The following is a 57,671-nucleotide window of genomic DNA, read 5'->3' as shown; positions in this document are numbered from 1 at the left end:
GCAGTAAGCGGCGGCAGTGATTCTATGACTTTATTGGATCAATGTGTTAAGGCTAAAATGGATCTGATTGCCGCGCATGTTAATTATCAGAAACGAGACAGCGCCTGGCGTGATATGAAGCTTGTTGAGGATTATTGTGAACAGCATGGTATTCCCTGTTATGTTAAACTTTCACATTATGAAGGGAAGGGTAATTTTCAGGCATATGCCCGTGATTTTCGTTATGCTTTCTTTAAAGAATTAGTAATGAAATACGAATGTGCGGGTGTATTGGTGGCCCATCAGCTGGATGATGTGATTGAAACATATCTGATTCAAAAGGAACGCCGGCAGATTCCGATGTGCTATGGTTTGGCTTATGAAACAGTGATTGATGGCTTACGGATTGTCAGGCCGCTGCTTTCAATGAGCAAACAGGCATGCCGTGATTATTGTGTTATGCATCACATATCCTATGGTGATGATGAGAGTAATTTCACTGATGATTATACGCGCAATCGCATCCGTCATCAGATTGTGGAAAAAATGAGCCTTGAGGAAAAGCAGTCGCTGGCTAAGCAAATCCAGATGATGAATGAAGAAAAGCGGCAGCTGGATCAAACGGCAAAACAGGCAGCGCAGCAGGCGGGCGAGTATCTGGCAGTCGATGATCTGCTGGCGAGGACTGATGGTGATAATGTTTTGCGGCAATGGCTGCTGCTGAATAATGGCGGAAAAAATCATAGTCAGGCATTTATAGAAAGTTTGTTTCAGCGGATGAGCAAAAATGGCAACTGGTGTGCTGATCTGCCGGACAACAAGCGGTTATATTGTGACTATGGCTTTTTGAATGTAGTCGATGAGCAGCTCACATACAGCTACACCCTTGAAAAATTTGAACCTTTAGATACGCCATGGTTTAAAGTATCTGCGCAGGGAACTTCTTTGCAGGCGGTAAGTGTTGCTGAAAATGATTGGCCGCTGACGATCCGCTCACCGCTGCCGGGCGATGAAATTGTGCTGCGGCTAGGGACTAAAAAGCTGAACCGATGGTTTATTGACCGCAAAAAATCACATAAAGAACGTAAATGCTGGCCGGTTGTTGTGAATCGTGTGGGAAAAGTGATTTTAGTGCCTGAAATCGGCTGTGAAGTTGCACATTTTACTAACAAACCGAATGTATTTGTGATAAAATAGAACATATACTTTTAGGAGGAGTTTTTGGTATGCATCAGGATATGAAGAAAATACTAGTGAGTGAAGACCAAATCATTGCCAGAAGCAAAGAGCTTGGCAAACAGATTTCTGAGGACTATACTTGTGCTAAGGAATTACCGCTGGTAGTAGGTTTATTAAAAGGTTCTGTGCCTTTTCTGGCAGAACTGATCAAACACATCGATTTAGATGTCTGCATCGATTTTATGGATGTATCTAGCTACGAAGGAACCGAGTCAATCGGTGATGTGAAAGTGAACATGGATTTAAGCAGTTCAGTGAAAGGCATCCCGGTTTTACTTGTTGAAGATATTATTGATACAGGAAGAACTTTAAAAGAAGTGACACGCCTGTTGAAAAATAAGGGCGCCAGTGATGTTAAGGTAGTATCCCTGCTTGATAAACCTGACCGCCGTACGGTTGAAATTGAAGCTGATTATGTCGGCTTTGTGGTACCGAATGAGTTTGTTGTTGGTTTTGGTTTGGATTATGATCAGAAATATCGTACTTTACCATATGTTGGTGTATTAAAGGATGAAGTTTATCAATAAAAAAGAAAGTAGTAAAGGAGGTTAACAATGAAGAAAAAGCGTTTTATTAATATAATACCGTATTTATTAATATTGCTGGTTTTCTCTAGTTTGCTGAGCTATTCCTCAACAAGCAATACGACGCGTTTTGCTTATAATGAGTTTGTAGCCCGCGCTGAGAAAATGAATTTCGGTGATACGAATATCTCAATTGGCCGAGCTAAATTGGATATCAGCGGTTATTATTATGATGGCGAACAAAAGGTTGCGTTCTCAGCAAGTATTCCTAATACTGATGAGAATTTAGCATGGGCAAAGCAGGTGCTTGATGAGGGTACCGGCGCTGATGGCCAGCAGGCAAACAAGATTACGATTACTGACCCTAACGAAAGTAATTATTGGTTAGATGCGCTGCTGAATATTGTGCCGTTGGTAATTCTGATCGGCGCCACTGTATTTTTATTTTCTAAAATGAATGCCGGCGGTAATAAGCAGGCGTTTGAGTTCACGAAGTCGAAAGCTAAAATTGAAGGGAACATCAAGGTTCGTTTTAAGGACGTTGCCGGCTGTGATGAAGAAAAAGAAGAAGTTAAAGAAATTATTGATTATTTGAAGAGTCCTAAGAAATTTGCTGATATGGGCGCCCGTATTCCAAAGGGTGTACTGATGGTAGGTCCTCCGGGAACTGGTAAAACATTATTGGCAAAGGCGGTTGCCGGTGAAGCTGATGTGCCGTTCTTCTCGATTTCAGGTTCTGATTTCGTTGAGATGTTTGTCGGTACTGGTGCGAGCCGTGTCCGTGATATGTTTAAAAAGGCCCAGCAGACAGCGCCTTGTATCGTGTTTATCGATGAAATTGACGCGGTAGGCCGTCAGCGTGGAGCTGGTATGGGCGGCGGCAATGATGAACGTGAACAGACACTGAATCAGCTGCTTGTTGAAATGGATGGTATTGGTGAAAATAAGGGTATTGTAATTATCGCTGCTACCAACCGTCCGGATGTTCTTGACCCGGCACTGCTGCGTTCTGGCCGTTTTGACCGACAGATTACGGTCAGCCTGCCTGATAAAAAAGGCCGTACAGAGATTCTTGAAGTTCATGCGAGAAATAAAAAACTGGCACCGGATGTCAGTCTTGAAAATCTTGCGAAGCGCTGCCCTGGCTTCTCAGGTGCAGATCTTGAGAATGTATTAAATGAGGGTGCTATTCTGGCGGTTAGAGATGATCGCAAGATGATTACAATGGATGATCTTGATGAAGCCATCGACCGTGTAATGATGGGACCAGCAAAGAAATCAAAAACTTATACACCAAGTGAAAAGAAATTGGTTGCCTATCATGAAACTGGGCATGCTATTATCGGGTTAAAACTGGAGAATGCAAATATTGTTCAAAAAGTTACGATTATTCCTCGCGGCAATGCCGGCGGCTATAACTTGATGACACCAAAAGAAGAGAAGATGATGCCGACAAAGACAGACTTCTTGGCCAAAATCACTGGTTATTTAGGCGGCCGTGTTGCTGAAGAGTTAGTATTTAATGAAATCAGCGCCGGTGCCAGCAATGATATTCAGGAAGCAACGAAGATTGCTAAGATGATGGTACGTTCTTATGGTATGAGCAAGCTGGGGCCGATTCAGTATGATGATGGCAGCGGCAATGTATTCCTTGGCCGTGATTACACAAGCGGCAGTAACTATTCAGGTGAAATCGCTTATGAAATCGATAAGGAAGTACGCAATATCATCAATGAGTGCTATGAACGCGCTAAACTGATTATTCAGGAAAACCGCGCTCTGCTTGATTTGATTGCTAATACGCTGCTTGAAGAGGAAACACTGACGAATGAGCAAATCATGAATCTGGTTAACTACGGAAAGGTTAGTGCTCCTGTGAAAGAAAATCTTGATGAGAAACCGTCTACTGAGGTAAGTGAACAGAGTGAGGTTGTTGACAGTCTGGATCATGTACCAAATGTTGAAAACATCGAAATCGATGAAGAGACGATGATTACTACACCGACTGATGAGCCGGAAGGACCGGTTAAGGTTGAAGAGGGTGTAGATAAGGATCCTGTTGCTCCTAAAGACACAGAAGAATAAATCATAAAGGTGCGCAGGCACCTTTTGTCTGTAATTGAGATAAAGGAAAAGGAAGTGAATATATGGAAGATACTTTAATAAAAGCACTGGCTTGTGAGGGCCGTGTGCGTGTAATCATTGCCGCTTCAACTAATCTGTGTGAGGAAGCGAGAAAGCGTCATGACTGCTGGCCGACAGCGGCAGCGGCTTTAGGCCGTGTGCTGACAATTGGTTCAATCATGGGCAGTATGCAGAAAAATCAAGATGAAAAGCTGACAATTCAGATCAATGGCGGCGGCCCAATCGGAACTATTTTGGTAGATTGTTTTCCAGATGGCAATGTGCGCGGCTTCGTCTCTGATCCGCATGTGCATATGACCTATAATGACACGGGTAAGCTGGCGGTAGGTATTGCGGTTGGTAAAGAAGGAACGCTGAAGGTGATTCGTGATTTAGGAATGAAAGATGATTTTGCTGGCACTGTGAATCTGCAGACTGGAGAAATCGGTGATGATTTCGCATACTATTTCACCGTCAGCGAACAGACACCTTCAGCAGTCAGTCTCGGCGTATTGGTAGATACGGATAATTCCGTGATTGCGGCTGGCGGTCTGTTGATTCAGATGCTGCCGGATGCGATTGAAGAGGATATTGAGAAGGTAGAAGCGATTGTCAAACAGCTGAAACCAATGTCTGCCTTGATCCATGAGGGAAATAGTCCTGAGGATATCCTTCATCAATATTTTGATGATATTGAAATTCTTGAGAAGCAGCCGATCCGTTTCACATGCAGCTGTTCAAAAACAACAATGAAGCGGGCCTTGCTGACGTTAAGTAAGGAAGAACGCCGTAAACTCATCGAAGAGGATCATGGCTGTGAAATCACTTGTCACTGGTGCAATGAGCATTATACATTCAGTGAGGATGAACTGATAGATTTAGAAAATTTTTATGAATCAGTAGGAACAAAACATGTGGAAGATCAGAAACATATCCATTGATAATCAAATTGTTATTGCACCTATGGCAGGCATCAGTAATCCGGCATTCCGCAGTATCTGCAAGAAGTTTGGCGCTGGTTTGATTTATACTGAAATGGTATCTGATAAAGCAATCTGCTATTCAAATACGAAGACAATCGATATGACACAGGTGAATGAGGATGAACATCCTTTAACGATGCAGCTGTTTGGCCATGATATTGAAAGTATGGTGCAGGCGGCGGTATTTATTGATACGCAGACGGATTGTGATATTTTAGATATTAATATGGGCTGTCCGGTTAATAAAATTGTGAAAAGTGATGCGGGCAGCGCATTGATGAAAGATCCTGAACATGCCGCTGAAATTGTGCGCGAGATCGTTAAGCATGTGCAAAAACCTGTTACGGTAAAAATGCGCGCGGGCTGGGATAAGGATTCAGTGAATGCTGTTGAATTCGCGCTGATGATGCAGGATGCCGGTGCCAGTGCTTTAGCGGTTCATGGGCGTACCCGCAAACAGATGTATGAAGGCAAAGCGGATTGGCATATCATTAAAGCGGTTAAGGATGCGGTATCAATACCCGTGATGGGAAATGGTGATGTGACTTCACCGCAGCTTGCGAAACAGATGTTGAATGAAACAGGTGTGGATGCGGTAATGATCGGCAGAGGTATACTTGGTGATCCATGGTTGATCCGGCAGACGGCTCATTATCTTCAGACAGGAGAACTGCTAGGTGATTCTGATATTGATGAAAAGTTTGAATTAGCAAGACAGCATGCGCAGTCATTAATTGCGTTAAAAGGTGAAAATGTGGGCATGAAAGAGATGCGCGGCCATGCTTCTTGGTATATGAAGGGCTTAAAATACAGTCATCGTGTAAAAGATTGCATTTCACAAATGACTACTTACGAAGAATTTGTTATAATATTAGAGAATTATAAACAGTCGCTCATAAATGATGAGTGGAAATGGTTAGATAGGTAGGAAAAATATATGGAACAAAACAATGAAACAACTCTCTCGCTGACTGAACAAGAAGCAGTCAGAAGAGAAAAATTGAAGTGGCTTGAAGAACGCGGAGTTAAGCCGTTTGGTGAACGTTATGATCGTACTTATAAATCAGGGGAGCTGAAAGGTAAGTATGAGAATTGCACGAAAGAAGAGCTGGAAGAGCTTGATCTGAAGGTGAAGATTGCCGGTCGTATCATGACGCGCAGAAATCAAGGTAAAGTTGGTTTTATGCATATTCAGGATATCGACGGACAGATTCAAATCTACGTGCGTAAGGATGCTATCGGTGAAGAGGCATTTGAAATCTTTAAAAAGGGTGATTTAGGTGACATCGTAGGTATCGAAGGTACTTTGATGAAAACGAATCATGGTGAATTGACTATTAAGGCTGAGGTGTATACGCATTTGGTTAAGGCATTGCGCCCGCTGCCTGAGAAATTCCACGGTCTGCAGGATGTTGAGGAGCGTTTCAGAAGACGTTATGTTGATTTGATCGTTAATGAAAGTTCTAAGAAAATCGCGCTGACACGGCCAAAGATTATTCGGGCGATTCAAAATTATTTAGATGGTCAGGGTCTTGTGGAAGTTGAAACGCCAGTGCTGCAGCCTATTTTGGGCGGTGCCGCGGCACGTCCGTTTGTAACTCACCATAATACACTGGATATGGATTTCTATCTGCGTATTGCGACTGAGCTGCCATTAAAGCGTTTGATTGTCGGCGGTTTAGAAGGTGTTTATGAAATTGGCCGTCTGTTTAGAAATGAAGGTATGGATGCGACGCATAATCCTGAATTTACGACGGTTGAGGCTTATGTGGCTTATTCGGATTTGAATGGCATGATGGATCTTGTAGAGGGTCTGTTTAATGATTTGGCTGTGAAAATCTGCGGTACAACGGAAATTGAGTATCAAGGCACAGCGTTATCATTGAAGGCACCATTCAGACGCGTACATATGGTTGATGCGATTAAGGAAGCATGCGGTGTTGATTTCTGGCAGGAAATGACATTGGATGAAGCTAAGGCTTTGGCTAAGGAGCATCATATTGAGGTTGAAGCACATCACACAGGTGTGGGTCATATTATTAATTTATTCTTTGAAACATATTGTGAAGAGAAGATGATTCAGCCGACTTATGTATATGGACATCCAGTGGAAATTTCACCGCTTGCTAAGAAGAGCGAGAAAGATCCTCGTTTCACAGATCGTTATGAATTATTTATCTGTGGTAAGGAATACGCAAATGCGTTCTCTGAATTAAATGATCCGATTGATCAGCGTGAACGTTTTGAAAAGCAGGTTCGTGAAAAGAATCTGGGTAACGATGAAGCTAGTGAGATGGATACCGATTATGTAGAGGCGTTGGAATATGGTATGCCGCCAACGGGTGGTGTTGGTATCGGTATTGACCGTACGGTTATGCTGCTGACGAATCAGAGTACGATTCGTGAGGTATTGCTGTTCCCGCACATGAAAAATAAATAAGGAGTTTATAAATCATTAAAGGATGAAGAAAGCCCGTTATAATCGCATGTTTTGCAATTTTGCGGGCTTTTTTTGTGGCTGTAGAAGAAGGAAGTTACTAAATGAAAAAGCGTTCGCTCTTAATTAAGAGAGTGAATGGTGTTTAACTGTGATATTTATTGATCATATGAATTTATATAATAATTAACTCTTCATTCAGTTTATGCTCGGTTGGGAAAATAAAAACCATTTGATATTTTCTTACTTAACAATATTTAGGATTTTCTGATAATGTTAATGTTTTTGCTCTTTTATTCGTTAGTAGATGTGAAGTTTTCCGTCTTTATAGCCATACTTGCTTGTAGATTGCAAAATTAAGCTTTTGTACTCTTTAATGATACTTTGTTCCTTCAATTTTCATGGATCGCAAAAGCTCTAGTTTTAGTTCATGGTAAACCAGAAGAATGTTTCAATCCACAAGAGCCATATGACTCTCGACAAATTTCAAAATTTAGTATAATGAGGGTACAATAATTTCAATCCACGAGAGCCATACGACTCTCGACGCTGAATTATTTGTACGATAGCTTAAAAGAAATTATTTCAATCCACGAGAGCCATACGACTCTCGACAATTTTGATGAGAAAATTATATTATGGATACTTTATTTCAATCCAACGACTCTCGACCTGATTATTTTAATGTTCCGATTGAGTATTTTATGATTTCAATCCACGAGAGCCATACGACTCTCGACAGCAAAAATATACATAATATGATAAAAAAAGCCTAATTTTTCGGATATTTTATAGAGTTCATCATAATTTAGAGGATAAAATGATGTTTTTTTTCTTATAAATATTGGCATGATTTAATGCATAACGCATACTGCTTAGGGTTTTGCTCCACCGGTTGGTACAGATAACCGATAAATAGCTGATGGGTTTTTAGCAAATGCTTTACATTCCAAGGAAATTTTTTCTCTGAGATTTGAGATGCTATTAAATTGCTTAAGAGAATCTTCGAGATTGTTACATAATTGGTGCCAAGGAAGAGTAAAATCTTGCAATGTTGATTTAGTTTCTCTTTTGCCACAGAAAATTGCTGTATCAATACGATCAGCATCAATTAAGATTGACAAAAGCATACGTGCTAGCAGACCTAATGAAAAAGAAGGACTTAATTTATTTGCTTCAAATTGTTGTCGTAATACTTTTACCTCTTGAATTGCTTTTTCGAACTCTGTATCGATTTCTGTCATAGAAATATTGCTATTATATAAATTTTTAACTACTTCTTCAAAATCTAAATTTTCTGAATTATCAATCCTGCTGTTAAATACATCAATGCCATCTGGTGAGAGGCAGTCATTTAAACCATGATGAGATAATATGGCATATGCGATTAATTGGACTGTAAGTTTTTGATAATCATCGTTTTTATAGTATCGACGATAAATGAAGATGGCACCGGCTGAACTGTGATTGATTTTATTTGCTTTATTGCCGTCTTGAACAGTATATATATAATGTTTGAAAGCTATCCGCCATTTTCCTAAGTCATGAAAAAGTGCAGAAATGTATGTAAGAGAACTTATTCCTAATGGTTCTCCCAAAATTCTTGCAACATGTGCAGTTCCTTTTAAATGTTCTAATACAGTTTGCTCTTTTATATGGTTGCTTTCCGTTTTCGTGATATGTGCAATCATAAAAACCCTCCTTTTATGTGAAAGATACAGGCTTTTGGATAACGCTTTTTGTGATAGAAAACACTGTAATTAGAATAATTAAATATAAAAGCTTTCATTAAATTAATAAAAAAATTCTTTCATTACAACCAAAATTGAATTTGGTTTATTATGAAGCAATTCTTTTACTAGTTGAATATACAATAAACATTTTTTCAATCCGCAGGTTATATGCCCTGACATTTATATCATAACACTAATTAATATAATTTCAATGTATGTTGTATATAGATTGCAATTCATAAAGTAACAGTTTGAGAAATTAAAAATAAAAATACTTTTCAGAATTTATGTGTTCTTGAAAAGTATTTTTTCTATTTATTCAAAAAAGCTTGCAAAGATCCTAAGATTAAAATAAATCTTAAATTTTTACCAGACAAAATTCATACAAATTATGCTATGATTATACTATGTTAGAAGAAATGCGCAATATAGAACAACAAATAGATATAGAACGGCTATCTAAGAATATGGATGCTATTTTCGTACTGGCTAAAAAGCTGAAGGATTTAGCTGAAAATGAGCGTGATGATTATTACATGGCGGTTGCTTGTTACTATATAGCTAATTATAATTTAAATAAAGGTAATTATCAGGAGGCGCTTGATTTTGCTCTTGATGGGATTACTTATGGAGAAATTATATCTGCTAATTTTTATCTTATACAATTAAATAACTTAGTTGGAATGATTTATGGAACCTTGGGTGATGAGGTTAATTCTGTACAATATACATTAAAGGCATATTATATTGCGAAAATGAATAATGTAAATCGTTCGGTTTATATACTCACTAATAATTTGGGCGTGCTTTTTTATGATTTACAGTATTATGATATTGCTTACGAATATTTCCTTGAAAGTTTCAAGGAAAGAGGCATTACTGACAGCAGCTTATTGAAGATTAATGATGGTTTTAATATTATTAATCTAGTTGGGTGCAGTCTGCATTTACACAAAATGGATGATTATAGACAATGGATGTCTTATTTGGAAGTGTATAGAGAGAAATATACTGAATTTACCGTAGAAGATGATTATCTATTATATCAAGTTTATGAGGCGTATTATGCTACAGATTATCAGTTGATGATTGAAAGAATATATCAGTTTTTGAACCTATGCAGTAAGGACCTGGATCAGCTGCACACTTATAAGGATATGGTACAAATATTCAAATTGTGTGTGGAGGCAGGTTTTGAAGAATTAAGTAATGTCTTGCTGGAACAGCTGAATATTTATATGAAGCAGTATCCTGAGTATAAACGTACATCAAGACTTATGGAGTATTACGTTGAGTACAGTATAAAATTCCGAAAGGAACAGTTAAAGGAAGTGCTCTTTAATTATTATGTTTCTAAGAAAAAGGAAGATGAGGCTTGGAAGCGTGAAATGAAGTCTACATTAATAACTAATATCAATATGGAAAAGATTGTCTATGAGCAGAAAATTATTCTAAAAACCAATGAAGAATTAAGAAAAAATATGGAGTTAGAAGAGTTTACTCGAGTGCTTAATAAAAATGCTTTTACTAATTATGTAAAAGCAGAGCTGGAGATGATGCATCAGGATCAATATATGGCATTGTTTATCGTTGATATTGATAAATTTAAAAATATTAATGATACATTGGGGCATTATTATGGTGATCAGGTATTGATACAAATTGTTGAGGCTATCAAAAAGAATTTGCGTGATAATGATTATTTAGGTAGAATTGGCGGCGATGAATTCAGTATTTTTATGAAGAATATTTTGTCAATGGACTACCTGAATGAGAAGACAGAGAATATTATGAAAAGTATTCAGAGTATTGCCGGTGAATGTCAGGTCAGTGCCAGTGTGGGTCTCAGTGTGATATCACAGAAATGTGATTTTGAAAGCTTGTTTAAGACAGCAGATGAGGCGATGTATGAGGCGAAAAATAATGGCGGCAATCGTTACTGTCTGAAGATGTTGGATGAATAAAGATAAACAGTTGTTATATAATGTAAGAATTAATAAGGATTGATCACTGTTATTAACAGTTATTAATTCTTTTTATTTTTTAAAATATCATAAAAAAACATACATAATTGTTTGATTAGATAAGAGTATTACTAGATTAATTAATACAAAAGAATTATAATTGGAGAAAGGTGATTATATGGATAAAATAAAAAAAGAATAATAAGATTTAATGAAGAACGCGATTGGGACCAATTTCATAGTCCTGAAAATTTAGCCAAATCTATTGCTATAGAAGCAGGAGAATTATTAGAATGTTTTCAATGGAATTCAGCATTTAGTAAAAATGCGGTTTGTGAAGAATTAGCTGATGTTATGATTTATTGTATGCTGTTAGCTGATAAACTTGAGGTAGACATCGAAGAAATTATATTAGATAAAATCAAGAAAAATGAGGAAAAATATCCTGTCGATAAATGTAAAGGAAGTAGTAAAAAATATACAGAAATATAGGGGTAACATATGGGAAACATCAAAACCTTCAAATTTAAAGCGACTGAACTAGATAATATAAAAGCTGTTCCTTACTGTATGAACTGGCCGGTTGTCTATATTATTAACAATAATTCAGAAGCATATATTGGCGAAACAGGGAATGCTATTATACGTTTCAAGCAGCATTTGTCAAATAAAGAAAGAGTAAAGTTAAAAGAAGTCAGCGTTATTTATGATGAAGAATTTAATAAATCTGCTTGTTTAGATGTAGAATCTTTATTAATTTCTTATATGTCAGCAGACGGTATATATAAATTGCAAAATGGAAATTTAGGGCAAAGTAGAGATCATGAATATTATCAAAGGAAATATTATTTAGATAAGTTTAATGAGATTTGGCATGATTTAAGACGTAAAGGTTTGGTTAAGCATGATTTAGCAATTATTAAAAATTCGAATTTATTTAAATTCTCTCCTTATAAAAGCTTAACAGAGGATCAATATAACACCGTATATAAAATTATGAATGATTTGTTCAAAAAAATTCAGACGAACGAACCAGCCGCATTTATAGTAAACGGTGGTGCTGGCACAGGGAAAACTGTATTAGCTATTTTTTTAATGAAATTAATTAATGATGTAATGTCTAAAGAATTAAAACAGAGTTATTTAGATTATCTTGAAGATAATGAATTGTATGAGGAAGGTTTTATTGATGCTTTACTGAATTTGAAAAATAAACAAAAGTTAAAAATAGCTTTAGTTATACCAATGACATCATTACGCAAAACCTTAAAAATGGTATTCAGAAACATAAATGGATTAAAACCCTCAATGGTTATTGGGCCAAGTGAAGTTTTGAAAGATAATTATGATTTAGTTATTGTTGATGAAGCGCATAGACTTAAGCGACGCATAAATCTGTCTGGCTATGCTCAATTTGACAAAAATAACAAAAGCTTAGGTTTAAGTAATGATGGAACAGAATTGGATTGGCTAATGAAATGCAGCAAATATCAGATCCTGTTTTATGATAAAACGCAAAGTGTTAAACCTACGGATATACGCAGAGAATGTTTTGAACGTATCAATGAACAAGAGGAATCATTTCAATATAATTTGATTTCACAATTACGTGTAGAAGGTGGCGTTGAGTATATTGAATACATTGAGCAATTGCTTGGTGATGCAGAGAATATTCAAGTAAAAAAATTTAGTAATTATGATTTTCAACTTTATGATGATCTAGATTCTATGATAAACGCCATTAAACAAAAGGATAACGAGTTTGGCTTGTGTCGAAATGTAGCTGGATACGCATGGAAATGGCGTACAAAGGGGTTATCTTATAAAGAAATTATTTCAAATAAACTATTTGATATTGAAATTAATAACGTGAAGTTAATATGGAATACAGTTGGACAAGATTGGGTTAACTCTCCTCATGCTATTGATGAAATAGGCTGTATTCATACGGTTCAGGGATATGATCTAAATTATGCTGGTGTGATTTTTGGCCCAGAGATTACTTATGATGAAAAGGCGCAAAGGATTCAAATAAAAAAAGAAAATTATCATGATATGAATGGGAGCCGAGGTATTCATGATGAGAAGGAATTGCATGAGTATATAATTAATATCTATAAGGTATTAATGACTAGAGGAATTAAAGGCACTTATGTATATGCGTGCGATGAGAAATTAAAAAGTTATTTTAAGAAATATATTTAAAATTATGATTTTTAAAGGAGCAAGATTCTATGTGTCAAGCAGATATTGAAAATGGATTAAAGACAGCTTTTTTAGATTATAATCATACCTCAAGCCTTTTATATAGACCACAATTTATTTTCAACGATTATAAAGCTGGAAGAAAAATGCTTGTTTCTATAGAAGAAGAGTTAAAACGCTGTGATGAATTTTTTATTAGTGTTGCTTTTATTACGCAAAGTGGAATTACACCATTGTTACAAACGCTAAAAGAACTGGAAAAGAGAAATGTACCAGGTAGAATAATGACAACTGATTATCTTTCTTTTAGTGAACCTGAAGCTTTAAAAAAGTTAGGTGAATTAAATAATTTAGAATTAAGAATTTTTAATGTTGATGAACATAAAGTTGGCTTTCATACAAAAGGCTATATATTTAGGGAAAAAGAAATATATAAAATTATAATTGGAAGCTCAAACCTTACGGCTGCTGCTTTAACTAAAAATAAGGAGTGGAATACAAAATTTGTATCAACGAATAAAGGTGAAATTACTAGTGAAACACTAAGTGAATTTAATAAGATGTGGGAATCATCTAAACCGTTAAATCAATATATAAGTCGTTATGAAGTTATTTATAAAGAAAGAATTGCATTATTGAATCAAGAAAAAACTTTCAATAACAAAAATGAAATATTAAAGCCTAAGCCATTACAAGAAAAGATAATTATCAATTTACAAAAATTACTAGAAAAGGGGGAAGATAAAGCATTATTAATATCTGCAACCGGAACGGGTAAAACATATGCTTCAGCTTTTGCTTTAAAAAAACAAAATTTGAAACGTGCATTATTTGTTGTACATCGTGAACAAATAGCCAAACAGGCTTTTAATAGTTATAAAAAAGTATTCGGATCTTCAAAAAGCTTTGGCTTATTGACAGGAAATGAAAAATGTTATGATTCAGATTTTGTTTTTGCTACAATGCAAACTTTATCCAAACCAGAAATTTATTTTAATTTCAAACCTAATGCTTTTGATACCATTGTGATAGATGAAGTACACCATGCAGGAGCCGCTAGTTATCAAGTAATTATGGACTATTTCAAACCTCAATTTTGGCTTGGTATGACGGCAAGTCCAGATCGTCCTGATGGATTTGATATTTATAAACTTTTTAATCATAATATTGCTTATGAAATACGACTTCAAAAAGCACTTGAAGAAGATATACTTTGTCCATTTCATTATTTTGGTATTACAGATATACAGATAGGTAATGAAATAATTGATGACTCTATTGGATTGAGAAATTTTAATTTCTTAGTGTGTGATCATCGAGTCGATTATATAATTGAAAAAGCAAATTATTTTGGTTATAGTGGGGAAAGTTTAAAAGGTCTAATATTTTGTAGTACAAAAAAAGAAGCAAAATTATTATCAGAACAATTCAATTTGAGAGGTTTTAAAACAAAAGCACTTACAGGTGAAGATAGTCAAGAAGAACGAGAGCTTGCAATCGATCGTTTAGTTTTAGATGATGGACAGGATAAGTTAGATTATTTATTAACAGTTGATATATTCAATGAAGGTGTAGATATTCCAGAAATAAATCAAGTCATTATGCTCAGACCAACTGAATCACCCATTGTTTTTGTGCAACAGTTAGGTAGAGGGTTAAGAAAATGTGAAGGTAAGGAATATGTTGTTATTTTAGATTTTATAGGTAATTATAAAAATAATTTTATGATTCCTATGGCATTATCAGGCGATAGGAGCTATAGCAAAGATACTATAAGACGATATGTGCTAGAAGGGTCAAGAACATTACCAGGTAATTCGACCATACATTTTGATGAAATATCAAAGAAACAAATACTAAAAGCAATCGACAATATGTCTACTAAAAAGAAATTATTAGTTGAAAAATATATTAATTTAAAAAATAAATTAGGAAGAATTCCTAGTATTCTTGACTTTTATTTATATGGTGATATAGATCCTTTAATTCTTTTAAATTATTCGCAAACATATCATCAATTTCTGCAATCTGTTGAAGATGAATATACATATCAATTTACTGTTAGAAAAATTAGCGCCTTAACTTTTGTATCGTCTTTATTAGTAAATGGTAAACGACCTCATGAACTTTTGATATTATCTAATTTAATGAATTATCAAAGGGTAGATTTGACAAATGTGAGTAAAGAATTAGTTGATGAATATGATGTTTATGTAACAGATAAATCAATGACATCGTCTGTTAACTTATTGTTTAAAAAATTCATTAACACACAATCAGAAAAGAAAAAATATGAATCAGTTAATTTTATTGAATCTATAGATAAATCAATATATAAAATAGGAAATGAATTTTTTGATGATTTAAAGGATCTTGCTTTTAGAGAGCAGATGTTTAATTTAATTGAATTAGGATTAATTAGATATCGTGATTTATATCAAGGAAAAACTGATTTAAATGGTCTTGTTTTATATGCAAAATATTCTCGTAAGGATGTATGTAGAATTCTAAACTATGATCTTGATGAAAGTTCTACATTATATGGATATAAAATTAAAAATTCAACATGTCCTATTTTTGTTACTTACGAAAAAAAAGATGATATTACAAATAGTACAAAATATGAAGATCGATTTGTTAATGATCGTGTGTTTAGTTGGATGACACGCAGTTCAGTTTCCCTTAGTTCTAAAGAATCTTTACAACTCATCAATTGGAGAGAAAATCAATTGAAAATTTATTTATTTGTAAAGAAAAGTGATGGAGAAGGCACAGACTTTTATTATTTAGGAGAAGTTAAGCCAATTGATTGGCATGAAACTACTATAAAAAATGATGCAGGAAGGGTTTTACCTATAATGAATTTTGAATTAGAATTAAAAGATGCGGTAAGGGAAGACATTTATGATTATTTAATTAATTAGAAAGGATATTTTATGAAAACAGTTGAAGTAGTTGCAGCTATTATATGTGAAGAGGATAAAATATTTGCTACGCAAAGAGGATATGGTGAATTTAAAGATGGATGGGAATTTCCTGGAGGAAAAATAGAATCAGGGGAAACTCCACAAGAAGCATTAAAAAGAGAAATAAAAGAAGAATTAGATACTGAAATATCAGTTGGGCAATTAGTTGATATAGTAGAGTTTGACTATCCTAACTTTCATTTAACAATGCATTGCTTTTTTTGTAAAATACTAAAAGGTGATCTTGTTTTAAAAGAACACGAAGCCTCAAAATGGCTAATGAAGTATGAGTTAGATACTGTAGATTGGTTACCAGCCGATCAGGGACTTATAGAAAAATTAATGAATAGTTAACATATTATTCAAATCAGTGAAATAAGATTCATCATCCCACACAGAATCATAATCACAATAGGATTCAGCTTCGTCTTTCTCACTAGAATAAGTGCAGTCATGCAGATAATCACTGAGCTCATATTAAGTGCCGATAATTTTATATTCTCAGAACCAAAAAAAGCCAATGCGAGAATAATCGCTGCCGCCGATGCAATTAGACCCAGCGAGGCCGATTTCAGCCCCTTCAGCATCTCTTTAAAATACGCTGAGTAAGAATATTTACTGAATAGCTTATAGAGCCCCACCGTAATCACAACACCCATAAAAATACATCCAACCGTAGCCAGCAATGCTCCAGCTAGTCCGCCGACTCGCATACCAACAAAGGTAGAGGTATTAACGGCTAAAGGCCCTGGTGTCATCTGTGATATAGTGATGATATCTGTAAATTCTTGATAAGTGATCCACTGTCTTAAAATGACAACCTGATCTCTTATTGCTGGAATGATCGCATAACCACCGCCGATACTGAATAGACCTATCTTAAAAAAATCAAAAAATAATTGAAATAAAAGATTCATTATCAAGCCCTCACTTTAAAGAATTGGTATTTAAAAATACACACAAACAGCGTGCCAATTATGATTATGGCAACATTTACATGAAAAATATAATTAAGAATAAACGCAGCTGGCACCATGCAAGTATAAAACAGCTGCTTTTCTTTGATGATTAAAGCATACATATCAATAATTAAATCGACGATCAAAGCAGCTACACCAGCTTCCATTCCTTTTAAAACAGCCGATATGATGCGATTATCCCGAATCAACGAATATACCGCTGAAACAACAGACAAAATTACTAGCGGCGGTAAAATGGCCGCAAAGCAGCTAATCAACAACCCCTGCCAGCCAGCTACCCGATATCCAGCTAACGCGCTCATATTAATCGCGATCGCCCCAGGTGAAGACTGTGCAATAGCAGCAATATCCATTAATTCCTCTTCATCAAATAACTGCTTTTCTTCTACATAATATTTCTTAATCATTGGAATCACTACATAACCGCCGCCAAAAGTGAACGCACTGATAAATAGATTAATGCCAAACAACCAACAATAAGTTTTAACTTTATTCATAAACAACACCTCATTGCTACTATAACATTCGACTTATGATAAATAAAATGCTATTATTTTATCATATCTATTACTAAATAGTTATGGAGGTGTTTATGAACTTAAGACAGCTAAGAATATTTGTTGAGGTATGCAAACACAAAAGTTTTACCGCAGCATCAAAAGCTTTATATATGACCCAGCCTGCTATTTCACATGTTATACATGATTTGGAAAATGAAGTAGGTACCGCGTTGTTTGAACGAACACCTAAAAATATCATATTAACTTCCGCGGGTTCATTGCTGATGGAAAAAGCAAAACATCTTCTCGCAGTTTTTGATGACTTAGAAAAAGAAATTGCGAAATTTGATGAATTATCACCACTGCGCATCGGCTCGTGCATTACGGTTGCGCATCTTTTTCTTATTGATCTCATTGACAGCATGAAAAAAGAATTTCCGGATATTATGCTGCCGGTCACAATCGCAAGCGCCTCTGCAATATTAGAGAAACTAGAAAATAATGAAATTGACATAGCATTTATCGAAGGTGCCTTTCCTCAGGAGAAATTCAATTCAATTCCATTATCTTCTTACCAAATCATACCGGTTTGTGCCCCTGCCTATATCGCGTCTGCTTCAATTACGATTGAAGAACTAATTTCCAAACCGCTTCTGCTGAGAGAAAAGGGCAGTGCCATTCGCGATGTTTTTGACAGCACATTGCTGCTTCACAATATAGAGATACAGCCGCTCTGGACTAGTGTTAATTCCAATGTCCTAATGAAAGCAGCGATGCAGGGAATGGGTATTGCCCTGCTTCCTGAAAACATTATTGCTGAAAAAGTAAAGCAAGGAGCATTAAAAAAACTGATAGTAAAAGATCTTGAATTAAGGAATGTAAATTATTTAATTTTCAATAAATATAAACAGCTAACCAAGCCCATGCAGTCGTTAATTTTAAAAGCAGAGGCATTATGCGGCAATAATTAAAGCCTTAAATATATGTTTTTTTTTGATCTTATACACTTTAATATAGAAGTATGTATCATATCAACGAAATGCGTTTGACAAACAAATAACTTTTGTTATAATTATTGATAGCGAAGTCTTTTAGGTTTTATTTATAATACTCCAAACAGATAATTCAAAGTTTGAGCTTATGCTTTTGCTCGTAAAACACTAAAGCATGAGCTTATGCTTTTGCTCTTTAAACTCGAAGCATTTGGAGGGAAATATGAAGAAGTTAGCTTTAAGTTTGCTGGCTGTTTTAATGCTGGCAGGGTGCACATCAGCTCCTAAACAGGATGAACCAAAAGTTGAGGATCAGCCAAAAGAAGAAGAAAAGAATGATAAACCAGTTGTTGATTCATTCACGGGTCCTACGCAGGATGCTGTAACATCTGCATCTATTGTTCCAGAGGAATATGTTAAGACGGTAACACCTTCTGGATTTACTGACAGTGATAAAGAGAAAGCCTTAGTTATTATTGGTGACCCAAGACATAATAGTGTTTTATGGGATTTAGCTAATACTACTATGAGTTATTTAGAAGAAAAAGGTATGGAAGTTGAAAAACGTGACTTGTATACAATGAATTTTAATCCAGTGCTGAGTGCTGCGGATTTCTATTATGCTAAAGATGGACAAGGTGAACCTTCTGAGAAAATTAAAGCAGAACAGGATTTAGTATCTCAGGCAGATCATATCATCTTTATTTATCCTAACTGGCATGATTCAGAGATTGCCATTGTAAAGGGTTATAAAGAGGAAGTATTCGCTAAGAAGTTTGCTTACCAGGATGGTGCTGCTGGTCTTGAAGGCTTATTAACAGGCAAGACGATGTATACAATCATGAACTGCGGTTATCTAGGCGGCGGCCGTGGCTGGATCGGCGATGGCGTTGGTATCGAAGATGAAAAATGGGATCGTTATATGAAAGCATTTGAAGTATTTGATGATGATACAGCTGCATTCTGGGGAGTAGAGAATGTAGGCCGTTTCATGAATGACAGAACACCATCAAATAGTTCAGAAAATTATGAATCAGAATTAACTGAATTAGAGAATGCGCTGAAGGCAAATTTAGATAAAGTTTATTTCAGTAAATAAATGATACGATAAGAGATATGCAGCTTGGTATGCATATCTTTTTTCTAGCTTTAAAAGGTCAAAGATTTTTGTAAGATTAATTAACCAGCATCAGTGGAAATAAGTTATAATATTCTTACTTGTTTGATGAAAGGACGGTACTGCAATGGATAAAAACGAAGTCCTAAAAAATGTCTTTGGCTATGATGAATTCCGCGAAGGTCAAGCTCAGCTTGTTGATGCTTTGCTGGCAGGCAGAGATGCGTTTGGTATCATGCCTACTGGCGCTGGTAAATCAATCTGCTATCAGGTACCGGCTTTGATGTTTCCCGGTATTACACTCGTTATATCGCCGCTCATTTCGTTAATGAAAGACCAAGTAGCAGCTTTGAATCAAGCGGGTGTCCGGGCTGCCTTCCTCAACAGCTCACTCACTTTCAGACAATATTTAAAGGCCATTGACAATGCCCGCAGCGGTATGTATAAAATCATATATGTAGCCCCTGAGCGGCTTGCCACGGATAACTTCATGGATTTTGCCTTATGCTCCGATATATCCTTTGTAAGCATCGATGAGGCACACTGCATTTCTCATTGGGGTCAGGATTTCCGTCCAAGCTATACTGCCATTGCTGACTTTATCGACCGTCTGCCTAAACGTCCGGTTATCGGTGCTTTTACTGCCACGGCAACAGAAAAGGTACAAGAGGACGTCATCGCCCAGCTCAGACTTAAAGATCCGCTGCTGATTAAAACGGGCTTCGACCGCAAAAATTTACGTTTTTTAGTCAAGGCCCCTAAAGATAAATATAAAGAACTGCGTTCCTATCTTAGAGATCATGCTGACGAAAGCGGTGTTATCTACTGCATTACCCGCAAAGCGGTTGAAGAAGTCTGTGATAAATTAAATCAGGATGGTTTTTCAGCAACCCGATATCATGCTGGCTTGCCGGATGAAGAACGCCGTCAGAATCAAGAAGATTTTATTTATGACAATAAAAAAATCATTGTAGCAACGAATGCGTTTGGCATGGGAATCGATAAATCCAATGTCCGTTTTGTTGTTCATTACAATATGCCTAAGGATATTGAAAGCTATTATCAGGAAGCCGGCAGGGCAGGCAGAGATGGAATGCCGGCGGAATGTCTATTGCTGTACAGCGGCCGTGATGTGATTACTAACCAATTTCTCATTGAGCAAAATCGTGACAATGAACTGCTGGATGCTGATGAAGCTCAAGCTCTGATAGAAAAAGACAAAGCCAGATTAAAACAAATGACTTTCTACTCAACCACAAAGGATTGCCTGCGCGGTTTCATTCTCGCTTATTTTGGTGAAAGCCATCCTCAATACTGCGGCAATTGTTCAAACTGTTTAACTAATTTTGAAGAAATCAGCATTCTTAAGGAAGCAAGAATTATCATTCACTGCATCCTATCTGCTGATCAGCGCTATGGGAAAACCACCATTGTTAAGATATTAAACGGCAGTAAAGATGCCAGCATGCAGCGCTATGCAGCTGCTCAAAATGAATATTATGCGGCTTTAAAGCATTGCTCAGTGCAGCGCATTAACATTATGGTTCAGGAATTGATCTTACAGGGATATTTGCAGATAACCTCAGGTGATTATCCGCTGCTGCAGACAACAGAGAAAGCTTATCAGCTTTTTGATGAGGATTGTCAGCTGACAATGAAACTGCCAAAAGAAGCAGAAATCAAAACAGTACGCAGAGAACCTGTCAACAGCAAGCTTTATGATCAGCTTAAGGCTTTGCGGATGAAATTCGCAAAGAAAAATCACATTCCGCCTTATCTGGTGTTTTCAGATAAGACCTTGCAGGAAATGTGTCAGCGTCTGCCTTCCACAAAAGAGGAACTGCTCGATATCAGCGGTGTAGGTATGGTAAAATACAATCAATATGGGGAGTCATTCATCAAGGTTATCGCATCATTCAAATCCCATGAATAATATTTAAAATCATAAGCAATAGGGGGAATTTATATGAAAAGAATAATTTTAATCTGTTCAGGCGGTATGTCAACGAGCTTTTTAGTATCGAAAATGCACGCTGCGGCAGTGGCTGAGGCTTTTGAATGCGAAATTGAAGCCTATGGCATGGCAGCGGCTGATGCAGTTATTCCAGCAGCTGATGTTGTTTTGCTAGGCCCTCAGATCCGCTATTACCAAGAGAAACTACTAAGGCGCTTTCCTAATAAGCCGATTGCTGCTATTGATATGCATGATTATGGCTGTATGAATGGGCAAGCTGTACTCAAACAAGCTAAAACATTAATGAAGCTTAAGTAAAGCTTTAATAATTAATATATTCAAAAATATTAAAAAAGCAGCAAACACTTCTTGACTCTCCGGTTAAGGGAGGGAATATGATGAAAACACAAGGAAGGAGAACGATGAACATGTTTAAAATTGGTGAGTTTTCCACACTCAGTAAAACAACAATCAAGACGCTGCGTTATTATGATGAGATTGGTTTGCTGAAGCCGGCGTATATTGATGAAGCGACAGGCTATCGTTATTACGAAACGGCACAGTTATTCAAGCTGCATCAAATTCAATCACTGCGTCAGTCAGATGTTTCTATTGAAGACATACGGCAGATTATGAGCGGCGAAAATATAGAAATGATTTTAGAAAAGCATCGCCTGCGGCTTCAAAAGGAAATCGATGATAAAGCCGAGCAGCTCTCCCGACTTGAATTTATCCTAACTGGGAAAGAGGAGGAAAGCTTTATGAATTATGCAGTAATACTAAAAGAATTGCCTGAGTGTATCGTATATACAAAACAGTTGAATGTGCCTAGCTATGATGCCTATTTTGAATTAATTCCCGCTATCGGCGCTCAGATCCAGCAGCAATATCCGGATCTTAAATGCCGGATGCCGGAATATTGCTTCGTTATTTCTTTAGACGGAGAATATAAGGAAAGTAATTTCCGAGTTGAATTTTGCGAAGCTGTTGAAACAATGAAACCGGATTTTGATGATATTCATTTCAAAAAGATGGCATCAGTGCTTGCCGCTTCTATTATGCATAAAGGTGACTATGCCGGCTTATCAAAGGCTTATGCAACACTGATACAATGGATTGAAGAGAATGATTATGAACCAATTCAGATGCCGCGTGAGAATTATATTGATGGAATCTGGAACAAAGACAGCTCTGAAGACTGGCTGACAGAAATTCAGATCCCAATCAGAAAGAAAAAGTAACATTTTTATAAACTAAACAAAAGCTGTATCATATGGCCATCATAAACCATAAAATACAGCTTTAATTATGTTTTATTTCATTATTAGCATTAGATGCTTAAAGATTTAAACAGCAAGCTGATTCACTGATTTTGATTATAAGTATTGCTATGGCTGACTGTCATCACAGAATAAATCCATCAAAGCTTCAATTCACTTTAGTTGCCTTTTCCCCTCTTCAGGCATATACTGATAATATAAGTTAGATAAAGATAACTTAATAAGGAGATGACATTTGATGAATTATCAACTGGTACTTGTAAGACATGGTGAAAGTGTCTGGAATAAAGCTAATTTATTTACTGGCTGGACAGATGTAGAATTAAGTGAGACGGGTATGTCAGAAGCAAGTGAAGCAGGCCGGCTGCTTAAGGAAAACGGCTTTGACTTCGATGTTTGCTACACTTCCTATTTGAAAAGAGCGATTCATACACTGAATCTGATTCTTGATGAAATGGATCGCGCATGGCTGCCGGTCAACAAAAGCTGGCGGCTGAATGAGCGTCATTATGGTGCGCTTCAAGGTCTGAATAAAGCAGAGACAGCGGCAAAATATGGTGAGGAACAAGTTAAAATATGGCGGCGTTCTTATGATATACTGCCGCCGGCGCTGGCCAGCGATGATGAACGCCAGCCATCTAAGCAGCCAATGTACCGCGGTATTGATATTCAAGACCTGCCATCATCAGAAAGTCTCAAAACAACTATTGAACGGGTAGTTCCTTATTTTGAAAATTGTATCAAACCAGCGATGCTTGAAGGGAAGCGGGTGCTGATCACCGCTCATGGCAATTCACTGCGTTCATTAGTTAAATATTTTGACGGCATCGCTGATGATGATATCGTCGATGTAAACATTCCAACCGGAATTCCACTGGTTTATGAATTTGATGAAAATTTCAATGCGATAAAACATTACTATCTCGGTGATCAAAAAGCAATAATTGCGAAAATGGTGGCAACGGCGACACAAGGACAAATAAAACCAGAACTCATTCATGCATAATTAGTAAATTTCTATTTAGCCTCATTATCTGGGGCTTTTCATATGCTTCTAATTATCATACAATAAGGATGAAAGAAGGTTTTCTTATGACATACATAAATCCTCTGCTGCCCTTAAATGAATATATTCCTGATGGTGAACCGCATGTATTTGACGGCCGTGTTTACCTGTATGGTTCGCATGATCAGGCGGCAGGCATCAAATACTGTCCGCTTGATTATACTGTCTATTCAGCTTCTGTAGACCATTTAGATGAATGGCGCTGTGAAGGTGTTATTTATCATAAAAGTCAAGATCCCCGCAATGCGGATGGTTCACATGAATTATATGCGCCTGATTGTGTGCGCGGCAGTGACGACCGTTATTATCTCTATTATGTTTTAGAAGGCATTGATGCGATTGGCGTTGCGGTTTGTGATACACCAGCGGGTCATTATGAATATTATGGTGAAGTTAAGTTGCCAGAACACTGTCATGAAAAGCCAATTGCCTTTGATCCAGCAATCCTGCAAGACGGCGAGCGTTACTATTTAGCTTATGGTTTTTCATTTAACGGCACATTGCCGACAATGAATCTTACGCCGGAGAATACCAAAGGCGGCTATGTTGTGGAATTGGCAGCGGATATGCTGACGATGAAACATGAACCGCGGCTGGTGATTCCCGGTTATGCCTTAGGCAAAGGGTCCAGTTTTGAGGGTCATGAATTTCTTGAGGCTGCCAGCCTGAGAAAATTTAATAACCGTTACTATTTTATCTATTCCTCACAGGCTCAGCATGAGCTTTGTTACGCGGTTAGCAGCTACCCGGACAGGGATTTTACTTATCAAGGTATTTTAATTTCCAATGCCGGCAAGCTAGAGGATGAGGCATTGTATAAAAATAATTATGCCAATAATCATGGTTCAATTGTTAAAATCAATGAGAAATATGCCATTTTCTATCATCGTCACACCTATGGCCGTCAATATTCCCGTCAGGCATGCGCGGAAATCATTCACATGAATGATCAGGGATTGTTTGAACCGGCCCAGGTCACATCACAGGGATTGAGTGAACAGCCGCTGAGCATTCATCGCCTATTGCCCGCGGCCGCCGCATGCTTTGTTTATGATGGCTTACAAGGCGAGTTCATTCCTTTTGGGTCAGACAGCATGGATAAGGCGCGTATTGAAGGATCAAGCATTGTAAATATAACGGAAAGCAATATCTGTTTCCGTTATTTTGAAGCTATACCTGATCAGATAACTTTAAATTTACTGACAGATGGATCAGAGTGCGGAACAGTAGAAGTGATGATTAATGAGCGTTTAATGGCGGTGCTTAATATTAAGGGTGAACCAACCATAAGCTGTTCATTAAAACCTGAAGAAGTTAAGGCAGAGCTATGGCTTAACTTTCATTGTCCGCGGCCGATTCAATTAGAATCAATTATTTTCTAAATATTTACATAAAATGGATTGACAGTTAGGAGAAACAAGAGTAAAATGAACATTGTTCAAGTTGAGGTAAAACATGAATAAAACAGTGACATCCAGAGCGGAATTATTAGCCGCTGCCAAGCATATTGTATATCAGGAAGGTTTAGATCAGCTGAATATCCGCCGTCTTGCCAAAGAATGCGGAATTGCCTTAGGCTCAGTCTATAACTATTTTCCTTCTAAATCAGATTTAATATTCGGTGTCATTGAGGATTTTTGGACGCATATGTTTCATGATGATTTATATGTCATGAGCCAGCCGATGAGCTTTCCGGAATTTTTTGCGGAGGTTTATCAGAAGCTGAGTATCAGCCTTAATGAATTTGAAGCCAGTCTGCTTAAACAGCTATCCTTATTAAGCAGTGCCGATAAAGCCAAAGGCCGTGATATTGAGGGGAAGTATTGGCAGCATATGCAGGAAGGATTTGTTCATTGTTTAGACCAGGATGATCAAATTGACGCATCCATATGGCATGAACCTTTTACCAAAGAACGTTTTTCACAATTCGTTTTCATAAATATGATGACGATGCTGAGAAGTGGTATTACCGACTGCAGTTTTTTTCAGGAAGTTTTAAAACGTTTGCTTTATAAATAAGATCTGCATCAGGCAGATTTCATTTTAAGTCAAAATGAACATTGTTCAATTTAAGGAGGAGCACTATGCAAGCAATTTTTGAATCAATATTTGATATTCTCTATCTGATTACCGTTATTACCCTAGGTATTACAATGATCAGAAAATCCAATGGCAACGCGCAGTTTAAATTATTTGGGATTATGGCTGTTGTATTAGGCTGCGGTGATGCCTTTCACTTAGTTCCAAGAGTCTATGCAATGTGGACAACGGGCATGGAGGCTAATGCCGCGCCGCTAGGTTTTGGTCAGTTTATCACCTCAATTACGATGACTGTTTTCTATTGTATCTTATACAATGTCTATGTGAAGCGCTATGATATTAAGAATGATGCAAAGATGAAGGCAGTGATCTATGGCTTGGCTATCATTCGTGTTATTCTATGCTTCATGCCGCAAAATGACTGGCTGAGTCCTGATGCGCCTTTACTTTGGGGTGTGTTGAGAAATATTCCATTCGCGTTATTAGGTCTGATTATTATTGTATTATTCTATAAGCAGGCGAAGCTGCACAATGATCAGCAATTTAAATATATGTGGTTGGCTATCGTATTAAGCTTTGGCTTCTATATTCCGGTTGTGCTTTTTGCTAAGACATATCCGTTGGCAGGCATGCTGATGATCCCAAAGACATGTGCCTATGTCTGGATCGTATGGATGGGATACAGTGAATTAAAGAAATCATAAGCCGTTCTGCGGCTTTTTTTCATATTTTTTTGATAATGTTCCATGCTAAAGCTGAAGGTTCAGAAAGGATTTGAAAAAATATGCTAAATCAGGAAAGTATTTGGATCAAACAGGGAAAGAAAACAAATTATCAAACATTAAATCAAGACATCAGCTGCGATGTTTTAATTGTGGGGGGCGGTATCTGCGGCTTAACAAGTGCCTATTATCTGCGTGATCAAATCAGAAATATAGCGCTTATCGAGGCGGATACCCTTGCTTATGGGGCCAGCGGGCGCAGTACCGGTAAAATCACCTCTCAGCATGGCTGTATTTATTCTAAGCTATTAAAAAAGCACGGCAAAGAAAAAGCCCGGGCGTATTATGATGCAAATGAAGAAGCGATAACTTCCATCCGCGCTATTGTTGAGGAACATGAAATTGACTGCGGACTCTGTGAAAAAGATTCAGTGGTATATTGTATGAGCGTGGATAAAACAAAAGAAATCACGGATGAAATGAATGCATTGGATGAGTTAAAGATTCCTTATGAAATAATCCGTGAAGGTGAATTAGCAAATGTCAGGCTGGGTATCCGCTTTAAGCATCAGGCTGCCTTTGATCCGTATCGTTATTGTAAGGGATTGGCCAAGTTATTAAAGGACAGCGGTGTGCATATTTATGAACATTCACCCGCGGCGGCATTTGAAGATCACAGTGTCATTGTAAACAATCATAAAATCACTTATAAGCAGATGATTCTGGCTACTCAGTTTCCTTTAACTGATCCAATGCATAAATACGCTGTCTGCATGTCACCTTACCAAAGTGCATTAGCTGCCTATGACAAGGCTGAACCATTAAAGGATCAGTTTATTTCTGTTGATGAACCTACCCGTACCCTGCGTACCTTTAATACTGAAAATGATACGCTGCAGCTGGCCGGCGGTTTTGAACATCGCAGTGGAATTGATACAGTGAAGATGATGCGTGAGCTGATGCATTGCCTTGATCTTCAGTTTCATCAGGAGCCTTTATGTATGTGGACATCTCAGGATTATGTATCTGCCGATTATCTGCCGCTGATCGGTGAATTATCAGCCGGCGTTTATTTCGCGTCAGCTTTTAATAAATGGGGAAATACTAACGGTACAACGGCAGGCAAGCTGCTTACCGCGTTGATTCTCAAAGAGAAAAGTATTTATGCTGACTTATTTGATCCAAACCGTTCTACCTTGTTTATGAACACCAAAATCATTAATGAAAATCTGAAAACAGCGAATGAATTTATAACATCAAAACTGATGCAGACAAAACAGCTGCTGCCGGAAAAGGATGAGGCATGTGTTACTAAACTGGGCACTCATCCCTATGGCCTCTACCGCAGCTTAGATGATGAAATCTATATAGTTGATCTGATTTGTCCGCATATGGGCTGTACTCTGCATTTTAATAATATTGAAAAAACCTGGGACTGTCCTTGCCATGGCTCCCGTTTTAATATTGACGGCACGATCATAAAAGCACCGGCGGTTTCATCACTGTCCTGTGAGAAAATTCATTGGAAAACATTCACTGATTCTGGGAATACTATCAAATAGTGAGTGCTTCTCACATAGAATACATTGGTAGGAGGTGGCATGGATGCACAGAAACTACGATGAACAAGTAGAACGAGTTCTGGAACATGCGAAAAATGTCGCATTAAAGATGGGGAATAATTATGTAGGCAGTGAACATGTTTTAATGGGGATACTCAGTGAAGAAGAGAGTGAATTAAAATCCTATCTGGAAAATCGCTGTGTGGATTATGACATGCTTTATGAAGACTGCAAAGTCCTGTTTGGACTTCAGGATAATAGCGATCATGAAATCGGCAATACACAAATCGTTGATGAAATATTAAGTGAAGCGCTCAGGCTTTCAAGAGATGAGGGACTGCATAAGATCAATCTGCATACCTTATCCTGTGCCTTGTTGGAGACTCCGCGCTGTGTCGCAATCGAATTATTGATTCGTTATGAGATTGACATTGAAGATTTATTGAATACCTTAAATCATACAGATGAATTAAGTAATATTATTGAATTAGTTAATATCAATAAAGCGAATAAAAATCCGCATGTCGTCGGCCGGGATAATGAAATCGATTTGATTTTAAACATTCTATGCCGTAAGGAAAAAGCTAATCCGCTGCTGATTGGTGAGGCGGGTGTCGGTAAAAGTGCAATCGTTGAAAAAATCGCTGGAATGATTGAAGAACATCAGGTGCCTGCCTTATTAAAAGGGTATACGATCTATGAATTAAATCTGAATTCATTAGTTGCCGGGACAAAGTATCGCGGTGATTTTGAAGAGAAGCTTGAAAATATTATCAAGGGTGTGGAAAAGAATCCCAAGACGATACTATTTATTGATGAGGTGCATCAGATTATTGGTGCCGGTAAAGCCGAGGGTTCCATTGATGTATCCAGTGTTTTGAAGCCCTATTTGGCAAGAGGGCGGATCAAGTGCATCGGCGCTACAACGATTCATGAATATGAGCGGTTTATTGAAAAGGACAGAGCCTTGGCAAGACGTTTCCAAACGGTAATGATCAATGAACCGGATATGGATAAATGTATCCGCATGGTAGAAGCTAAGCTGCATGATTATGAACAATTTCACCATGTGCAGGTAGAACCTTCGCTGGCCCGGCAAATGGCAGAGTTAACGCAGATTTATCTGCCGGAAAAGAAACTGCCTGACAAGGTATTTGATGTTTTGGATCTTTCCTGTGTCAGCGCGTCAAGAGAGGGCAGAGCGGTAACGCTGGCTGATGTGGAGAAAAGTATTGAGCAGCTCTCCAATATTCCTTTCAGCAGTGAACAGAAGCTGAAGGCTGTGGAAGAAGGTCTGCGTTCAGCCCTGCATGGTCAGGAAAATGTGATTCAGGCATGTCTTGAACAGCTTGCCCTGCGGACTTCGGCTTCGATGGATAAACCGGCGGTCTGGTTTTTAAATGGCAAAAAGGGAACTGGCAAGAGCAGCTTTATTCATGCGTTGAATGAACATTATTTTCATCAAAAGGAAATTCTTGAAATTGACTGCCTGAATTTTGATGCGACAATGGAAATTGTAGCCTCAAAACTAAAACAGAAGCCGCTTTCTAGTGTGGTGATTGAAAATATTCAGGAAGCTTCGCTAGCCTTAAAGGAAAAATTATTTGCGGCTTTTGATAAGGGAATTCTTTTGTTTAATCATGAAAATGTACAGCTGAAGCATGCTTATTTATTAATTGTCGGCTATTTTCCAAAAGAAGGCAGTGCTTTTCTAAAAGAAAAACAACGCAGCGGTCTGCGTTATGAACTTGAAAATGCGGTTGATGAATTTTTTGAATTTGAAGAATTAAATGATGAAATCAAGATGCAGATTCTTACTGATAAGGTAGGCACGAAAGCGAAGGATGTTAACTTATTAACCATCGTGCAGTCTACCTCAACCATCGATGAAGCTGAACGTAAAATACGCAAACAGCTGCATGCGATTGCTTCTAATCAAACAGCATAAAAAACAACGCCAGACTTATGATTGGCGTTGTTTTAACTTAATGCCATTCATTAACGGTCACGAAGATTTAGATATCTTATACAAATTAAACAGAATTTGAATTTATTTTTCTAATAGTTCCAGAATAACTGCATTTAACTTTATATCAGAAAATCAATATTTTACCGACTATAATCGATAAAATAAAGCATATTGAATCAATTGCATAAGCAAAGAATGAACAGGCATGACGCCATTAAAAGCATAGTAATGTTTGTCTCCTTATGATAAAATGAAGAAAAATAACATCATATGTAGGGAGCAGTGTATGAGTAATCTAATTAATAGTATCTTCAAAAATAAAAAGGTAAATCTATCCAAGCTTGAACCCTTTGGTTTTGTGTTGACTGAAACAGGCTATGTGTTTAATCAGAATTTAAAGGATTGTGAGCTGAAATTAATCATTTGGATATCTATGTCGGGCGAGCTTTCCGCAAAGGTTTTGGATGATTATTCTGAGGAACCGTATACCCTGCATTTAACAGAGGGAGCGGCCGGCAGTTTTGTGGGAAATGTTAAAAGTCAATATGAAGAGATTCTGCTGTCTCTTGCCGAGCAATGCTATGAACCGGATGTGTTTCATATGAGCCAGGCGCTTGAAGTGATTGAGCATGTGCATAATACTTATGGTGATGAATTAGAGTTTTTGTGGAAAAAGTCTAAGAGTGCTGTATGGCGGCGTAAGGATAATAATAAATGGTACGGGGTTATGCTTTCTATCACTAAGCGTCAGCTGGGGCTGGATGGTGATGATTTGATAGAAATCATTGATTTGAGAATTCAGCCGGAGGAATTAGAGAGCTTGGCGGATCATCAATATTATTTTCCGGGTTATCACATGAATAAAAAGCACTGGCTAACGATTATTCTTGATGATTCAATTAATCTTGATGAGATAAAACAAAGAATAGCGGTGAGTTATCAGTTAGCATCTTTAAAATAAGGAATGCTTGATTAGGAGGTTTTTATGAAATATTCAGCCATGATTTTAGCGGCTGGCAGCGGACAGCGCTGCGGCCTTGGTTATAATAAGCTGCTTTATCGTTTTGAGGACGGTGAAACAATTCTTGAAAAAAGTGTTAGAGCTTTTGAACGTCAAGCTGACTGCGCGCAGATCGTACTTGTAATCAGTGAAGGTGATGAGGAAATTATTCGTTCATTATTCGGCAATCGTGTTGAGTATGTGTATGGCGGTGCTTCGCGTCAGGACAGCTCGCTGAATGGCTTGGCGGCAGTGTGTTATGATTATGTGATGATTCATGACGGCGCCCGCCCTTATGTCAGTGATGAGGAAATTCAGGCATGTGCTAAACGCTTAGAAACGTGTGATGCCTGTCTTTTAATGGTGCCTGCCAAAGATACGATCAAGGTTGTGGAAAAGGGTCAGGTGATGTCAACGCTTAAGCGTGAATCATTGATGATCGCGCTGACTCCGCAATGTTTTAAAACAGCGTTAATTAAAGAATGCACACAAAAGGCTAAACGTGACGGCGCTGTGGTTACTGATGACGCTTCAATTGTCGAAATGTATGGCGATAGACCGGTTGAGGTTGTGTGCGGCAGTTATGCTAATATTAAGATAACTACACCCGATGATTTAAAGTAGTCATTCAGCGTTTTCATGATTTCATCCTTCATCGCATAGAGTATAGTGGTGAGAGTATGAAATGGATAAAACGCAAATTAATGAATGTAGGCATCGTTATGCTGTCGTGTCTTTTGGCGGTGCTTTTTAATCAGGAGGTTACACCGGTCAGCGAAGAGGCAGAGAAAATTGTCGCCCTGACTTATGATGATGGTCCGAGCAAGGTCTCCACAGCTGCTCTTTTGGAAGTTTTAAAGAAGCATGACGCGACTGCGACTTTTTTTGTGAATGGCAATCATGCCTTGGAAAATAAAGAATTGATCAGCGCAATTGTTGAACAGGGCAGTGAGATTGGCAATCATACACTGGATCATGTATGGCTGAGTAAGGTTGATGAGGCTGAAGCTTTGCGGCAGGTAATCGGCAATGAACATTTGCTGCGCTTTCTCAGCGGTCAAGAGGGAATCATGCCGCTCAGACCGCCCTATGGTGATATTAATCAAACCATTCTTGATCAGTTTAACTTGCCGATCGTCTTATGGAGCGCTGATTCCCGTGATTGGGAGGTACAGGATGTGGAGCGGATCAAAGCAAACGTCTTATCAGAAATTGAAGACGGCGGCATCATTATCATGCATGACGGCTATGAAACCAGCGTACAGGCCACTGATGAATTGCTGGCCCTGTTAACCGCTCAAAACTACCGTGTCGTCTCAGTATCCGAGCTGTTTGCGCTGAAACATCAAAGCATGCCGCTGCATGAAAAAATAAAAACCTGCAAATAAGTAATAAAAGTGAAAAAATGCCTGAAAATAGGGAATTTCTTCATTTTTTTCTTTACAAAGCGCTCAGGTTTTGTTATTATACTAAATACGGGTAGATATGTCTAATATTTACTCCTTGCTCATCAGTGAGTGGTGAGCCAATAGACCACAAGGAGGTGTACACCATGAGAAAGTACGAAATTATGTACATTTTAAAAGCTAATCTTGAAGAAGCAGCTCGTCAGGAAGTTGTTAACGGACTGCACGCTATCATCACAAGCCACGAAGGTACAATCGACAATGTTGATGATTGGGGAATTAAAGAATTCGCCTACGAAATCGACGGTGACATGAAAGGATACTATACAGTGTTAAAGGTAACTGCAACAACTGAAGGTGTTCAGGAATTTGATCGTTTGTCTCGCATCAACAACAACGTTGTTCGTCACATGATTATTAAGCTGGAAGCTTAATAATTTAAGACAATGATCAATCGTGTTGTATTAGTGGGTCGAATTACTAAAGACCCAGAATTAAGAAAGACTCAGTCAGGACTTTCCACTGTTTCATTTACGGTTGCCTGCAACCGCCGTTTCACAAGTCAAGGACAGGAGCCGCAGGCTGATTTCATCAACTGTGTCGCATGGCGGCAGACGGCTGACTATATGGCTAACTATGTGAAAAAAGGTGCATTGTTGGGTGTTGAAGGAAGAATTCAGACACGCAATTATGAAGATCAGACAGGTAAACGCGTCTATGTGACAGAAGTTGTCTGTGACAGTGTTCAAACTTTAGTAAGAAGCAATACTGAGGGACAGAGCAATTATCAGCCGTCATATCAGGCTTCTGCTCCGGCAGATAACAGCGGTTATACACCGGACAGTCCTACTAGCTATGACAATGATTTTTCAACTGAAACATTAGATATTGCAAGTGATGATTTACCATTCTAGGTAAATAGAAAGGAGATTTCTACCATGGCATTTAAGAAACAACGTATGGGACGCAAAAAAGTTTGCTACTTTACTAAAAACAAAATCGAAACAATCGACTACAAGGATACTGAATTATTAAAACGTTTTATTTCCGCTAACGGAAAAATTATTCCAAGACGTGTAACAGGTACTTGTGCTAAATATCAGCGTATGCTTGCTACTGCTATCAAGCGCGCTCGCCAAATGGCTTTACTGCCTTACGTAGCAGACTAATACAAACAGCCTCCGTCAATGAATGATGGAGGTTTTATTCTTTAGGAGGGTCTTATGCATCAGAGTGAAACACGTAAAATTACAGAAGGTGCAATGATGGTTGGCATGATCGGTCTGATTCTTTTTCTTAATCGTCAAAGTGCCGGTATCTTAGAAAGTACATTTTATTGGCTGCTGAGTCTGCCGATTCTTGTGTATACGGCAAGACAGGGACTGCGCTGGGGATTGATTACTTCAGCTGCTATGATGCTGTTAAGCCTGATGCTTTCAACTCCGCAGACGATCTTTTATTTATTTTCATCATTAATCATCGGTTTGTTTTATGGTGCCGGGGTAAGAAAAAAATGGTCAAATCGAATTCTGTTAGGCGGTACGTTACTTTTTACTTTTTTTCTTATCTTATCACTACATTTGTTTTAGCTTCTCTTTTTGGTTATAATATAGGAGAAGAATTGCAGGGAATCATTGAATTTCTGGAATTACTGAATGTCAATCAAATCATTCCTTTGGGAAATCTGGCAATGCTGGCGTCACTTGTGCTGTTTGCGGCCATGGTTGTCATGCAAAGTCTGTGTGTTCATTTGCTTGCAATTTTAATTCTAAAGCGTTTAAAAGTCGAAACGAATACGCCAAAATCATATTTTGATTTGCGTCTGCCGGCATGGGCGGCTGTCTTAGCGGCTGTTTTAATGATTATGAGCAAGGGTGTTGAATATGTACCGGTAGATGAATCAGCTGCAACCGTTATATTGGCGCTGAGCATCACGGCGATGGTTATCTATCTTGCTTATGGCATCAGTGTGGCAATGTGCTTCATGCATGTGCTGGGTAAACAGAAATATATGGTTTTGCTTGTTTTAGCGGTAATGATACCGCTGTGTTATCCGTTTTTGATCGGCTTAGGTTTTTGGGATAGCTTTGCCGATATCAAAACCAAACTAAAAAGAGGTGAATTTAATGGACCGTCTGGAAAACTTTAAAATACAAATTATCATCATTCTGGCAGCGGAAGCTGTACTGAACGGACTCTTATATTTCTTTGGCTTTTCATCCATGGGTATCGTTTTTACCGCATGTCTGTTATTTAATGCGATGCTGATCGTATGGGTGATAGTTCGTTATGAAAGAGATAAAAAGAATCGAGATATCGATATTTCACGCGTATTGGGACGCGATGCCAAGGATGCGCTGATTTTTGGTAAGACGGGAATCATCATTTATGATGAACAATATAATGTGACTTGGATCAATGATTTTCTTGAGGAAAAAGGCATCAATTTGATAGGGAAACGGCTTTCTAACTGGAATCCGATTTTAAATGATCTGTTTACCGGCGATGTCGATGTCGTAAAAATCAAGGATGAGGACAGTGTCTATGAGATTACCCGCAAGGAAGATGCCCAAGTTTTATATGTAAAGGATATTACTGAATTTGATACGATTAATTCTAAATATCAAGAGGAACGGCTTGTTTTAGGGTTGATGCATCTTGATAATTACATGGATATTTCACAGTATGAGGATGAAGCAAAAATATCGCTGATGAATTCAACACTGCGTCAGCCGCTTGTTGAGTGGGCGAAAAAATACGGCATGGCAACCCGCCGTCTGCGTTCTGATCGCTATTTAGTGATTCTTGATGAACAAATATTTGCGGAGATATTAAAAGATAAGTTTAGTATCTTAAATTTAGTGCGCAATAACGCGACGGCAAACGGTGTGGCAGTAACGCTGTCCATGGCCTTTGCCAGAGGCAGCAGTGATCTTCAAATGCTGGATACGATGGTCAATGATTTGCTGGAGCTGGCGCAAAGCCGCGGCGGCGATCAGGTGGCAGTCAAGGTATATGGCGGTGACGTAAAATATTACGGCGGTAATTCAGAGGCACAGGAGAAGCGCAGCCGGGTTCGTGTCCGGGTAATGGCACAGGCAATCAAGGAAGCGATTCTTGATGTGAAGCGGGTATTTATCGTAGGTCATAAGAATATGGATTTTGACTGCATGGGTTCTTGTTTATGCATGAGCCGTATCTGCGCGGCAAATGCCAAAGAAGTCTATATCGTATCTGAAAGCGGCGGTATTGAACCGCAGCTGGATAACGCGATGCATGTGTATGCGCCGGTATTAAATGATCGGCATCATTTTATTACTGAAGAAGAGGCAATGAATATCGCATCAAAGGATGATTTGGTGATTGCTGTGGACTTCCACAATCCGAATCACTGCAATGCCCCTCAGATTTTGAATTTTGTTGATAAGGTAATTGTCATTGATCATCATCGACGTTCAGAAGCCTTTATTGATAACCCATTATTGGTCTATGTCGAAACCTCGGCTTCCTCAGTCAGCGAGCTGGTGACGGAATTTATTCCTTATTCATCAAGCCGTTTGGATCTCAGTGAGGCGGAAGCGACAATCATGTATCTAGGTATTCTGATTGATACGAATCGGTTTAAACAGCGCACGGGTTCACGGACCTTTGAAGCGGCAGCAGCCCTTAGAAAAATGGGCGTTGATCCAATCGAGGCTGAAAATCTTCTGAAAGAAGACTTTATTGATTTTGAAGCTAAGACAAATATCATGAAATATGGTAAACTTGTGTTTGGCAATATGATTGTAGCGGCGGTTGATAATAATGAAATTATTTCACGCACGATGATGAGTCAGGTGGCTGATTATCTGTTGAATATTAAGGGTATTGAAGCAAGCTTTGTCATAGCGAAGACGGCAGAGAATGTGGTGGCTGTATCGGCTCGTTCACGTGGTGTAGTCAATGTGCAGCTGATTATGGAAGCGATGCATGGCGGCGGTCATTTTACAGCGGCGGCCTTGTCACGCGATGACACAAGTGTAGCGGCAATCAATGAGGAATTGATGGCTACAATTAAGAAGAGTACAGAGGAGGAAAACGAAAATGAAAGTAATCTTACTGAGTGATGTTAAAAAGGTTGGCAAAAAAGGAGACATGGTTGAAGTCTCTGACGGTTATGGCCGTAACTTTCTGATTCGTCAGCATTTAGCGGTAGCAGCTACCGAGCGCAGCAAGGAAATCCTTGCCAACCAGCAGCATGAACAGGCACTGGAGGAAGCGGCTTTAGAAGCTAAGGCTAAGGAAATTAAAACTGAACTGGAAGGCTTAACGCTTGAGTTTAAGGTGAAAACCGGTGCCGGCGGCAGAGTGTTTGGTTCAGTGAGCACAAAGCAGATCGTTGAAGAGCTGCGTAAGAAGAACATTAATTTAGATAAGCGTAAATTTATTGATACGGATGCGATTTCTTCACTGGGAATTACTTATGTGAAGGTTGATTTATATCGCAATCAGGTAATTGGCTCAATTAAAGTTCATGTTTCTGAACAACAATAGGACAGGGATATGAATAACAATCAGGTTCGTCAGCTGCCTCACTCATTAGAAGCGGAACAGGCAATATTGGGTGCGATGCTGATTTATCCTTCAGTCATCCGTGATGTGGGTGACCAGGATCTTGTAAAAGAAGACTTTTTCTTAGATCTGCATCAGCGGATCTTTTCAGCGATGATGCATTTGGTTGATAATGGCAAACCAGTTGACGCGATGGGTTTGATTACCCGGCTGCAGGATACCGGTGAGCTGAATTTGGTCGGTGGTGCCGATTATATCCTGAAGTTAAGTGATACAGCGGTAACGAGTGCCAATAGTATTTACTATATTGAAATGATTAAAAACCGCGCGCATATGCGCCGGCTGATTGAAACTGCGGAACAGATTGCTGAAGAAGGGTTTGACTCGGCGAGTGAGCTTGACGAAATCATGGATAAGGCCGAAAAAGAGATACTGGAAGTAACTCGTTCACGGCGGACTACTGATTTTAAGAGCAGCAAACAAGTCGTGAATGAAGTTATCAACGAGGTTATTAAGCTGCGTGACGCTAAGGGCGGCGTAACAGGAATTAAAACGAACTATCATGTGCTGGATAATATCACCAATGGTTTCCAGCGGGGTGATTTGATTATTTTAGCGGCCCGTCCTTCAATGGGAAAGACAGCGTTCGCGCTTAACCTTGCATTAAATGCGGCCTTGCTTAATCCAGGGGCAATCGCAATTTTCTCACTGGAAATGCCCGCCGAACAGCTGATGAAACGTATCCTGTCTGCCAAAGGCAGGGTAGAGGGTAATAAGCTGCGTACCGGTTTCTTAAATAATGATGAATTTAATAAGCTCTCAGAAGCGGCGAATGAAATCATGGCATGTAAATTATTTATCGATGACAGCGCTGTGGTAAAGATGGGTGACATCTTCTCTAAATGCCGAAAATTAAAATCTGAACATGGTTTAGATCTTGTTGTCATTGACTACCTTCAATTAATCAGCGGTAATTCAAGAGGCAGTTCCGATAACCGACAGCAGGAAGTATCCGATATCTCACGTGCCCTGAAGGCATTGGCCCGTGAGCTAGAGGTTCCGGTTATCGCCCTGTCACAATTATCGCGTAGTGTTGAATCGCGTCAGGATAAACGCCCGATGTTATCCGATTTGCGTGAATCCGGCGCCATCGAGCAGGATGCCGATATTGTTATGTTCTTGTATCGTGACGAATACTATAACCGGGATAAAGACCCGGATAATACAGAACCTGACCGCACTGAAATTAATCTTGCCAAGCATCGTAACGGTGCTACGGGACAGGTTGAGTTAGCTTTTGATAAATCATATAACGCATTTTATAACTATAACGAATAAAGGAGGAACGGCATGAAAAAACAACTGATTTTGATAGTTTCACTAGCATTTGTCAGTATTCTGCTGGCCTTCTTTTATCCTAAATTTGGGATCATCAATGCCATTCCTGATGAAGATGCCGCGGCTCAGCTGGCTCAGGATGCTATCATTCCTCAAAAAGTAATTGAGACTTTCAGTGAGGAACAGAGCGTTTATACAGTCTATTACAAAGACCGTCAGCTGGGGATTATTACCGATCAAAGCAAGCTTGACAGCTTTTTAAATCAGGTTTATGAGGAACGGTATAAGGATGAGTTCCCGGATTCAAAGGTAGGCTTTGGTGAAGATATTCATGTAACAGAATCTTATTCACTCAGCAAGGTTGAGGATAAGGATGATGAAATCATTGCTTATATTGATGAAAATGATTTATTCTCAATCATGGGATATAAGGTAGAATTCTCAAATGGCAGTGTTGTTTATGTTCAAGATCCTACGGAATTTTCTAAGGCGCGTGAAGAATTTGTACTGAACTTCTTGGAAAATGAGGGAGTCGATCCTGCGGATACATATTGGAAACTGAATAACTTCCAGAAGCAAACAGTTTACTCAGCCAAAAATGCCCGTGATATCAGCTATCGCTTTGAAGAAACCGCTGAAATCACTGAAAAATTTGTACCGATTGAAAAGCTTTTAAAAAGCTATGATGAATATTTGACATGGCTTTATTATGGCTATGATTATGAACCGAGTTATACAACGGTTGATGAATATGACACTGTACAGTATATTGCATTAAAAGCAGGAATATCATCACGTTCATTAATTGCTTTAAATCCTGATTTATTAAAATCAGAGACACAAATATTACAGGCAGGGATGCAGCTTAACGTTTCTAAGGTAAACTCACCGATCAATGTTGAGGTGGTTAAGGAAGTAATGCGTGAAGAAATCGCGTTCCCAGGTGAAACGGAATATATTTATGATCCTACACTGCGTGAAGGAATTACGCAGACGGTTCAAGAATACAAAGAAGGTAAGAAGAATGTCTTGCGCCGAGTTACAGAAGTAAATGGTATTGAAACCGAGGTAGAAACAATTTCAGAATTGATTACCGAATATCCGGATCATGCGATCGTTCGTATCGGTACAATGGTTATTCCAAGTATCGGCAGCGGCTCTTTCCGTTGGCCGGTGGATAATCCTACAGTTACCTGCGGCTGGAACTGTTACTATGGACACACGGCGATTGATATTCAAAATATGTATGACCATTATGGCAACATCTACGCGGCTGACCGCGGTGTTGTTGAAGAAAATTCATATAATGGCATCAATGGCAACTACATGGTTATCAACCATAACAATGGCTATCGTACTTATTATGGTCATATGAATGTACCAGGTTTCTGGCCGGTGGGCACGGTTGTGGATAAAGGTGAGATAATCGGTCAGATTGGTCAGACAGGTCTTGCGTTTGGTCCGCATGTCCATTTTGAAGTCCGAACCGGCGGTTATGGCACAAGCTTATATACGTGTCAATTCTTGGGGTGCTGACGATGAAATTTTCAATGTTAGCCAGTGGTTCTAAAGGGAATTGCTGCGTAGTAGAGAATAAGGATTCACGCATCGTTATCGATTGCGGAACAACGAAGAAATATTTAAACAGCAGTTTTAATGAAATCGGAATTGATCCGCATGCGGTAGATGGTTTATTGATTACTCATACACATAAAGATCATATCGCGGCTTTAAAGCTGTTTGAGGGAATTGATACCTATGCGGAAGAAGATTTAGGCATCATGAATCAAAAGATTATTCATCCTGATGATGAGTTTACTATTTCAAGTATACATGTACGCTGTATCCGTTTAAGCCATGATGCGGCGTGCATGGGTTATCTTTTAGAGGATGAAGAATCAAGATTAGTTTATGTAACTGACACAGGATATTTTAAAGAAGAATACTATCCGCTGTTATGCAACGCGGATGATTATATTTTTGAAAGCAATCATGATATCGGCATGCTGATGAAAACATCGCGTCCAGCCTATGTCAAGCAGCGCATTATTCAGGATAACGGCCATCTTTGTAATGAAGACAGTGCCAAGCATCTGGCTAATCTGATTGGTGAACGCACTAGGGAAATCGTATTGGCACATCTCAGTGAGGAAGGCAATTCACATGAGCGTGCGCTTACCGTCTTAGAAGAGACACTTTTAAGGGAACAGCGAATGAAGGAAAACCTGAAGCTGCGTGCCGCTAAACAACATGAGGTACTTACAGGAGGCAGACGCTGATGAAAAAACTGACCGCTTTGATTCTTGTTTTGTTGATCGCATGGAATGGGGTATTGACCTATCAGCTGATTGAATTAAAAAATCAGCCGGTACCAGTAGTGAATACACCCAATAATACCACTGTCAATCAGATGGTAACCTCAGTGACAACGGATTTAAGCGAACTGGTAGCCAAGGTTGAAAATCGGGTTGTCGGTATTACTGCTCGTCTTTACAATGGCACATCAACAGGCAGCGGTGTCATTACCTATGCGCAGGATGGCACTGTCAAGATTGTGACAAATAACCATGTGATTGAGAATGCTTCGGAAATCGTTATCAGCTATGGTGACGGTCAGACAAGTGTCGCGGAAGTAATGGGGGCTGATGCGATCAGCGATCTTGCCTTACTTAAAACCACTGTTGATTTCACAGTCGAAGCGATGCCGTTTGGTGATTCAGATTTAGTGAAAAAGGGAGAGCCGGTCATTGCCATTGGTTCGCCGCTTTCATTAAATTATCAAGGCACCGTAACGGATGGCATTATTTCCGGTGTAAATCGTTCAGTTGACATTGATTTAGATGGCAATGGTACAGCCGATTGGCAAATGATTGTCCTGCAAACCAATGCCGCGATTAATCCGGGCAATTCAGGCGGGGCATTAGTCAATATGGCTGGTGAATTGATCGGTATCAATTCAATGAAAATTTCTTCCGTAGAGGGAATTGGCTTTGCGATTCCGGTCAATGAAGTTGTTCCAATCATTCGTCAATTAGAAGAATACGGCAAGGTGGTGCGGCCTAATCTGGGTATCAGTGCTGCGGATCTGAGTGAGCTATCAGCCTATGAACGTTATATTTATCGCATCAGCTATGAGGATGAACAACAAAGCGGCCTGTATATTACACGTGTGCTTCAAAATTCACCGGCCGAAAAAGCAGGTCTATTAGTTGGTGATATTCTCGTTCAGTTTGATGGCGTTGAAATCACATCCTTTAAACAATTCAGAGCCTTGCTTTACAGCCGTCAGGTAGGCGATGAAATCACGCTCAACATTATCCGTGACAATGTGGAAAAAGCGATACAGGTGGTGCTGGGATGAAGCTGATAACAGTTGGCAAATTAAAGGATAAGGCACTGACTGCCTTAGTTGATGAATATGTGAAACGTCTGAAGCCTTATGAAAAGGTTGAAATACTTGAGGTTGCGGATATGATGGCACCGGAAAGCAATTCCGATGCGCAAAATGAACAGGTTAAAAAAATTGAAGGCGAACGTGTACTTTCTAAAATCAAAGAGAATGAATATGTAATTTTACTTGATCTTTGGGGAGAAAGTATCACCAGTGAACAGCTGGCCGCCAAAATCGAAAAAATCTATACTTATCAATCAAGCAATCTTACCTTTGTCATCGGCGGTTCATTGGGCTTAAGTCCTGAATTAGTAAAAAGGGCGGATTTCAGGTGGAAACTGAGTGACTGCACATTTACGCATCAAATGGTTCGAGTATTAGTTTTAGAACAATTCTATCGGGCAACAATGATTAATCGTCATATGCCCTATCATAAGTAATCTTGAGTTCAAATTAAGGTTGACATCTGTTTGTGTCAATCTTTTTTATTATTATAAAAAAAATTGCGTTTTCGTTATAATGAAAAAATCGCCAAAATGAGAAATATTAGTTATAGCAATATTAAAAAATAGACAACGGAAAATTATCGGTATTCCTTAACAGTTATTCATCATTACCGTTGTATCTTTAATGCGGTGAGTCGCCATCTTTCAAAGTGCTCATCAAGACCATATCTTTTTTTTGACATAAAAATTAATCAATCCTATAATTGAGTTAGCATAAAAAAACGCTTATATGGAGAGAACAAAACGATAGGGAGCAAATTATGAAAAAACCATTCAAAAAGTCAGATGTTAAAAACATTAATTTAAATAAAGTTTCTTTACAAGAAGAGCCCTTGTCTAAAGATATAGATTATACAGAGTTTCTAAAACCATATAAGGAATGGTCTGATGAAACAAGAGCCTTATACAAAAAAATAGTTGAACAAGAAAATAAAATCTACAAGTCTAAAGGCGGCAAAGGGACAGTAATTGGATGTGGAAAGATGACTATTCCTATCGTTCTCAATGAAGATAAAGAGAAGGAGTAATATTAAAAATAGGTAAACAATATTTATTTTTTATCATATAGAAAATTACATTTTTAAGCATAAAAGTTCCAATTTTTTGCTTGAAAAAGCAGGAATACCTTGCCTTAATGTGACAGGAACATGGTTTAATGGGCATCATATGTGGAATATTATATATCTGGATCAGGAATAGCTGTGGTGCGACGCTACTGCTGATCGTGGAAACACACGGCTTTATGGACTTCATCACTTTGGTCTGCATGAATTAGATGCGGATCAATATCATTGGGATGCGAATAAAATATCATCATTACTAGTTGAAAAATAAAAAATCCGATCTGTTCGGATTTTTATTATTATAACGGCAATTCAATGGGGGTGCGCTTTTTAAATATTGTAAGAGTGTCATAGCCGCACGATTTCAGCAGCCTTTTGGTTTCTTCAAAGCCGATGCCTAATTGTTCAGGCTTATGAGCGTCAGAACCAAGGGTGATTCGATGACCGCCTAATTCACGATATCTTTTTAGGATTTCCAGTCTTGGATTTGGCTGGTTGAGTCCGTATTTAAAACCACCGCTGTTTACTTCCAATGCTTTGTTTTTCATAATTAAAACTTGTAGAATTTCATCAATGAGGTCACGAACCAGCGTATAATCATAATGCTGTGTCTTTTCATAACGCACTAGATAATCAAGATGAGAAAGACTGTCAAAATCATCAAATTGCTTCACTCGCTGCAGCGTTGCTTCAAAGAATACACGATATCCTTCATCATGCCCCAACTGATCAAAATAAGCTGGCTGATAAGGGTCCATGCCTCTTGCGTAATGACAGGAGCCTAAAACAAAATCAAATTCATAAGTGTTTAATACTTCATCGATTTCATCTTTCACATGGCTCTGCAGTCCCAGCTCAATCCCAGTCAATATTTCAATTCGATCCGCATAAATTTCCTTTAATTCTGCAAGCCGCTTTTGCTGGGCAGGGATATCTAAAAGAAAACAGCAGTCACCCTCTGGCGCATCAATATCATGATGATCGGTAATGCAGATCGTTTCCATGCCCAGTTCGATGGCTCTTTCAATCTGCGCAGTGACGGGTGTCTGTGAATCCCCTGAAAATTCGGTATGAACATGAAAATCAGGCAACATAAAAAATCCTCCTTAATGCTGATATTATAACGCAAAGTATTTAGGTTTTAAATCACAACATAGGCATTTATGGGCATTTTGAAACATTAAGCACTTGGGACATACGTTAAGTGTGAGAAGATTCAGAAAGAAGGAAAGAAAATGCAGAGTTTACAAATACCGCTCAGTAAGCTTGAAAAAGGCGAGAGCGGAAAAGTTCGGCAGCTGAATATCAGCTCTGACCTCAGGCGCCGTCTGCTTGATTTAGGCTGTATAGAAGGCACCCTGATCACATACTTGCAGGCAAGTCCAGCCAATGATCCAATTGCTTATCGAATCCGCGGCAGTGTGCTGGCCCTGAGAAAAGATGTCAGTGATCAGATATTCATTGTAAAGGAGGAAAGCTTATGAGCTTAACAAATCAATCCACAGGTGCGTTCGCCCTTGACCATGAGTTAAAAATTGAAAGAACATCCGCAGACCGGGTTATCGCTATCGGCGGCAATCCCAATGTCGGCAAAAGCACGATCTTTAATTCATTGACAGGGTTGAATCAGCACACCGGCAACTGGCCCGGTAAAACCGTTGTCAACGCCCGCGGCAGCTATCAGTATAAGGGTAAAAATTTCATCTTGGTGGATATTCCGGGGACTTATTCATTGATGGCTAACTCACAGGAAGAAGAGGTTGCCCGTGATTTTATCTGTTTTGGCGATCCGGATGTGACGGTGATTGTTTTAGATGCGACATGCTTGGAGCGCAATTTAAATTTGGTGCTGCAGACCTTGGAAATTACTGATCGGGTTGTTGTCTGTGTCAATCTGCTTGATGAGGCAAGACGGAAGAAAATCAATGTAAATCTGAAAGCCTTGGCTAAATCGCTGCATGTGCCTGTCATTGGCACTAGTGCGGTCAGCGAACAGGGGCTGGACAATTTAATGGAAGAGCTGTATACCTATGCGCCAAGTGAGGAAAAGCTAGCAATCACTTACCCGCAGCCAATCGAAGAAGCAATCGCGTCAATTACGCCTCAGCTTGAAGGCCTGCTGGATGAGAAAATCAATGCGCGCTGGACAGCGATTAAGCTATTGGACGGTAATGTTTCACTGCTTGATTCGATTCAGAAATATCTCGGCTTTGATCTGCGCGCGAATGAGGAATTAATGCATGAAGTAAGAAAGGCAAATGCTGTTCTTATGCTCCAGCATATTGGCCAGGATCAGTTCAGGGAACTGCTTGTGACCTCATTAGTTGAAAAAAGTGAACAAATTGCCGCGAATTGTGTCATGACCCAAAATCATCAAAGTGACAGCCGAGATCGTAAAATCGATAAAATTTTAACCTCAAAGGCTACCGGTATACCCATCATGATCCTGCTTCTGTGTCTGGTATTTTGGATTACGATCAGCGGTGCCAATGTACCTTCTGAGCTTTTGTCCGGCTTACTTTTCAGCTTTGAAGAACCTTTAAAAAATTTCTTGGCCTTTATGCATTTTCCCTTATGGGCGCAAAGTCTTTTTGCTGAGGGAATGTATCGCACGCTGGCTTGGGTCGTATCCGTCATGCTGCCGCCAATGGCTATCTTTTTCCCTTTATTTTCACTTTTGGAAGACCTTGGTTATCTGCCCAGAGTGGCTTTTAATCTCGATCATGCCTTTAAAAAAGCCGGCGCTTGCGGTAAGCAGGCCTTAACCATGTGGGTAGGGTTTTTTAGGATATCCTGTAAAAAAAGTTTGCAATATAGTTCAACCTGGCATATAATGTGAACAGTGAGTGTGTGAAAACACAATGAGAGGAGGTTATGATCATGAAATTATTTTATAGCTGCAAGACCCGTAATACTAACATCTATAACGCTGAAAACCATGCTTTTATTCATGATAAAAACCGCCTGTCTAAAGATTTTTTCATTTAGCCAGATCATTCATTTTATTCATTAATAGGCATGATGCCTATTTTTTTTATGCTATAAAGGAGGGAAAATATGAAAAAGTTAAAGTTTATATTGGACTATGCGAAACCAGATGATAAGCGAATTATCGCTATTTTCTTTGATGTGGCAATCTACGCGCTGGCAATGCTGATATCACCATTGATCTTATCAATCATGGTGGATAATGTTATTCAGGGGATTCCGGCTGATAATCAAATGATTACCGCAATTCTGCAGCGGCTGGGCGGTGATGCGCATTTGCGTAATAATTTATGGATTGGTTCATTGCTGATGCTGGCTGTTTATATATTAATTGCTTTTGGCGTTCATCGGCGAACCATTAACTGCGGTTTGGTATCTGAAACCTTTGCGGAAAATATCCGCAACGCGGTTTATGATCATATGCAGAAGCTGCCGTTTGCCTATCACAAACAAAAGGACAGCGGTGATTTGCTGCAGCGCTGTACCTCAGATATCGATCAGATTCGGCGTTTTCTCGCCTCACAAATATCAGAAATGCTTTATTCGATCTTGATCGTCTGTTTTGCGGCGGCAATCTTATTCTCTAAGCATGCCAAGCTCGCGGCAATTTCAGTCGTACTGCTGCCGCTGATTCTGATTGCATCCTTGATTTTCTATACCAAGTCTAAAAAAATCTTCTTGGACTGCGATATTGCGGAATCAAAAATGATGGCGGTTTTGCAGGAAAATCTCAATGCGATGCGGGTAGTGAAAGCATTCCATCAGGAAAAGGTTGAAATTGATAAATTTGAAGAGAAAAATGAAGATTATCGTGTCAAGCTGTTCCGCTTAGTTAACGCCTTAGGTATTTTCTGGAACATCTCCGATTTAATCGGCATGATACAGATTCTGATCATGATTATCTTCGGCATTCAGTTTGCAGTGGCGCAGCAGCTGAGTGTAGGTACCTTCTTTGTCTTTCTGACTTACATCAGCATGATTATCTGGCCAATCCGTCAGCTGGGCAGAATCCTTGCCGATATGGGGAAGGTCAGCGTATCTGTTACCCGTATCAAGGAAATTCTTGATGAAGAGGCAGAAGATCTGGAAGCGGGTATTAAGCCTGAAATCATCGGTGATATCGTGTTTGATCATGTATCCTTCAATTATGAAGACAGTGAAGAACACACGCTGAATGATGTCAGCTTCCATATTGAAGCGAATACCCGCGTGGCAATCATGGGGCCTACGGGCAGCGGTAAAAGCTCATTGATTCATCTGTTGAATGGCATCTATGATTATAAGGGCGGTTCAATCCGCATAGACGGCCATGAACTGCGCACCATCAGCAAAGCTTGGCTGCGCAAGAAGGTACAAATCGTGCTTCAGGAGCCATTCCTATACAGTAAAACGATTTATGAAAATATTCATCTGGCTGCCAGTAAGAGTGAGCGCGATGAAATCATCAAAGCGGCTAAGACGGCCAGTATCCATAATGTAATTGAGGAATTTGAAAAGGGCTATGATACTGAAGTCGGCGAAAAGGGTGTAACCTTATCCGGCGGTCAGAAACAGCGTCTGGCTATCGCACGCTCACTGCTGCTTAAATCACCGATCGTTATCTTTGATGATTCACTAAGCGCTCTCGATTCTAAAACTGATGCGATGATCCAGGATGCCTTAAATCAGCTGGATTATCCGGTTACTACGTTAATGATTACGCATCGGATCAATACAGCGCGCAGCGCGGATTTAATATTGGTGCTTGATCATGGCAAGCTGATACAAAGCGGCACTCATGAGACTTTAATTCATGAGGAAGGCTTATATAAACGAATTTATGAAATACAAAGTGAAGGAGGTGAGAGCCATGGCGAATAGTATTCTTGAGGAAAAGGAATATCAAAGCAAGGCGTTTGACCGCTCATGCTGGATGCGGATGCTTAAAATTCTGTGGGAAGAGAAAAAAGTGGTTATTTGTTTATTAGCGGCCAATCTTGCCTTTGCACTTACCGATATTATTTTCCCGCTGTTTAACCGATATGCGATTGATATGTATGTAGTTGGTCAGGCAAGTCAGGAATCTTTACCGATTTTTATAGCTGTATATGCCGGCGGTATTGTGATTCGCTCGATCTGTCTCTATCTTTATTTCCGTTATGCAGGCGGCGTAGAGAGCAGTTTTGGTAAGAACTTACGGAAAAAATGCTTTGTGAAGCTTCAGAATCTGTCTTTTCCTTATTTTGACCGTACCGCAAACGGCTGGCTAATGGCGAGAATTACATCGGATACCGGCAGACTGGCTGAAATACTAGCCTGGAGCTTAATGGATCTGATCTGGGGTGCCGTATTAATTGTTGGTATTACGGCTGTTATGCTGGCAGTTAATTGGAAAATGGCATTGGCTATTTTAGTCGCGGTTCCTTTTTTATGGTTTGTGACGATGTATTTCCAGAAGCGTCTGTTATCGGCACAGCGTAAGGCGAGAAAAAGTAATTCTAAGATTACTGCCGGTTTCTCAGAAAGCATCAGCGGCGCAAAGACAACAAAAACATTGGGTGTGGAACAGGAAAATTATGAGGAATTTAAAATTAAGACGCATGACATGAAAACTTATTCAATGCGGGCGGCACGAATTAATTCACTGTTTCAGCCGGTTGTTTTCTTATTATCAGGCATCGTGCTGGCTTTATTAGTTTATATCGGCGGTAATCAGGTTCTGCTTTCAGTAATACAGTTTGGTACGCTGTCAATGTTTATCAATTACGCGGAGCTGTTCTTTGAACCCTTAAAGCAGATTGCCAGAGTTTTAGGTGAAATGCAGATGGCCCAGGCAAGCGGTGAGCGAATCCTGAGTCTTTTAGATGAAGAGGTAGAAATTGATGACAGTGATGAAGTAAAAGCAGTCTATGGAACCTTACTGGAACCGAAGGAAGAGAATTATGAACCATTGCTTGGCAATGTGGAATTCAGGCATGTTGATTTCTTCTATAATGAAAATGAAAAGGTATTATCCGATTTTAACCTACAAGTAAAACAAGGTGAAATGATCGCGCTGGTTGGTGAAACCGGATCTGGCAAGAGTACGATTGTTAATCTGCTCTGCCGTTTCTATGAACCAAAACAGGGCCAGATTTTAATGGATGGCAAAGATATTCAAAAACGCAGTGTCGGCTGGCTGCATTCCAATATCGGTTATGTGCTGCAGACTCCCAACTTATTCAGCGGTACAATCAGGGATAATATCCGCTATGGCCGGCCGGATGCTACTGATCAAGAGGTTGAAGATGTAGCGCGTTTGATTCATGCCCATGACTTTATTATGCATATGCCTAAGGGGTATGACAGTGAGGTTGGCGAAGGCGGTGATATGCTGTCTACCGGCCAGAAACAGCTGCTCTCATTTGCCCGTGCTATCCTCTCTGATCCAAGCATCGTGATTCTTGATGAAGCGACAAGCTCTATCGATACAGAGAGTGAAAAGGTGATTCAGCTGGCAATCAAGGAACTGCTGGCCGGCCGCACAAGCTTTGTGGTTGCGCATCGCTTATCGACAATTGTCAATGCGGATAAAATCATTGTTCTTGATCATGGTTTGATTAAAGAGATGGGATCTCATGATGAGCTGATGAAACAAAAGGGCGCATATTATGAATTGTATACATCACAATCATTATTAGAGAAGCAGCAGCAATTATTATCAATAGAATCAGAACCACTTGTCTAAGCGTGGTTCTTTTTTCATATGATAGAATGGTGATCTTATGAAAAAGAAGAAAGTAAATTATACAGTTCAAGTAACAAGCGGTAAAATGGAGCTTAAACAGTTAATCAAATTACTGATTTTGAAGGAAGTGCGTTATGGAAAGAAAGCATAAGCTGCGCGGTGCTTTTTACCTGCGTCTTTCAAAAGATGATGACAATCAAAAAGAAAGCTCTAGTATCTCCAATCAGCGTAAGCTGCTTCAGGATTATGCGGAAAAAGCCGGCTTTGATATCGTGGCGGAATTCTGTGATGACGGCGTATCCGGAACAACCTTTGACCGGCCGGGGTTCAATCAGCTGATTCAGGCTGTGGAAAATGGTTTAATTAATTTGATATTGGTAAAAGATTTGTCGCGGCTGGGCCGTGATTATATTCAAACCGGTCAGTATACTGAAGTCTATTTTCCCGCTAAGAATGTGCGCTTTATCGCGGTGAATGATGAGGTGGATTCGGATCAGCCGCTGAATGATCTGGCCCCCTTCCGCAACGTGGTTAATGAAATGGTGGCCCGTGACACTTCTAGGAAAATCCGTTCCTCTTTTCAGACTAAGATGCGTGAAGGTGCCTTTATCGGCAATTTCGCACCCTATGGGTATCAAAAGGATAAGCATGATAAGAATCATTTAGTGATTGATCCCAATACGGCTCCAATCGTACACCGAATTTTTGAAATGGCGGCATTTGGCTGTTCCTCCGCCAATATTGCGAAAAGCTTAAATGAGCAGAAAATCAGTTCACCGGCCGTTTATCGCTGTCAGAAATACCCGCATCTCAAGCTTGCTAATTATACCCAGAAAAAGGCGTGGTCAGCTTCAACAATCCGTAAGATATTGAAGAATCCGGTTTATCGCGGACACAGCGCACAGGGGAAGTCTGTCAAGAGCAGTTTTAAAAATCGACATGTCAGTGCATTGCCGATGCAGGAATGGATCATTGTAGAAAATACACATGAGGCAGTTGTGGAACAGGAATTATTCGATTTAGCCAATGAAGGGGCAAAGCAGCGGCAGTGTGTAAAAAAAGACAGCTTTGTTAACAGCTTTTCAAAGATTGCGGTTTGTGCTGACTGTCATCACGGCATGTCGACGATTGGCAGTATGCCGCATGTGATTCTGGCATGCGGTTCATACAAAAGCCATGGAAAATCGATCTGCAGCAATCATTTTATTGATTATAATGATCTGATGCAGTGTACAAGGGAAGTGCTTAAACGCTATGCTCTCTTGGATGAGGCTGAGAAGCAGGAAGTATTTGCTGAGATCAAAGAGGAGCTGTCGCCGTCCAAGCATGAGAATGAACGCATCGATGAATTGAATCACATCCTTGATACGCTCTATCTTGATTATTATGCGGGTACGCTGAGCGCCCAGCGCTTTGAACAGCTCAAAGAGCATTATGAAGCAGAGAAAAGTCAGCTGGACAGCCTTAGACAAACGGTAGATGACACCGTGGATTTTGAAAAAATATATCGGGATATTATTCGCTTTGACGAGCTGTCACCGCAGCTGTTATCTGCGTTTTTTGAATCTATTGAAATCAGTCAGGGAAGTGATGAGAATCATGAAAAGCAGCAGCAAATCGTTTTTCATCCGCGTTTTAAAATCAAACCATAGCGCCGAAAACACTAACCATGTGCATGGGGTTTGGATGTAATGCGGCTGGCATCGTCGGCTGTCGGATCATCGATTCGCCAAGAGAGCGTTTAATGGCTATCTGTACGAATAACTTTGTACCATGTAACGGGCGCTTTCCTACAATGATAGCTATTATAACGATGTTTTTTGTCGGAGCGTCCCTGCCTTTTATGCAGTCAATGATATCCACACTGTTGTTAATGGGAGTCATTCTGCTAGGCGTATTCACAACCTTTAAGGTGTCGTCGCTCCTGAATAAAACGATTCTTAAGGGGGTGCCCTCCACCTTTATTTTGGAGCTGCCGCCTTATCGCAAACCGCAGATTGTCAAAACGCTTGTACATTCAATCTTTGACCGTACCCTGTTTGTGTTAGGCAGAGCGATGGCAGTGGCCGCCCCGGCCGGTCTCTTAATTTGGCTGATGGCGAATATTACAATCGGTGATGCCACACTGCTGACTCACTGCGCAGGACTTCTTGATCCCTTTGCGAAGCTGTGCGGATTAGATGGTTATATACTGTTGGCCTTTATCCTTGGTTTCCCAGCCAATGAAATCGTGATACCGATTCTGATTATGAGCTACTTAGCCAGCGGTTCCATGGTTGATTATGATAATATAATGCAGTTAAAAACATTGCTGGTAGATCATGGCTGGACATGGATCACCGCAATCTGCACCCTGCTCTTTACTTTGCTGCATTGGCCTTGTGCAACTACCCTGCTGACCATCAAGAAAGAGACACAAAGCTGGCGGTGGACGCTGATTGCCTTTGCACTGCCGACATTGATTGGCTTGGGCTTATGTATGCTTGTAAATTTGGCAGCGACACTGATTTTTTAACAGATTTGTATTTATTAGTAAAAATTAATTGAAAAAAGTCAAAAATTTAGCACTCAACTATTGACAGTGCCAACACTTTGGATTATACTATAAGTGTAATCAGGATAGGACCTGATGAGGTTTGAATTCATGAAATGATATTGTTACGAAAGAGGCGATGGTTATGAAATTCTTACCTGGATTGAATTTATTTGATGATGCATTTGATGATATGTTTTTTGATCCGATTTTCACTAAGAAAAGCTCGAATATCATGAAAACGGATGTAACGGAAAAGGATGGCAATTACCTGCTTGATATGGAATTGCCTGGTTATGGCAAGGAGGACATCAAGATTGAATTGAAGGATGGATATCTGAATGTCAGTGCCAGCAAGAATACAAGCAATGAAGAAAAAGATGACAAGGGTAATGTGATCCGTCAGGAGCGTTACACCGGCAGCTGTTCACGCAGCTTCTATGTTGGTGACGGTGTTAAGGAAACGGATATTAAAGCTAAATTTGAAAATGGTGAACTGAAAATCGTAGTACCTGTTGATGCACCAAAAGAAGTTGAAGAAAAGAAATTTATAGCAATTGAATAAAAGCATAAAGCTGTAACGGTTTGACCCAAGATTGAGAAGGTCAAAAAGCGTTACAGCTTTTTTTGTGCTTTATAAAATTTTTCTATGAATCGTAAAAGTGCCCCTTGTGGAAATTTTCATTGCCAGTTTTATTAGCGGTCATTTTAAATAATACACAGCCATCTGGACATACGACATTTTGACTGTAACGTTCATGACCGCCGATATTCTCCAAATCACCGCCGCTTCTGACAGCTTCCATGATAGGAAACATTATCAGCATTACCTTTGAACAGATACCTTGGCCATCCGCGTTTACTGGACAGCCATAGGTACAGGTGTATTTATCCCCGATCTCTTCACCATTGCGGCAATAGTGTTCTGTCTGCTGTCCGCGCAGAAAGCCGGCTACTTCAATTTCCCATTCATATTCTTCGTCATACCATTTTTTCATTATATCGCTCCTTGTCTGCCTGCCTCTTTACAGGTCTGATATATTTCCATCCCTTCACTGGATCAAAATAGAAATAAATGATTCTGCCAGGTGTCAGATCCGGTACATAATCAGTTTCAGTATAATCAAAATCTGCCATCGCTTTTTCCATTTGCTCTTCTACGCTGCGGTTTTCCTGATCATAATCAAAGGGCCCATGTTCAAAGACTATATATTCTGCGGATAAGACATCCCGCAGCTGAAAATGCGGTGGAATGACACCATGATAATTAGCTGGCAGTCTGACGCCATAGCATTCAACGCGCTCAATCCCCCAATCACAAAGCCTGCCGTCGGGATCGATAATATAAGCCATAATCTGACCGCTGCTGCTGTTGGTTTCACTGCCGCCGCCATCATCCAGCTTACCCTTGATGCTGTCCAGATAACCGCAGACAGTATCTTGATCCTGACCTTGTTTTAAGTTTTGTTTCTGCCAGAAATCCCAATAGCCATTGCTTTCATAATTACTGATATATAGAAATTTATGAGCGGGAATTGTCACAAAATAAATCTTAATTGACGCAGAGGATTTCATCATGCCTATTTCCTGCAGGCCTAAAAAATAACGGTCAAAGGGCTGTATTTTAGTGCGGAGAATGACTGCTTGGGGATTGGCGCGGTAATGACTTGGTGTAACACCATAGGTATTCTTAAATGCTCTGGTGAATGCTTCATGTGATGAAAAGCCATAATCTAAAGCAATTTGCATAATACGCTTATCACTGTCACGGATCTCCTTCAGCGCAAAGGCTAATTTTCGGCATCGTAAATAATCTTTAAACTGCATACCTGTTATCTGTTTGAATTTTCTGGTTGTATAGAATTCAGAATAACCAAGCCGCTTAGCAAGCATACGCAAGGTTAAAGCCTCATCATTGTAATTTTTGATGCATTGATCAATTTCATTCGTTATGATTTGAATCTGCTGCTGCCATTCAAACATATTCACACCGCCATTCTGTTATATAACAATGATTATTATAAAACAGAATCAAGAATCAGACTTGATTTTACTTGCACTTCTATATGAGCTTTACCAATATCGGGAATGGTACTTATTTCTTTCAAAGAAGCAAAGTGTTTACGCATAATTAAAACAAGGTTAGGCATAGTAATCTTGAAAGAAGGCTACCGATGAAAATTTTACTCTCTTTAATATTGCTGCTGAGCATGCCATCTGCATTAAAGGTAGAACAGATTCCTTTTCCAGCTCAATGCCCGGCAGAAACATCCTGTGAACCACTTGATTATATGCAGTACCGGCAGGGTAATGATGTTTTATATGCACTTAAAAGCAGTGCGTCCTATAAACGCTATAAGAACAACTTTGACAGTGTGATCTGGCAGACATTTTTTGATGATGTACCTTTGGGACATGTTTCATTGACTGAACGCTGGCATCTTGATCAAAAGGATACTTATGAATATACACAGATTGGGGTGAGGATTGACAATGATCAGCTGAATGAATATACCCATCTGATACAAGGTGATGTCTTGGCTTATGCGGTGGTATCTGATGTTCTTAAAGATTTTGAAGAGCTGGTCAGCGATGATACACTTACCGATAAGGAACATTTTGATCAACAGGCAGATTTGATACGGAGACGGCGGCTTGCGCAATATAGAACGGATAACCTGAATGGTATTCTTGTTTACCAAGAGGCGGGTGAGGTGCCGGATGAATTGTTGGTACTGATGGCTCAAAAGGCTTTTGATCAGATCAGCGGCTATTATTCAGCATTGTTTGATATCGCTTTAAAAGCAGCCTTGGCGGCAGAGATGGAAAATGCATCACATCAGGTTGAGCTGATCAGTGAAGGGAATAAATACTGGCTGAAGCTTAGCGAAAAAGCACAGCAGGAGAGTGAAACAGTGGCGGCTGAACCGGTTGATGACCTCACAGAAAAAAATGATTGGCTTTATGTCTCTATCGTTTTAACTATTTTATTTGCGATGATTGCTTGGTTCTTTGGCTATGCGGGATAAAAAAAGAACAGGCGTACCTGTTCGAGAGAGGGAAAATTTTAAAAATTAAGGCAGAGATACCAGCGAATCAAGGTAACTAAGCCTTGGAATATCAACAGGGCGCCAAGCAATACACTGATTGTCAGAATTGCCAGCGACGGATTGAAAAAGGCAAAGATTGAAAATGCGATGCCGACAATGCCAAGCGCGCACATCCAATTCCAGCTGGCAAAGTTAAAGCGGCGCATTTGAAAACTATTGATGAATTTCGCAAGACTTGTAACTAAAAGCCAGCCACTGAATATATAAGGTATAAAGGCAGCGGTTATGTCATTATAACCGATTAAAAAGCAAGCCATGATAACACTTAAAATACCGTCGATCAGCATCCATGCGTTACTGAAAAAGGTATCTCTGAAGAAGAAATAACCAACAATATCTGAAAAGCCTTCAAATAATATCGCAATGGCAATAATCCAGGCGATTGATGAGAGGGCAGTCATCGGATTCATAATACAGATCACCCCGGCACCAATTAATAAAATCGCGGACAGCAGCCACAAAACCTGACTCCATTTTCTATTCATTACGATCACTCCTTTTATCTATTCTTATCATAACCTATTTTTAACAATTAACCATTAGACAGAAAGATTTATTTGACTTATTTTATTACATGCGGTTAAATTTGTATAGGTATTAAGGAGAAAGATAATGATCATATGTTGTTCACCGACTAAAACGATGAAAAGCGAGGCAATTGCGGAAGCGAGCCAGCCGATGTTTGCACAGACAGCTGCCCATATAGCTTCCTTATTAAAAGATAAAAATACAGAGGAACTAATGAAATTCTATAAGTGCAATGAAAAGATAGCGCTGCAGAATGTGAGTCGTTTTCAATCCTTTGAACCAGTGACGCAGAACAATGCCGGACTGTGCTTTGACGGCCTGCAGTTTAAACGGATGCAGGTACATGCATGGAATCAGGAGGATTGGAATTTTGCTCAAGAACACTTGCGGATTATGAGCGGCTTGTATGGGATGCTGAGGGTAAAGGACGGCATCAGTGAATATCGTTTGGATGTTGAAAATCCCTTACAGGTTGAAGGCAAATCACTTACTGAATTTTGGCGGTTAAAGCTTGCGGATGGTTTAAAGGATGAATGCATTTTGGATTGCTGTTCTAAGGAATATAGTGCTTTATTGCCTGAAACAAAATGCAGTGTATCCTTTTATGTGGAAAAACAGGGTAAACTGAAGATTGAGGCGACGGCGGCTAAGATGGCCCGCGGTTCGCTGATTTATTATTGCATTAAGCATAAGATAGATAATATAGAAGCGGTAAAGGCTTTTAATGAAGATGGGTATCACTTTCATGAACAGCTTTCCAACGCTAAGCATTTAGTATTTGTCAAGGAGGTGCAGTTATGATATTAGTCAGTGCTTGCCTGCTAGGTGAAAATTGTAAATACAGCGGCGGTAATAATGCCAATGCTTTACTTATAGATTATCTGAAGGATAAGGAAAACATCAGTGTTTGTCCTGAAGTGATGGGTGGTCTGCCGACGCCAAGGGCCTGTTGTGAACGGGTAAAGGATCGGGTTATCAACAATCTTGGCGAAGATGTGACAGAAGCTTTCATAGAAGGCGCAAAACAAACGCTGGCAGTTGCACAGGCGAATAAATGCACGCTGTGTATCCTGCAAGTACGCTCGCCAAGCTGCGGCGCAGGCAGGATTTATGATGGAACTTTCAGCGGCAGAATCATTGAAGGAAACGGTATAACCGCGCAGTATTTACTGGATCACGGCTTTAATGTAATCAGCAGTGAGGCTTTTACTGAACAGCTTAAATCAGGAAAAATAGATGAAGAACGGCTCTGTAAAACTTTATAAATCTCGTTTGTCAGATTGAAATAACACTACATTTCTGATTGAAAAACAAGGCTCGCAGATTTATTTTTAAAATAATCAAATATTTGCGATTTTAGCATTGTAAGTGCTACCGAAATGGTTTAAAATGGAGTAGAAGAATATTAGGAGGAATAAAAATGAAACAAATTACAGTATCAGTAATCGATCCAGTTGGATTACATGCACGCCCTGCAACAGTAGCAGTTAACGCAGCTAGTAAATTCAAATGTGAAGTGAATGTGTCTTTCAAAGGACGTGAAGTAAACATGAAATCAATCATGGGTGTTATGTCTTTAGGAATTCCAACACAATCTGAAATCACTATTTCTTGCAACGGTGAAGATGAAGATGCTGCTATCGCAGCTATCGAAGAAGTTCTTCGTACACAAAAAATCGTTGGTTAATTTAATTCACAATTAAATATAAAAAAAT

At 39.2% G+C, this 57,671-nt stretch carries 56 protein-coding genes (1 of these 56 cut by a window edge); 49 read left to right on the top strand and 7 right to left on the bottom strand.

What is annotated here, in order from left to right; all coding sequences use genetic code 11:
• The 6 genes from tilS to lysS form a co-directional block, all read left to right on the top strand.
• Positions 1-1,176: the 3' portion of a tRNA lysidine(34) synthetase TilS gene (gene tilS, locus DAHG_RS05145; RefSeq protein WP_022937264.1), read on the top strand. The gene continues 24 nt to the left of window position 1, outside the view; the window shows 1,176 of its 1,200 coding nt (coding positions 25-1,200); its start codon lies beyond the left edge, outside the window; its stop codon occupies positions 1,174-1,176.
• A 29-nt stretch (positions 1,177-1,205) separates the two neighbouring features.
• On the top strand, positions 1,206-1,745 hold the full coding sequence (hpt, locus tag DAHG_RS05140) for a hypoxanthine phosphoribosyltransferase (RefSeq protein ID WP_022937263.1): 540 nt from the start codon (positions 1,206-1,208) through the stop codon (positions 1,743-1,745).
• A 27-nt stretch (positions 1,746-1,772) separates the two neighbouring features.
• Positions 1,773-3,827, top strand: a complete 2,055-nt coding sequence (gene ftsH / locus DAHG_RS18865) for an ATP-dependent zinc metalloprotease FtsH (RefSeq protein ID WP_022937262.1) — start codon at positions 1,773-1,775, stop codon at positions 3,825-3,827.
• Positions 3,828-3,889: 62 nt separating this feature from the next.
• Complete coding sequence (gene hslO, locus DAHG_RS18860) at positions 3,890-4,807, top strand: Hsp33 family molecular chaperone HslO (RefSeq protein WP_022937261.1); 918 nt, start codon at positions 3,890-3,892, stop codon at positions 4,805-4,807.
• Positions 4,779-5,777, top strand: a complete 999-nt coding sequence (gene dusB / locus DAHG_RS05125; protein WP_022937260.1) for a tRNA dihydrouridine synthase DusB — start codon at positions 4,779-4,781, stop codon at positions 5,775-5,777. The genes hslO and dusB overlap by 29 nt, the downstream gene beginning before the upstream one ends.
• Positions 5,778-5,786: 9 nt before the next feature.
• The gene (gene lysS, locus DAHG_RS05120) at positions 5,787-7,289 is read left to right on the top strand and encodes a lysine--tRNA ligase (protein ID WP_022937259.1); all 1,503 of its coding nucleotides are present in this window, start codon (positions 5,787-5,789) and stop codon (positions 7,287-7,289) included.
• An 872-nt stretch (positions 7,290-8,161) separates the two neighbouring features.
• On the opposite strand, the gene DAHG_RS05115 is transcribed toward lysS, so the two are convergent.
• Positions 8,162-8,977, bottom strand: a complete 816-nt coding sequence (locus DAHG_RS05115; protein ID WP_022937258.1) for a CRISPR-associated endonuclease Cas3'' — start codon at positions 8,975-8,977, stop codon at positions 8,162-8,164.
• A 449-nt stretch (positions 8,978-9,426) separates the two neighbouring features.
• Between DAHG_RS05115 and DAHG_RS05110 the strand changes: the two genes are divergently transcribed.
• From DAHG_RS05110 to DAHG_RS05090, 5 genes are all read left to right on the top strand, one after another.
• A complete protein-coding gene (locus DAHG_RS05110; RefSeq protein WP_022937257.1) occupies positions 9,427-10,983 on the top strand; it encodes a GGDEF domain-containing protein in 1,557 nt (518 codons plus the stop codon).
• A 198-nt stretch (positions 10,984-11,181) separates the two neighbouring features.
• Positions 11,182-11,475, top strand: a complete 294-nt coding sequence (locus tag DAHG_RS05105; protein ID WP_026880820.1) for a nucleotide pyrophosphohydrolase — start codon at positions 11,182-11,184, stop codon at positions 11,473-11,475.
• Positions 11,476-11,484: 9 nt separating this feature from the next.
• On the top strand, positions 11,485-13,188 hold the full coding sequence (locus DAHG_RS05100) for a DUF2075 domain-containing protein (protein WP_022937255.1): 1,704 nt from the start codon (positions 11,485-11,487) through the stop codon (positions 13,186-13,188).
• Between the two features lie 29 nt (positions 13,189-13,217).
• Positions 13,218-16,112: a DUF3427 domain-containing protein gene (locus DAHG_RS05095; protein ID WP_022937254.1), complete on the top strand. Its 2,895-nt coding sequence runs from the start codon at positions 13,218-13,220 to the stop codon at positions 16,110-16,112.
• Positions 16,113-16,124: 12 nt separating this feature from the next.
• Entirely contained in the window at positions 16,125-16,508 is a 384-nt protein-coding gene (locus tag DAHG_RS05090; protein WP_022937253.1) for a (deoxy)nucleoside triphosphate pyrophosphohydrolase, read from the top strand.
• Between the two features lie 8 nt (positions 16,509-16,516).
• Here DAHG_RS05090 and DAHG_RS05085 read toward each other — a convergent pair whose 3' ends face one another.
• Together DAHG_RS05085 and DAHG_RS05080 are read right to left on the bottom strand one after the other, a co-directional pair.
• A complete protein-coding gene (locus tag DAHG_RS05085) occupies positions 16,517-17,071 on the bottom strand; it encodes a chromate transporter (protein WP_022937252.1) in 555 nt (184 codons plus the stop codon).
• Between the two features lie 2 nt (positions 17,072-17,073).
• Positions 17,074-17,631, bottom strand: coding sequence for a chromate transporter (locus DAHG_RS05080; RefSeq protein ID WP_022937251.1), 558 nt, complete (start codon positions 17,629-17,631; stop codon positions 17,074-17,076).
• 95 nt (positions 17,632-17,726) lie between these two features.
• On the opposite strand from DAHG_RS05080, the gene DAHG_RS05075 reads away from it, so the two are divergent.
• The 27 genes from DAHG_RS05075 to DAHG_RS04945 all read left to right on the top strand — a co-directional run bounded on the left by DAHG_RS05075 (position 17,727) and on the right by DAHG_RS04945 (position 43,055).
• Positions 17,727-18,605: a LysR family transcriptional regulator gene (locus DAHG_RS05075; protein WP_022937250.1), complete on the top strand. Its 879-nt coding sequence runs from the start codon at positions 17,727-17,729 to the stop codon at positions 18,603-18,605.
• Between the two features lie 244 nt (positions 18,606-18,849).
• Entirely contained in the window at positions 18,850-19,725 is an 876-nt protein-coding gene (locus DAHG_RS18855) for an NAD(P)H-dependent oxidoreductase (protein WP_022937249.1), read from the top strand.
• A 145-nt stretch (positions 19,726-19,870) separates the two neighbouring features.
• The gene (gene recQ / locus DAHG_RS05065; protein WP_022937248.1) at positions 19,871-21,676 is read left to right on the top strand and encodes a DNA helicase RecQ; all 1,806 of its coding nucleotides are present in this window, start codon (positions 19,871-19,873) and stop codon (positions 21,674-21,676) included.
• A gap of 33 nt (positions 21,677-21,709) precedes the next feature.
• A complete protein-coding gene (locus DAHG_RS05060) occupies positions 21,710-22,015 on the top strand; it encodes a PTS sugar transporter subunit IIB (protein ID WP_022937247.1) in 306 nt (101 codons plus the stop codon).
• A 77-nt stretch (positions 22,016-22,092) separates the two neighbouring features.
• Positions 22,093-22,938 carry a MerR family transcriptional regulator gene (locus DAHG_RS05055; protein WP_235696027.1) on the top strand — a complete coding sequence of 282 codons (846 nt, stop codon included), beginning with the start codon at positions 22,093-22,095 and terminating at the stop codon, positions 22,936-22,938.
• A gap of 277 nt (positions 22,939-23,215) precedes the next feature.
• The gene (gpmA, locus tag DAHG_RS05050) at positions 23,216-23,983 is read left to right on the top strand and encodes a 2,3-diphosphoglycerate-dependent phosphoglycerate mutase (RefSeq protein ID WP_022937245.1); all 768 of its coding nucleotides are present in this window, start codon (positions 23,216-23,218) and stop codon (positions 23,981-23,983) included.
• An 86-nt stretch (positions 23,984-24,069) separates the two neighbouring features.
• Complete coding sequence (locus DAHG_RS18850; RefSeq protein WP_022937244.1) at positions 24,070-25,425, top strand: family 43 glycosylhydrolase; 1,356 nt, start codon at positions 24,070-24,072, stop codon at positions 25,423-25,425.
• 73 nt (positions 25,426-25,498) lie between these two features.
• Positions 25,499-26,062 (top strand): TetR/AcrR family transcriptional regulator, encoded by a 564-nt coding sequence (locus tag DAHG_RS05040; protein WP_022937243.1) that lies wholly within the window; start codon positions 25,499-25,501, stop codon positions 26,060-26,062.
• A 65-nt stretch (positions 26,063-26,127) separates the two neighbouring features.
• Entirely contained in the window at positions 26,128-26,787 is a 660-nt protein-coding gene (locus DAHG_RS05035; protein ID WP_022937242.1) for a hypothetical protein, read from the top strand.
• A gap of 80 nt (positions 26,788-26,867) precedes the next feature.
• A complete protein-coding gene (locus tag DAHG_RS18845; RefSeq protein ID WP_022937241.1) occupies positions 26,868-28,367 on the top strand; it encodes an FAD-dependent oxidoreductase in 1,500 nt (499 codons plus the stop codon).
• 43 nt (positions 28,368-28,410) lie between these two features.
• Positions 28,411-30,315, top strand: a complete 1,905-nt coding sequence (locus DAHG_RS05025) for an AAA family ATPase (protein WP_022937240.1) — start codon at positions 28,411-28,413, stop codon at positions 30,313-30,315.
• Positions 30,316-30,622: 307 nt separating this feature from the next.
• Complete coding sequence (locus tag DAHG_RS05020; RefSeq protein ID WP_022937239.1) at positions 30,623-31,297, top strand: MmcQ/YjbR family DNA-binding protein; 675 nt, start codon at positions 30,623-30,625, stop codon at positions 31,295-31,297.
• A gap of 24 nt (positions 31,298-31,321) precedes the next feature.
• Positions 31,322-31,960 carry a 2-C-methyl-D-erythritol 4-phosphate cytidylyltransferase gene (gene ispD / locus DAHG_RS05015; protein ID WP_022937238.1) on the top strand — a complete coding sequence of 213 codons (639 nt, stop codon included), beginning with the start codon at positions 31,322-31,324 and terminating at the stop codon, positions 31,958-31,960.
• Between the two features lie 56 nt (positions 31,961-32,016).
• A complete protein-coding gene (locus DAHG_RS18840; protein ID WP_022937237.1) occupies positions 32,017-32,724 on the top strand; it encodes a polysaccharide deacetylase family protein in 708 nt (235 codons plus the stop codon).
• Between the two features lie 164 nt (positions 32,725-32,888).
• Entirely contained in the window at positions 32,889-33,176 is a 288-nt protein-coding gene (gene rpsF, locus DAHG_RS05005) for a 30S ribosomal protein S6 (RefSeq protein WP_022937236.1), read from the top strand.
• A gap of 12 nt (positions 33,177-33,188) precedes the next feature.
• A complete protein-coding gene (ssb, locus tag DAHG_RS05000) occupies positions 33,189-33,656 on the top strand; it encodes a single-stranded DNA-binding protein (RefSeq protein WP_022937235.1) in 468 nt (155 codons plus the stop codon).
• Positions 33,657-33,680: 24 nt separating this feature from the next.
• Entirely contained in the window at positions 33,681-33,911 is a 231-nt protein-coding gene (gene rpsR, locus DAHG_RS04995; RefSeq protein ID WP_022937234.1) for a 30S ribosomal protein S18, read from the top strand.
• Between the two features lie 54 nt (positions 33,912-33,965).
• A complete protein-coding gene (locus tag DAHG_RS04990) occupies positions 33,966-34,331 on the top strand; it encodes a DUF2232 domain-containing protein (RefSeq protein WP_022937233.1) in 366 nt (121 codons plus the stop codon).
• A gap of 32 nt (positions 34,332-34,363) precedes the next feature.
• Positions 34,364-34,891 carry a DUF2232 domain-containing protein gene (locus DAHG_RS04985; protein ID WP_022937232.1) on the top strand — a complete coding sequence of 176 codons (528 nt, stop codon included), beginning with the start codon at positions 34,364-34,366 and terminating at the stop codon, positions 34,889-34,891.
• Complete coding sequence (locus DAHG_RS04980) at positions 34,869-36,848, top strand: GGDEF domain-containing protein (protein WP_022937231.1); 1,980 nt, start codon at positions 34,869-34,871, stop codon at positions 36,846-36,848. The genes DAHG_RS04985 and DAHG_RS04980 overlap by 23 nt, the downstream gene beginning before the upstream one ends.
• Positions 36,826-37,275 (top strand): 50S ribosomal protein L9, encoded by a 450-nt coding sequence (gene rplI / locus DAHG_RS04975; protein WP_022937230.1) that lies wholly within the window; start codon positions 36,826-36,828, stop codon positions 37,273-37,275. The genes DAHG_RS04980 and rplI overlap by 23 nt, the downstream gene beginning before the upstream one ends.
• Before the next feature lie 9 nt (positions 37,276-37,284).
• Positions 37,285-38,631: a replicative DNA helicase gene (dnaB, locus tag DAHG_RS04970; protein WP_022937229.1), complete on the top strand. Its 1,347-nt coding sequence runs from the start codon at positions 37,285-37,287 to the stop codon at positions 38,629-38,631.
• Between the two features lie 12 nt (positions 38,632-38,643).
• Complete coding sequence (locus DAHG_RS04965) at positions 38,644-40,167, top strand: peptidoglycan DD-metalloendopeptidase family protein (protein WP_022937228.1); 1,524 nt, start codon at positions 38,644-38,646, stop codon at positions 40,165-40,167.
• 2 nt (positions 40,168-40,169) lie between these two features.
• Positions 40,170-40,910, top strand: a complete 741-nt coding sequence (locus tag DAHG_RS04960; RefSeq protein ID WP_022937227.1) for an MBL fold metallo-hydrolase — start codon at positions 40,170-40,172, stop codon at positions 40,908-40,910.
• Complete coding sequence (locus tag DAHG_RS04955; protein WP_022937226.1) at positions 40,910-41,992, top strand: S1C family serine protease; 1,083 nt, start codon at positions 40,910-40,912, stop codon at positions 41,990-41,992. Before DAHG_RS04960 ends, DAHG_RS04955 begins: the two co-directional genes overlap by 1 nt.
• On the top strand, positions 41,989-42,462 hold the full coding sequence (gene rlmH / locus DAHG_RS04950) for a 23S rRNA (pseudouridine(1915)-N(3))-methyltransferase RlmH (protein ID WP_022937225.1): 474 nt from the start codon (positions 41,989-41,991) through the stop codon (positions 42,460-42,462). The genes DAHG_RS04955 and rlmH overlap by 4 nt, the downstream gene beginning before the upstream one ends.
• 326 nt (positions 42,463-42,788) lie before the next feature.
• Entirely contained in the window at positions 42,789-43,055 is a 267-nt protein-coding gene (locus DAHG_RS04945; protein WP_022937224.1) for a hypothetical protein, read from the top strand.
• A 335-nt stretch (positions 43,056-43,390) separates the two neighbouring features.
• Here the strand turns inward: DAHG_RS04945 and DAHG_RS04940 are convergent, their stop codons facing one another.
• Complete coding sequence (locus DAHG_RS04940; RefSeq protein ID WP_022937223.1) at positions 43,391-44,185, bottom strand: histidinol-phosphatase HisJ family protein; 795 nt, start codon at positions 44,183-44,185, stop codon at positions 43,391-43,393.
• A gap of 141 nt (positions 44,186-44,326) precedes the next feature.
• Between DAHG_RS04940 and DAHG_RS04935 the strand changes: the two genes are divergently transcribed.
• From DAHG_RS04935 to DAHG_RS04895, 7 genes are all read left to right on the top strand, one after another.
• Positions 44,327-44,575 (top strand): FeoA family protein, encoded by a 249-nt coding sequence (locus DAHG_RS04935; protein WP_022937222.1) that lies wholly within the window; start codon positions 44,327-44,329, stop codon positions 44,573-44,575.
• On the top strand, positions 44,572-45,930 hold the full coding sequence (locus DAHG_RS18835) for a ferrous iron transporter B (protein WP_022937221.1): 1,359 nt from the start codon (positions 44,572-44,574) through the stop codon (positions 45,928-45,930). The genes DAHG_RS04935 and DAHG_RS18835 overlap by 4 nt, the downstream gene beginning before the upstream one ends.
• A 218-nt stretch (positions 45,931-46,148) precedes the next feature.
• Positions 46,149-47,939: an ABC transporter ATP-binding protein gene (locus DAHG_RS04920; protein ID WP_022937219.1), complete on the top strand. Its 1,791-nt coding sequence runs from the start codon at positions 46,149-46,151 to the stop codon at positions 47,937-47,939.
• Positions 47,929-49,785, top strand: coding sequence for an ABC transporter ATP-binding protein (locus DAHG_RS04915; RefSeq protein ID WP_022937218.1), 1,857 nt, complete (start codon positions 47,929-47,931; stop codon positions 49,783-49,785). Before DAHG_RS04920 ends, DAHG_RS04915 begins: the two co-directional genes overlap by 11 nt.
• Positions 49,786-49,919: 134 nt before the next feature.
• Entirely contained in the window at positions 49,920-51,437 is a 1,518-nt protein-coding gene (locus DAHG_RS20855) for a recombinase family protein (RefSeq protein WP_022937216.1), read from the top strand.
• Between the two features lie 23 nt (positions 51,438-51,460).
• Positions 51,461-52,300, top strand: coding sequence for a nucleoside recognition domain-containing protein (locus DAHG_RS18830; RefSeq protein WP_420870391.1), 840 nt, complete (start codon positions 51,461-51,463; stop codon positions 52,298-52,300).
• A 163-nt stretch (positions 52,301-52,463) separates the two neighbouring features.
• Positions 52,464-52,883, top strand: a complete 420-nt coding sequence (locus tag DAHG_RS04895) for an Hsp20/alpha crystallin family protein (RefSeq protein ID WP_022937214.1) — start codon at positions 52,464-52,466, stop codon at positions 52,881-52,883.
• Between the two features lie 82 nt (positions 52,884-52,965).
• Here DAHG_RS04895 and DAHG_RS04890 read toward each other — a convergent pair whose 3' ends face one another.
• Positions 52,966-53,316 (bottom strand): TIGR04076 family protein, encoded by a 351-nt coding sequence (locus tag DAHG_RS04890; RefSeq protein WP_022937213.1) that lies wholly within the window; start codon positions 53,314-53,316, stop codon positions 52,966-52,968.
• Positions 53,300-54,301: a helix-turn-helix transcriptional regulator gene (locus DAHG_RS18825; RefSeq protein ID WP_022937212.1), complete on the bottom strand. Its 1,002-nt coding sequence runs from the start codon at positions 54,299-54,301 to the stop codon at positions 53,300-53,302. Before DAHG_RS18825 ends, DAHG_RS04890 begins: the two co-directional genes overlap by 17 nt.
• 191 nt (positions 54,302-54,492) lie before the next feature.
• Here DAHG_RS18825 and DAHG_RS04880 point away from each other — a divergent pair, with 191 nt between their 5' ends.
• The gene (locus DAHG_RS04880) at positions 54,493-55,347 is read left to right on the top strand and encodes a hypothetical protein (RefSeq protein ID WP_022937211.1); all 855 of its coding nucleotides are present in this window, start codon (positions 54,493-54,495) and stop codon (positions 55,345-55,347) included.
• A gap of 38 nt (positions 55,348-55,385) precedes the next feature.
• Here DAHG_RS04880 and DAHG_RS04875 read toward each other — a convergent pair whose 3' ends face one another.
• On the bottom strand, positions 55,386-55,913 hold the full coding sequence (locus tag DAHG_RS04875) for an HdeD family acid-resistance protein (protein WP_022937210.1): 528 nt from the start codon (positions 55,911-55,913) through the stop codon (positions 55,386-55,388).
• A gap of 127 nt (positions 55,914-56,040) precedes the next feature.
• Here DAHG_RS04875 and DAHG_RS18820 point away from each other — a divergent pair, with 127 nt between their 5' ends.
• The 3 genes from DAHG_RS18820 to DAHG_RS04860 all read left to right on the top strand — a co-directional run bounded on the left by DAHG_RS18820 (position 56,041) and on the right by DAHG_RS04860 (position 57,643).
• Positions 56,041-56,757 (top strand): YaaA family protein, encoded by a 717-nt coding sequence (locus DAHG_RS18820; protein ID WP_022937209.1) that lies wholly within the window; start codon positions 56,041-56,043, stop codon positions 56,755-56,757.
• A complete protein-coding gene (locus DAHG_RS04865) occupies positions 56,754-57,221 on the top strand; it encodes a 2-thiouracil desulfurase family protein (protein ID WP_022937208.1) in 468 nt (155 codons plus the stop codon). The genes DAHG_RS18820 and DAHG_RS04865 overlap by 4 nt, the downstream gene beginning before the upstream one ends.
• 155 nt (positions 57,222-57,376) lie before the next feature.
• On the top strand, positions 57,377-57,643 hold the full coding sequence (locus tag DAHG_RS04860; RefSeq protein WP_022937207.1) for a phosphocarrier protein HPr: 267 nt from the start codon (positions 57,377-57,379) through the stop codon (positions 57,641-57,643).
• The last annotated feature ends 28 nt before the right edge of the window (positions 57,644-57,671 follow it).

The sequence above is a fragment of the Dielma fastidiosa genome (genome assembly GCF_000313565.1).
Classification (GTDB): Bacteria; Bacillota_I; Bacilli_A; order Erysipelotrichales; family Erysipelotrichaceae; genus Dielma; species Dielma fastidiosa.
The sequence above is the reverse complement of the archived record's forward strand: the minus strand, read 5'-3'. Positions and strand labels throughout refer to the sequence as shown.

What these genes read in the sequence shown, in the direction of transcription:
- rpsR (WP_022937234.1), top strand. Translation starts at nt 33,681, where the DNA reads ATGGCATTTAAGAAACAACGTATGGGACGCAAAAAAGTTTGCTACTTT.
- DAHG_RS04890 (WP_022937213.1), bottom strand. Translation starts at nt 53,316, where the DNA reads ATGAAAAAATGGTATGACGAAGAATATGAATGGGAAATTGAAGTAGCC.
- dnaB (WP_022937229.1), top strand. Translation starts at nt 37,285, where the DNA reads ATGAATAACAATCAGGTTCGTCAGCTGCCTCACTCATTAGAAGCGGAA.
- ssb (WP_022937235.1), top strand. Translation starts at nt 33,189, where the DNA reads ATGATCAATCGTGTTGTATTAGTGGGTCGAATTACTAAAGACCCAGAA.
- DAHG_RS18820 (WP_022937209.1), top strand. Translation starts at nt 56,041, where the DNA reads ATGATCATATGTTGTTCACCGACTAAAACGATGAAAAGCGAGGCAATT.
- dusB (WP_022937260.1), top strand. Translation starts at nt 4,779, where the DNA reads ATGTGGAAGATCAGAAACATATCCATTGATAATCAAATTGTTATTGCA.
- DAHG_RS04880 (WP_022937211.1), top strand. Translation starts at nt 54,493, where the DNA reads ATGAAAATTTTACTCTCTTTAATATTGCTGCTGAGCATGCCATCTGCA.
- DAHG_RS05090 (WP_022937253.1), top strand. Translation starts at nt 16,125, where the DNA reads ATGAAAACAGTTGAAGTAGTTGCAGCTATTATATGTGAAGAGGATAAA.
- DAHG_RS05060 (WP_022937247.1), top strand. Translation starts at nt 21,710, where the DNA reads ATGAAAAGAATAATTTTAATCTGTTCAGGCGGTATGTCAACGAGCTTT.
- DAHG_RS05085 (WP_022937252.1), bottom strand. Translation starts at nt 17,071, where the DNA reads ATGAATCTTTTATTTCAATTATTTTTTGATTTTTTTAAGATAGGTCTA.
- DAHG_RS05080 (WP_022937251.1), bottom strand. Translation starts at nt 17,631, where the DNA reads ATGAATAAAGTTAAAACTTATTGTTGGTTGTTTGGCATTAATCTATTT.
- DAHG_RS04940 (WP_022937223.1), bottom strand. Translation starts at nt 44,185, where the DNA reads ATGTTGCCTGATTTTCATGTTCATACCGAATTTTCAGGGGATTCACAG.
- hpt (WP_022937263.1), top strand. Translation starts at nt 1,206, where the DNA reads ATGCATCAGGATATGAAGAAAATACTAGTGAGTGAAGACCAAATCATT.
- DAHG_RS05035 (WP_022937242.1), top strand. Translation starts at nt 26,128, where the DNA reads ATGCAAGCAATTTTTGAATCAATATTTGATATTCTCTATCTGATTACC.
- DAHG_RS04895 (WP_022937214.1), top strand. Translation starts at nt 52,464, where the DNA reads ATGAAATTCTTACCTGGATTGAATTTATTTGATGATGCATTTGATGAT.
- DAHG_RS04955 (WP_022937226.1), top strand. Translation starts at nt 40,910, where the DNA reads ATGAAAAAACTGACCGCTTTGATTCTTGTTTTGTTGATCGCATGGAAT.
- DAHG_RS05115 (WP_022937258.1), bottom strand. Translation starts at nt 8,977, where the DNA reads ATGATTGCACATATCACGAAAACGGAAAGCAACCATATAAAAGAGCAA.
- DAHG_RS05075 (WP_022937250.1), top strand. Translation starts at nt 17,727, where the DNA reads ATGAACTTAAGACAGCTAAGAATATTTGTTGAGGTATGCAAACACAAA.
- DAHG_RS05095 (WP_022937254.1), top strand. Translation starts at nt 13,218, where the DNA reads ATGTGTCAAGCAGATATTGAAAATGGATTAAAGACAGCTTTTTTAGAT.
- DAHG_RS18850 (WP_022937244.1), top strand. Translation starts at nt 24,070, where the DNA reads ATGACATACATAAATCCTCTGCTGCCCTTAAATGAATATATTCCTGAT.
- DAHG_RS18830 (WP_420870391.1), top strand. Translation starts at nt 51,461, where the DNA reads ATGGGGTTTGGATGTAATGCGGCTGGCATCGTCGGCTGTCGGATCATC.
- DAHG_RS04915 (WP_022937218.1), top strand. Translation starts at nt 47,929, where the DNA reads ATGGCGAATAGTATTCTTGAGGAAAAGGAATATCAAAGCAAGGCGTTT.
- DAHG_RS18825 (WP_022937212.1), bottom strand. Translation starts at nt 54,301, where the DNA reads ATGTTTGAATGGCAGCAGCAGATTCAAATCATAACGAATGAAATTGAT.
- DAHG_RS04920 (WP_022937219.1), top strand. Translation starts at nt 46,149, where the DNA reads ATGAAAAAGTTAAAGTTTATATTGGACTATGCGAAACCAGATGATAAG.
- DAHG_RS05110 (WP_022937257.1), top strand. Translation starts at nt 9,427, where the DNA reads ATGTTAGAAGAAATGCGCAATATAGAACAACAAATAGATATAGAACGG.
- DAHG_RS18855 (WP_022937249.1), top strand. Translation starts at nt 18,850, where the DNA reads ATGAAGAAGTTAGCTTTAAGTTTGCTGGCTGTTTTAATGCTGGCAGGG.
- DAHG_RS18835 (WP_022937221.1), top strand. Translation starts at nt 44,572, where the DNA reads ATGAGCTTAACAAATCAATCCACAGGTGCGTTCGCCCTTGACCATGAG.
- DAHG_RS04875 (WP_022937210.1), bottom strand. Translation starts at nt 55,913, where the DNA reads ATGAATAGAAAATGGAGTCAGGTTTTGTGGCTGCTGTCCGCGATTTTA.
- DAHG_RS04865 (WP_022937208.1), top strand. Translation starts at nt 56,754, where the DNA reads ATGATATTAGTCAGTGCTTGCCTGCTAGGTGAAAATTGTAAATACAGC.
- DAHG_RS04960 (WP_022937227.1), top strand. Translation starts at nt 40,170, where the DNA reads ATGAAATTTTCAATGTTAGCCAGTGGTTCTAAAGGGAATTGCTGCGTA.
- DAHG_RS05100 (WP_022937255.1), top strand. Translation starts at nt 11,485, where the DNA reads ATGGGAAACATCAAAACCTTCAAATTTAAAGCGACTGAACTAGATAAT.
- rplI (WP_022937230.1), top strand. Translation starts at nt 36,826, where the DNA reads ATGAAAGTAATCTTACTGAGTGATGTTAAAAAGGTTGGCAAAAAAGGA.
- DAHG_RS05055 (WP_235696027.1), top strand. Translation starts at nt 22,093, where the DNA reads ATGATGAAAACACAAGGAAGGAGAACGATGAACATGTTTAAAATTGGT.
- gpmA (WP_022937245.1), top strand. Translation starts at nt 23,216, where the DNA reads ATGAATTATCAACTGGTACTTGTAAGACATGGTGAAAGTGTCTGGAAT.
- DAHG_RS04990 (WP_022937233.1), top strand. Translation starts at nt 33,966, where the DNA reads ATGCATCAGAGTGAAACACGTAAAATTACAGAAGGTGCAATGATGGTT.
- ftsH (WP_022937262.1), top strand. Translation starts at nt 1,773, where the DNA reads ATGAAGAAAAAGCGTTTTATTAATATAATACCGTATTTATTAATATTG.
- hslO (WP_022937261.1), top strand. Translation starts at nt 3,890, where the DNA reads ATGGAAGATACTTTAATAAAAGCACTGGCTTGTGAGGGCCGTGTGCGT.
- DAHG_RS04980 (WP_022937231.1), top strand. Translation starts at nt 34,869, where the DNA reads ATGGACCGTCTGGAAAACTTTAAAATACAAATTATCATCATTCTGGCA.
- DAHG_RS05025 (WP_022937240.1), top strand. Translation starts at nt 28,411, where the DNA reads ATGCACAGAAACTACGATGAACAAGTAGAACGAGTTCTGGAACATGCG.
- DAHG_RS04935 (WP_022937222.1), top strand. Translation starts at nt 44,327, where the DNA reads ATGCAGAGTTTACAAATACCGCTCAGTAAGCTTGAAAAAGGCGAGAGC.
- recQ (WP_022937248.1), top strand. Translation starts at nt 19,871, where the DNA reads ATGGATAAAAACGAAGTCCTAAAAAATGTCTTTGGCTATGATGAATTC.
- rpsF (WP_022937236.1), top strand. Translation starts at nt 32,889, where the DNA reads ATGAGAAAGTACGAAATTATGTACATTTTAAAAGCTAATCTTGAAGAA.
- DAHG_RS18840 (WP_022937237.1), top strand. Translation starts at nt 32,017, where the DNA reads ATGAAATGGATAAAACGCAAATTAATGAATGTAGGCATCGTTATGCTG.
- ispD (WP_022937238.1), top strand. Translation starts at nt 31,322, where the DNA reads ATGAAATATTCAGCCATGATTTTAGCGGCTGGCAGCGGACAGCGCTGC.
- DAHG_RS04860 (WP_022937207.1), top strand. Translation starts at nt 57,377, where the DNA reads ATGAAACAAATTACAGTATCAGTAATCGATCCAGTTGGATTACATGCA.
- DAHG_RS04945 (WP_022937224.1), top strand. Translation starts at nt 42,789, where the DNA reads ATGAAAAAACCATTCAAAAAGTCAGATGTTAAAAACATTAATTTAAAT.
- rlmH (WP_022937225.1), top strand. Translation starts at nt 41,989, where the DNA reads ATGAAGCTGATAACAGTTGGCAAATTAAAGGATAAGGCACTGACTGCC.
- DAHG_RS05020 (WP_022937239.1), top strand. Translation starts at nt 30,623, where the DNA reads ATGAGTAATCTAATTAATAGTATCTTCAAAAATAAAAAGGTAAATCTA.
- lysS (WP_022937259.1), top strand. Translation starts at nt 5,787, where the DNA reads ATGGAACAAAACAATGAAACAACTCTCTCGCTGACTGAACAAGAAGCA.
- DAHG_RS05040 (WP_022937243.1), top strand. Translation starts at nt 25,499, where the DNA reads ATGAATAAAACAGTGACATCCAGAGCGGAATTATTAGCCGCTGCCAAG.
- DAHG_RS20855 (WP_022937216.1), top strand. Translation starts at nt 49,920, where the DNA reads ATGGAAAGAAAGCATAAGCTGCGCGGTGCTTTTTACCTGCGTCTTTCA.
- DAHG_RS04965 (WP_022937228.1), top strand. Translation starts at nt 38,644, where the DNA reads ATGAAAAAACAACTGATTTTGATAGTTTCACTAGCATTTGTCAGTATT.
- DAHG_RS18845 (WP_022937241.1), top strand. Translation starts at nt 26,868, where the DNA reads ATGCTAAATCAGGAAAGTATTTGGATCAAACAGGGAAAGAAAACAAAT.